Genomic DNA, 57105 nt, shown 5'->3' on the forward strand with positions numbered 1-57105 from the left:
AGGCATCGTGCCGCCCGAACTCGGCCAGGAGATTGCCCGCAAATGCCGGGAGATCGGCTTCTTCGGCTGCAATTTTCCGGAAGAGGTGGGCGGCGCCGGCCTCGACCACACCTCGTTCACCCTGGTGGAGCGGGAGCTCGGTCGCGGGTCGATGGCGCTCACCGTCTTCTTCGGCCGCCCCTCCGGCATCCTGATGGCCTGCAATGCCGAACAGCGCGAAAGATACCTTTTTCCCGCGGTGAAGGGCGAAAAGTTCGATGCGCTTGCCATGACCGAGCCCGATGCCGGCTCAGACGTACGCGGCATGAAATGTTTCGCGCGGAAGGACGGTGGCGATTGGGTCGTCAACGGCACGAAACATTTCATCTCCCACGCCAATATCGCCGATTTCGTCATCGTCTTCATCGCCACCGGCGAGGAGGAAACGGCGCGTGGGCCAAAGAAGCTGATCACCTGCTTCCTCGTCGATCGCGGCACGCCGGGGTTCGAAATCCGCGAGGGTTACAACTCCGTCTCGCATCGCGGTTACCAGAACTGCATCCTGACCTTCGACGAATGCCGCCTGCCGTCGGCACAGATCCTCGGCGAGGTCCACAAGGGTTTCGATATCGCCAACGACTGGCTCTACGCCACGCGCCTCACCGTCGCCGCCACTTCCGTCGGCCGGGCGCGGCGGGCTTTCGACTATGCGTTGAACTACGCCGCCGAGCGAAAACAATTTGGCAAGCCGATCGGCGCCAACCAGGGCGTTTCCTTCAAGCTTGCCGACATGATCACCGAGATCGACGCAGCCGACCTCCTGACGTTGTCGGCCGCCTGGCGGCTTGACCAAGGTCTGCCGTCGAACCGCGAGATCGCTTCGGCCAAGGTTTTCGCAACCGAAATGCTGGCGCGAGTCACAGATGAAGCCATCCAGATCTTCGGCGGAATGGGGCTGATGGACGACCTGCCGTTGGCGCGGTTCTGGCGGGATGCGCGAGTGGAGCGCATCTGGGACGGCACGTCGGAAATTCAAAGGCACATCATCAGCCGCGATCTTTTGCGGCCGCTGGGGGCTTGAGGATGCCCCGCTCCCTCGAACGCCTGACCCGCCCGAAGACCATTGCCGTGTTCGGTGGCAAGGAGGCCCGGCGTGTCATCGAGCAATGCGACAAGATGGGTTTTGCCGGCGAAATCTGGCCCGTCCATCCGAAAACCGACGAAATCCTTGGCCGCGAATGCTATCGCACGGTAGCCGATCTGCCCGCCGCACCCGACGCCTCCTTCGTCGGCGTCAACCGGCAGCTTACGATCGAGATCATCAGCGAGCTCTCCGCCCGCGGGGCAGGCGGGGCCGTATGTTACGCTTCCGGTTTCCGGGAAGCAGCAAGCGAGCTTGCGGATGGCGACGAACTGCAATCGGAGCTGGTCGCGGCGGCCGCCGACATGCCAATCCTCGGGCCGAACTGCTACGGCTTCATCAACATGCTGGATGGCGCGCTGCTGTGGCCGGATCAGCACGGCATGCTGCGGGTGGACCGGGGCGTGGCGGTGCTGACGCAATCCTCCAACATTGCCTGCAATATTTCCATGCAGCAACGCGGTTTGCCGCTCGCCTATCTGATGACTGCCGGCAATCAGGCTCAGACGGGGCTTGCAGAACTCGCGTGCACAGTCATCCAGGATCCCCGCGTCACGGCGATTGGCCTACATGTGGAGGGTTTCGACAGTCTCGAAACCCTAGAGCGGCTGGCCGATCTTTCTCGCCGCTTGAAAAAGCCGGTCGCCATGCTGAAGGTCGGAAAATCGGAAGCCGCGCAGCTCGCCACCGTCTCGCACACTGCTTCGCTGGCCGGCAACGACCGTGTCTCCTCTGCGCTGCTGGAGCGTCTTGGCATGGGTCGCGTCGAGACCCTGCCGGAACTCCTGGAAACCCTGAAACTGCTGCATCTTTACGGCCCGCTGGAAAATGCCGACATTTCCTCCATGAGCTGTTCCGGCGGCGAGGCTTCGCTGATGGCCGATGCCGGCGTGAAGCGGATGATTTCCTATCGGCCGCTCAGGGAGGAGCAGTTGAAGCCGCTGCGCGAAGCGCTCGGCCCGATGGTGACGCTCGCCAATCCGCTCGACTACCATACCTTCGTCTGGGGCAACGGCGACAAACAGACGGCCGCCTTCACCGCCATGATGCAGGGCGGTTACGCGCTGAACCTCGTCGTGCTCGATTTCCCCCGCCTCGACCGCTGCGACGCGACCGACTGGTTGACAACAGTCAACTCGGTCGTTGCAGCGCGCAGGGCAACCGGCGCCAATGCCGGCATCGTCTCCAGCATGGCGGAAAACCTGCCGGAACAGGTTGCCGAGCAATTGATGTGCGATGGCCTCGTGCCTTTTTACGGCGTCGAGGAAGCGCTCGCCGCCGCCGAGACCGCGGCCTTCATCGGTGCTGCTTGGAAAGGTCCCGCGCCCGAGCCGCTTCTCAGGATCGCGCCCGGCTCAGCGGAGGTCGTGACGCTCAACGAGGACGAAGCCAAACGCGAACTCTCCGCCTTCGGCCTGCCGGTGCCGGAAGGCCTGGTGGAGATCGATCCCGAGGATACCGGGCCGGCGGCGGAAAAACTCGGCTTTCCGGTGGCGCTGAAGGGCCGCGGGATCGCCCACAAAACCGAGGCCGGCGCCGTGAAACTCAATCTGCGGACTGCCGGGGAAGTCGTTGCCGCCGCACATGCAATGGCCGGCACCGCGAACGGTTATCTGGTCGAGAAGATGGCCGGCCGGCCGGTGGCGGAGATTATCATCGGCGCGACGCGCGATCCGGTGGCGGGCCTGGTGATGACTGTCGGCGCCGGCGGCATTCTGGTCGAGCTTCTGGACGATTCCGCGCTGTTCACCCTGCCGGCCTCGCCGGAGGCGATTTCGGCCGCGATATCCGGTCTGAAGGTGAAGAAGCTGCTCGACGGTTACCGCGGCGCACCGAAGGGCGATATCCCAGCGCTTGAGCAGGCGGTCGCAGCGGTTGCGGCCTATCTTGTAGCCAACGCGGCAGATATCGATGAACTGGACATCAACCCGGTCCTAGTGCTGCCGGAAGGCGAGGGTGTCGTGGCGGTAGATGCGCTGGTGAGAAGGAGGATATCGTGACCGATCGACCCATCAAGACCCGCCGCGATGGCGGCATTCTGGAAGTCACCATCGACCGGCCGAAGGCGAATGCCATCGACCTCAAGACCTCGCGCATCATGGGCGAGATCTTTCGCGACTTTCGCGACGACGACGCGCTGCGCGTCGCCATCATCACCGGTTCGGGCGAAAAGTTCTTCTGCCCCGGCTGGGATCTGAAGGCGGCAGCGGCCGGAGACGCGGTTGACGGCGATTACGGCGTGGGCGGTTTTGGCGGCATGCAGGAGCTGCGCGACCTCAACAAGCCGATCATCGCCGCCGTCAACGGCATCTGCTGCGGCGGCGGGTTGGAAATCGCGCTGTCGACCGATCTCATCCTTGCCGCTGAACACGCCACGTTCGCTCTGCCGGAAATCCGTTCAGGAACGGTGGCGGATGCCGCCTCGATCAAGCTGCCGAAACGCATTCCCTATCACATCGCCATGGATATGCTGTTGACCGGCCGGTGGCTCGATGTGCAGGAGGCGCATCGCTGGGGTTTCGTCAACGAAATCCTGCCGGCGGACAGGCTGATGGCACGCGCCTGGGACCTGGCGCGGCTGCTCGAAAGCGGCCCGCCGCTCGTCTATGCGGCGATCAAGGAAGTGGTGCGGGAGGCGGAAGGCGAAAGATTCCAGACGACCATGAACCGCATCACCCGCCGTCAGCTGAAGACGGTCGACCTGCTCTATTCCAGCGAAGACCAGCTCGAAGGCGCACGTGCCTTCGCGGAAAAGCGGGATCCGGTTTGGAAGGGGAAATAGCCGTTACGCCGCGATGTCGGCGATTTCGCCCGCTTGCCACAAGACTTTCGGGTCCGACATGTCGCCGCTTTCCATGTCCACCTGAACGGAATAGGCGGCCACGCCGACAAAGCGTTCGGCCATGGCGCGGGCGATCTTCTCCGCGGAAGCGGCGTTGGAGGCTGCCCGCATCTCGCCCGGCGCGATGTTTCCCCGTATCTTCTTGAATGGCAGGACGATGAACTTTTCCGATTTTGACATGGCAGTCCCTTTTGATGTTCCCATTCTGTTCATGGAGAGGAAGAAGTCAACACCGGCCGCAACATTCGTGAAAAAATTCGGGGCTAGGCTTGGCGGTTTCGGCCTGGCAGCTTCATTGGTATGACAGATTTGGGTATAGGCTTTTTCGAACTGGCGGATGCGGAAGATCTCGCCTCGCTGCTTGAGGAAATGCAGGCCTATTTCGGCGGCTTCAGCCCGCCGCACGAGGCTGTGCTGTAAGGCATCCGCAGCCGCCCGCAAGCTTCCGAAATCCTGCTGGCGAAGACTGACCGCATCGTCGGCATGGCCGCTTTCGGCGCCAGTTATCCCGGCCCGGGCTTGAAGCCCGACTTCTTTTTGAAAGACCTCTACGTCGCCCATGCCGAGCGCGGCAAGGATATTGGCACGAAACTTGTTACCCGGCTGGCCGCGCTGGCGGTCGAGCGCGGCTTCGGCCGGATCGACTGGACCGCGGCACGCTCCAACGAAAGGCTGCTGCGCTTCTATGACGAACTCGGCGGCGACCGGAAGGAAGACCGCGTTTTCTACCGCCTCGAAGGCGAAAGGCTGAAGGTGCTGGCGGCCAAGGCCTAGGCGCTCTTGTGCCCCTCATATTGCGGCAGGTCGTCGGTGATCTCGTACCACGGCGCCTTAGAGCCGACGAAGATGTGGTGGCTCGGCCGAATGGCCGGTGCATCCACGAGCGTTCCCATCGCCACATGCACCCAGGCCGCCTCGCGTACCAGCGAATAAAGAAGCGAACCGCAGGCGCGGCAATGGGCATCGTGATTGTCCGGGCCGCCATAGATCAGCAGGCTATCGGCGCCCTTGGTCAGCGCAAGTTTTTCGCGCGGGATTCCTGCGAACGGCTTGAAGGCCGAGCCGGTGGTGCGGCGGCAATTCGAACAATGGCAGATGGCGGCGTAGACAAAGGCATCCTCGACAGCATATGCCACCGCGCCGCAAAAGCACTTGCCCGACAATCTCTTCATCTGTGCCTCACGCCCGGCTGATCTCGTCCAGATACCAGCCGATATAGCGCAATTCGTTCTGTTCCATAGGGGCGATCGGGCCGGGCACGAAGAAACGCGAGACCACGCCGCGGGCGGTGTGCTCGATGATCGCCTTGTCCTCGTCGGTCGTTACCGTCCAGAGCCAGGTGAGTCTTTCGAGATCGTAGTCGCGGCCTTCCTCGGCCCCGGCATCCACCAGCCAGATCAGCTCCATCTCGCAGGTGTCGACCGTCTTCGGGATGAAGCGGTAGATCATGCCGTGGTCGGCATAACAGACGAGGAAGCTGGTGCCGCCGAGATGGATGGAGGTGACGCCGCCGTCGAAATCGGAAAATCGGCCCATCAAAGGGGCAAGCGGCTGGCCGTCCTTGCTGCCGGTCTTCACCCCGTCATAAAGCGCATATCGGAAGGCATGGATCGCCTCCCGGCCTTCCCGCGAGGTCTTCCAGTGATTGCCGGAACCGACTTCGATGCCGAGCGCGCAGGTGCGGGCCTCCATCGCCGCGTTCAGTTCCTCGATCATGTGCAGCGGCTGTTCCAGCGCGTGTGTCTCGGAATATTCCGGATGCGCCGGGCCGCAATGGTAGCACTCGACATAGTTCTCGACCGCGAGCTTCCAGTTGGCATTCAGGGGATAGCTCTGGCGATAGGCGACCTTGGCGGAAGCCCAGCCATATTGCCCGCAAGTGGCGTGCAGCAGGTTTTCCACCGCGGAGAAATCCAGCGGGTTTTCGGCAAACGAGATAAAGACGAGGCCTTCGACCACGCGGACGTGGAGCTTTTTCAGCCCGTGGTCTTCACGCTTGAAATCCTTCGGCATCAGCCGGGCTGCCTTTAGCCGGCCGTCATTCGCGAAGGTCCAGGCGTGGTAAGGACAAACGAAAGCCTTGGCATTGCCCCTTTCCTGCGTGCAAACCTCGGCGCCGCGATGACGGCAGACGTTCAGCATCGCATGCACTGTCCCATCGCCGGCGCGGGTCAGGATTACTTGTTCGGCGCCGAGCTTGAAGAGTTCGAAATCGTGGAGGTTGGGGATAACGCTTTCATGCGCCAGGCAGTGCCAGTGGCGGAAGAAGACGCGGTTCATGTCCCGTTCGAAAATGTCGGGATCGTGATAGAAGGGGCGGGCGAGGCCATGGCCGGGGCGGTGTTCGGATATCAGCCGGTCGATGCGGTCGCTTTGGAGCGGGCTTTCGGTCAGTTCGGATGCGAGCATTGTCGTCTCCTTAAAGATTGCGGTTACATCCGCACCCGCTCGGCTTTCGGATCGTACATGGGTGAAAGCGACGCTTCCGCCTTCACCCGTCGGCCGGCGATTTCGATCTCGTAGGTCGATGCCAGAACATCGGTGGCGTTCTCGCCCTGGCACGGCACATAGCCCAGCCCAACCGCGCCGCCGAGGAAATGGCCATAATTGCCGGACGTGATCGTGCCGACGATCTTTCCGTCACGCACCACTGCCTCGTTGTGGAAGAGCAGCGGCTCGGGCTCGGTCAGCCGGAACTGCACCAGCCGGCGGTCAAGGCCGGAATCCTGTTTGCGCAGCACGGCATCGCGGCCTATGAAATCCCCCTTGTCCGTCTTCACCGCAAAACCGAGGCCGGCTTCCAGCACGTGATCCTCGTCGGTGATGTCATGGCCGAAATGGCGGAAAGCTTTTTCGATGCGGCACGAATCCAGCGTATGGATGCCGCAGAGTTTGAGGCCGATATCGGCGCCCGCCTCTTCCAAAGTCTCGAAGACATGCGCCGTCTGGTCGGTTGAGACATACAGCTCCCAGCCAAGCTCTCCGACATAGGTGACGCGATGAGCGCGGGCGAGACCCATGCCGATTTCGATCTCGCGGGCCGTGCCGAAGGGATGCGCCGTATTGGAAAAGCTATTTGGGCTGATCTTCTGGAGCAGTTCACGTGATTTCGGACCCATGACGCAGAGCACGCATTCGGCGGCGGTGACATCGGTGATGACGGCGAATTCCTCGCCGAGGTTTTTCCGGAGCCAGGCGAGGTCGCGTTGCAAAGTGGTGCCGGGCACGACGAGCAGGAAGGCAGTTTCGGATAACCGCGTCACGGTGAGATCGCTTTCGATGCCACCACGGCGATTCAGCATTTGTGTATAGACGATGCGGCCGGCCGACACGTCGATCTGGTTGGCGCAGACGCGGTTGAGGAAAGCCATCGCATCGCGGCCCTCGACACGGATTTTCCCGAACGATGTCATGTCGAACAGCCCGACGCCAGTCCTGACCGCCAGATGCTCCTCGCGCTGATTGTCGAACCAGTTCTGCCGCTGCCAGCTATAGCGGTATTCGCGTTGCTGATCCGGTCTCGCAAACCAGTTGGCGCGTTCCCAGCCGGCCACCTCGCCGAACACGGCGCCGCGTGCCCTCAGATGCTCGTGGATCGGCGAACGGCGCACGCCTCGGGCTGTCGCCATCTGGCGATAGGGGAAATGATCGGCATAAAGCAGGCCGAGCGTTTCGGTGACGCGGTTCTTGAGATAGAGCCGGTTCTTCTGGAAGGGCTGGGCGCGGCGGATATCCACCTCCCAGAGGTCGAAGGGCGGCTCGCCGTCGTTCATCCACTGGGCAAGCGCCATGCCGGCACCGCCGGAGGAGACGATGCCGATCGAATTGTAGCCGGCCGCCACCCAATAACCTTTCAGCTCCGGCGCCTCGCCGAGATAATAGCGGTCGTCGGGGGTGAAACTTTCCGGACCGTTGAAGAAGGTGTGAATGCCGGCAGTTTCCAGTATCGGCATGCGGTTGATCGCCATTTCAAGGATCGGCTGGAAGTGGTCGAAATCTTCCGGCAACTGGTCGAAGCAGAAATCCTCCCGGATTTTCTCGCCGGCCGGCGGCCAGGGCTTTGCCACCGGTTCAAAGGCGCCAACGAGCATCTTGCCGGCATCCTCCTTGTAATAGGTGCATTCGTCCGGCACCCGTAGCACGGGAAGTTGGGTCAGCCCTGCAATCGGTTCGGTGACGATATAAAAGTGTTCGCAGGCATGCAGCGGCACGGCAACACCCGACTGCGCCGCCAGATCACGGCCCCACATGCCGGCGCAGTTTACGACGTTTTCCGTCTCGATGAGGTACCGCTCGCCGGCCTGCTCGCAGGCGACGCCGGTGACGCGACCATCCTTGGTCAGTACTTCGGTGACCTTGATGCTCTCGATGATGGTCGCGCCGTTCTGCCTGGCGCCTTTCGCCAAGGCCATGGCGATATTGGCCGGATCGCATTGGCCGTCGAGTGGCAGGTGGACTGCCGCCTTCACGTCGCCGATGTTGAGATGCGGATACATCGCTTTCGCCTCTTCCGGCGAAATCTCGCGAACGTCGATGTTGAAGGCGCGGGCGAGCGAGGCCTGACGGTAGATCTCTTCCTTCCGCTCTTCGGTCAGCGCAACGGTCATCGAGCCGTTCTGCTTCATGCCGGTGGCTATGCCGGTCTCGGTTTCGAGCTGCACGTAGAGATCGCGGGAATATTTGGCGAGCCGCGTCATGTTCTGGCTGGCCCGCAACTGTCCGATCAGGCCGGCCGCATGCCAGGTCGTGCCGGAAGTGAGCTGCTTGCGTTCGAGCAGTACGACATCCGTCCAGCCGAGCTTGGCAAGGTGATAGGCGACCGAACAGCCGGAGACGCCACCGCCGATGATGACCGCCCGGGCTTTCGAGGGGGTCGTCTTCATGCGCGGATCCTCTCATTCGCCGGGTCCCAGAGCGCCTGCTCCGCTTGGACGACTGCCTTGAAACGGTCGCCGAAGATTTCGACTTCGAGTTCGGTCCCGGGTTCGGCAAGGTCGGCGCGCAGCATGCCGAGCGCGATGGATTTACCGGTGCGGTAGCCCCAGTTTCCGGAGGTCGTTTCGCCAACGACCTGTCCGCCATGCCAGAGGGTGGACATATACGGCGCATCGCAATCGCCGGCCTCGACGACGAGGGTGACAAAACGCTTCCTCACACCCTGCTGTTTCTCCGCAGCAAGTGCGGCCTTACCCTTGAAATCCGGCTTCGACCAATCGACAAAGCGTTCGAGCCCGCCCTGCAGCACGGTGTAATCGGTCGAAAGGTCGCCCTTCCAGGCGCGGTAGCCTTTCTCGATCCTGAGACAATCGAGTGCCTCCATGCCGAAAGGCTTCAAGCCGTGTTTCTGCCCTGCCGCCCAGACGGTGTCAAAAACGGGCGCGGTATTCTCCACCTTCGTGTGGATTTCCCAGCCGAGTTCGCCGGCGAAGGAGACGCGCAGCAGATGGCAGGAGTGGCCGGCGATCTTTGTTGGCTGGTGGGTGAGCCAACCCGCCGAAAGATCGGCATCGCAGAGTTCGGCAAGGATGTCGCGGCTCTTCGGACCGGAGAGGATCTGGCAGGAAAACTGCTCCGTGACGTCCTCGATGGCGAAGCCCGCATCGGTTGGCAGGTGCTTTTTCAGCCAGTCGAGATCGTGCCATTGCGCGGTCGCGGCGGTGATGAGGAAGAAGGAGTCCTCCTCGATCGCCATCACCGACATTTCCGTGACGATACGGCCCCTGTCGTCGGCAAAATAGGCAAGCCCGATGCGGCCAGGTTTAGGCACCTTGCCGGTGATCAGCGAGGAGAGCCATTCGGTGGCACCCGGTCCCTCGACCCGGTAGCGGGAAAAGCCGGGCAGGTCGAGGATGCCGGCAGCATCGCGGACCGCGAGACATTCTTCCTCCATGCGCGGGCTCCACGGCCCTTCTCGGTTCCAGGTCTGCGTCGCTTCCTCGGATGTGTCGTCGCCCGGTTTCGCATACCACATAGCGCGTTCCCAGCCGTTATAGGGCTTGAACTGGGCGCCGAGCGCGGCAATGCGATCATGGATCGGAGAGAGTTTCTGGCCGCGGCCGGCTGGCCAGTAGTGCTTCGGGAAATGCATGGCGTATTCGTGGCCGTAGATTTCCATTCCCTTGGCGACGCAATAATCCGGATCGGAGGCGAAGCCCGTGTAGCGGCGCGGGTCGCAGCTCCACATGTCCCATTCTGTTTCGCCTTCCGTCACCCATTCGGCCAGAACCTTGCCGGCGCCGCCCGCCTGGCAGATGCCGAAGGTGAAGACGCAGGCCTCGAATGCATTCGGCACGCCGGGCATCGGCCCGATCAGCGGGTTGCCGTCCGGCGCATAGGGGATCGGCCCGTTGATGATGCGCGACAGGCCGGCGGTGCCGAGGATCGGCACGCGGGAAACGGCATCGTTCAGATACCATTCCAGCCGGTCGAGATCGTCGGGGAAAAGCTGGAAGGAAAAATCCTCCGGCATCGGATCGTCAGGAGTGGCCCAATGCGCCTTGCAGTTCCGCTCGTAGGGACCGAGATTCATGCCGGTCTTCTCCTGCCGGAGATAGTAGGAGCTGTCGACATCGCGCAAGAGCGGCAGCTTGTGGCCGGCCTCCTTCGACAAGGCGGCAAGCTCCGGGATTTCGTCGAATAGAATATATTGGTGGCTCATCACCATCATCGGTACGTCGCGGCCGAAGAGTTTTCCCACCTCGCGCGCATAATAACCGGCCGCGTTGACGACGTATTCGCAGGCGATCTCGCCCTTCGGCGTGGTCAGGACCCACTCGCCCTTCTCCCGGCGCGCTGCCGTGACGGGACAGAAGCGGATCACCTTGGCGCCCATGTCGCGGGCGCCCTTCGCCAGCGCCTGGGTCAGCTGCGCCGGGTCGATATCGCCGTCATAGGGATCGTAGAGCGCGCCGGTCAGCGCATGGGTTTCGAGGAAGGGATATTTCGAGTGCATCTCGCCGGGGGAGAGGATGTCAAGATCCATACCCTGGTAACGGCCCATGCCGACGACGCGCTTGAACTCGCGCAGCCGCTCGTTGCTGTGCCCGAGCCGGATCGAGCCGGTAACGTGGTAGTTCATCGGGTAGTCGACGAGCGCTCCCAGCTCGCGGTAGAGCGAGGCGGAATAACGCTGCATGTTCATGATCGACCAGGAGGACGAAAACGTCGGAACATTGCCCGCCGCATGCCAGGTGGAGCCGGCGGTCAGCTCGTTCTTCTCGATCAGCACACAATCTGTCCAGCCGGCCTTGGCGAGATGATAGAGCGACGATGCGCCCACCGCTCCGCCGCCGATGATCACCACGCGCGCCCGTTCCGGCAGTTCCGCCATTGCTCTTCCCCTGATTTCACAGCGAGATTTGCAGCTGAATTGACCGGCATCAAGTTGGAAGTTCGGGCTTTATTGATCGAAGATTTCGATTAGATTGGGGACCATGCAGTTCGAGTTGATCGAGACCTTCCTGGACCTCATGGAGACGCGGAGCTTCAATCGCACCGCCGAGCGCCTCAACATCACCCAGTCGACGGTTTCGCACCGCGTGAATGCGCTGGAGGCAATGTTTCGCCGGAAGCTTTTCGTTCGGGGGAAGGGCGGTACGGTGCCGACGGTGGCCGGGATGCGTCTGCTCGACCATGCCAAGGCGTTGCAACAGCAATGGCATGAGGCAGCACGCGCGGTCGAGGCCGCCGGCGCCTACGAGCGGGCAATGCGGATTGGCATTCAACATGACGTCGCGGAGATGTTTGCCGGACGTTTTTTGAGGGCGGTGCGTGAAGAATTGCAGGGCATGTCGATCTATCTGGAGGCGGATTATTCCAATCAGATGAATCGCGATCTTGGCGCCGGCGATCTCGATCTCGCCGTTCTCTATACGCCCCATCACCTGCCGGACCTGCATTATGAACGGCTTGGAGAGATCTCCTATATTCTCGTGAGCACGCAAGCGACAACGCTCAGCAACATAAGGCAGCAGGATTATATATACGCCAACTATTCACCAGCCTTCGACCGCGCGCACAGGTTGGCATTGCCGCAGTTTTCCGCCTCACCCCTTTCGACCGGTCGCAACCTCATGATCGCCGAACTTATCACGACGTTAGGCGGTGCCGCCTATGTCACGCGTGCAACTGCCGAAGACCTGGTGAAGAAAGAGGTTGCGCAAATCGTCTCGGATGCGCCTGTGATCGCCCAAACGGCCTACGCTGCCACCAATGTTCGCTCGCGTCATTCCCATCAGCATCGCCGTCTCATCGCAACTCTTGCAAAACTTGTTGCCGAGGAGAGGCACGAGAGCTCCACCATCACCGAAAGTTGAAGGGATCGAGAATACCGGGAGTCGCCCGCTGACGCGGCTGTGTTACAGTTTTGCGACTTCAAACGCAGTGACGGGATTGCCGATGCTTACCACACTCGCGATGCTGATAAGTCTCTCCGCCACGCCGGTCATGGCACAGGCCGGGGGTGGGGAGGTCGACGTGGAGCTGGTGCTTGCCGTCGATACGTCCCGCTCCATGGATTACGAAGAAGTGCGCATTCAGCGGGAAGGTTATGTCGAGGCCCTCAAGCACAGAGAGTTCATCGAGGCGGTGGAAACGGGGCTGCTCGGCAAGATCGCGATCAGCTATTTCGAGTGGGCCGGCGATGTGGTGCCGAATTCCGTCATAGGGTGGCAGGTGATCGAGACGGCGCAGGATGCGATCGATTTCGCGAACCTGCTTGAAGCGAGACCGATCAATACACAACGACGGACGTCGATATCCGCGGCAATTGCCCAGGGCGCGACGATGATCGTTGCGAATTCCTATCGGGGCATGCGTCAGGTGATCGATATTTCCGGCGATGGTCCGAACAATTCCGGCAATCCGGTCGTTCCCGCCCGTGACAAGGCGATGGAGGCGGGCATTGTCATCAATGGGCTGGCGCTTATGCTGCGCCCTTCCGGCGCACCGGGCGGCCTCGACAAATATTATGCGGATTGCGTCATCGGTGGACCCGGCTCCTTCGTGCTGCCGGTCCACAAGATCGAGGATTTTGCCGTTGCCGTGCGTCGCAAGCTTGTGACGGAGATCAGCGGAATCACACCTCCCGCAACCGTACAGAAAGCCGCCGGCGTGCCCAGCACCGATTGTCTTATCGGTGAAAAACAGTGGCAAGACCTCTTCGACCGGTAAACCGGCAGATACGAAGATTGACCGTAACGCTTTCTCGTCTTCCTGATCGGCTCTCGGAACATTTTTTCACTCCATGTGTTTAGGTCCGCCTGTCTGACTGAGGAGGAGGATCTTGAGCAGCGTGACGAGGGGCCAGCAAATCGATATCAGCCCGTCTCGCCACTTGCTGGTCGGCTTAGGCCGCGGCGCCGCCGGTGCAATGCTGTTCGGCATGCCGATGCTGATGACGATGGAGCTTTGGCAGCTCGGTTTCTATATTGATCGGTTCCGTCTGTTCCTCCTTTTAACGGTCAACATTCCGCTTCTCATCGTGCTCGCCGATCGCATCGGGTTTGAACATACGTCCACATGGCAGGAGGCGATCCGCGACGCGACCATAGCCTATGGCCTCGGCATCGTTATGAGTGGGCTCGTCCTCGTACTCCTTGGTGACCTTGAACAGCACATGCCGTTTTCTGAAATCATCGGAAAAATTGCCATCCAGGCGGTTCCGGCGAGCATCGGGGCGCTGCTTGGCCGGTCGCAACTCGGCGGGCAGGCGAGGAGCGATGAGAGCAGCGGTGAAGAGGGTCGGCAAGGTAAGGGTAAAGAGGGCGACGCGGTTCCGGACGAAATGTCCACCAGCTATAGCCGAGAGCTGTTTCTCATGGCGGTCGGCGCCTTGTTCCTCAGCTTGAATGTCGCTCCGACTGAGGAGATCATTTTGATCTCCTTCAAGATGACGCCCTGGCACGCGCTGATGATGATCGTCATATCGATCGCTATCATGCATGGCTTTGTCTACGCCGTTGCCTTCAAAGGTGCGCATGAGCTTGGGGAGAACACCCCCCGGTGGCATGCTCTCATTCGTTTCACATTGCCCGGCTATATGGTGGCTATGCTGATCAGCCTTTACGTCCTCTGGACGTTCGGCCGCCTCGACGACAGCGCCGCAACGCCAGCCCTGATGTCGGCCATTGTATTGGCCTTTCCAGGTGCGATCGGTGCCGCCGCCGCCCGGCTTATCCTTTAGGGAGCAGCCATGACCACGATATCCACGCGACCACATCGAGAAACTGGAGACCCCCACTGGATAGAATGGGTCACCGGCACGGTTTCGGCGCTGCTGGTTATCGCCATGATCGGCTGGATCGGTCTTGAGGCGTTGATGGAAGAGGATCTGCCCCCTGAATTTGCGGTCACCATTACCGGCCGCGCGGCAGTCGAGGGTGGACATCGAGTGGAGTTCGAGATCTTCAACAGGGCCAACCAGACGGCGGCGGCCGTCGTCGTGCGGGGCGAGTTGATCGATGGGGGGCAGGCAGTCGAAGAAGCTGATATCACCTTCGACTACGTCCCGGCGGAATCGAAAGCCTCAGGAGCAATCCTGTTCCTTCAGGATCCGGGTCATCTCGAGATCAGAATTCGGGCTCTGGGATACACGGACCCCTAAGATCGGGAATAGCGCGCGATTGAACCCGCCGCGTCATCACGTTGACGCCAACCCCGTGACAAATTGTGCGCCGCCACACCGGGATCATTCTTCCGCCACATGCGTTAGCCAACGCTGCTTCGCCGGCTCGCTCGAAGCTTGGGCATAGGAGCGGCGACGATAATATAAGGAGTACAGGGATGAAGAAATTTGTTGTGGTGGCGATTGCCGCCTTGCCAGTGATTACGAGCGCGGGAGCCGCCGTTGGGGCTGACGTGATTTCCCGCCGTGACCCGGTTCCGACCTATGAGGAACCGGATCAGCGCGGTGGCGTGCGCATCGGTTATCTGGATTGCACGATTGGCGGCGGTGTCGGTTACGTTCTTGGTTCCGCCAAGGAAGCGGACTGCGCCTTTACGTCGGCAATCGGTAGCGAGCCGATCGACCACTATACAGGTGTTGTCCGCAAGATGGGCATCGATGTCGGCTTTACCACCCGTTCGCGCCTGATCTGGGCCGTCTTCGCCCCCACCGCCGGATATCACCACGGGTCGCTGGGCGGCCTCTATCAGGGAGCCACGGCCGAAGCGACTGTCGGCGCAGGCGTCGGCGCCAACCTGCTCGTCGGCGGGACCTCCGGTTCCATCCATCTGCAGACAGTGAGCGTCACCGGCCAGCTCGGCCTCAACCTTGCCGCAACTGGAACGTCGGTAACACTAACTCCGGCGAGCTGATTGTCTCTGGACACAGCTCTTCCCGAGCGAGGAGCTGTGTCCGTTCTAGGTTGCAGGACAGCACTGCGGAAAACCGCATAGATAGGTCAGACCCATAACCTCGAACCAATGTCGCACTCGGAGCCAGGCGTTTAGTCTTGCCGCTTCGATAGCCCCCCTTGCCGCAGGCCCTTCATATTCATACCTTAATAGCAGGTACGGCTTGATCCTGCAGAACTTGCGGGGTTTTGAGCCAGTAAGCGCCTCATCAGGATTTGCATCATGGATACGGAGAAGATTTTGCGGTCGGTCGTGGCCGTACGAGCATCAATTCCCGAGAATGCCTTTACGGCCAATACGCTCGGCACCCGCCGGGAAGGAAGCGGAGTCGTCATTCGCGAGAACGGGTTGGTGCTGACGATCGGTTATCTGATCACCGAAGCCGAGGAAGTGTGGCTGACTAGGCATGACGGTAAGGTCGTACCCGCACATGCGCTGGCTTACGATCAGGAAAGCGGTTTCGGCCTGGTCCAGGCGCTTGCCCCGCTCGATTTGCCGGCGCTGTCGATCGGCGATTCCGATGGCGCCTTTCTTGGCGACCCAATTGTGCTTGCGGATGGCGAAGGCCACTACATACGCGGTAACATCGTCGCCAAGCAGGAATTTGCAGGTTATTGGGAATATCTTCTGGAGGAGGCAATCTTCATCGCGCCGGCGCATCCCTCCTGGGGCGGGGCAGCATTGATCGACGCGGAAGGTAAGCTGATCGGAATCGGTTCGCTCAGACTGCAGATGAGCCGAGGCGGAGAGATCGCCGATATCAACATGGCCGTGCCGATCAACCTGTTAAAGCCGATCCTAGACGATCTTCTCAATCGCGGCGAGTTCAATCGTCTGCCTCGCCCATGGCTCGGGGCCTATTCGGCCGAAAACAATGGCGAGGTCGTAGTAATGAGCGTCACCGAAAACGGGCCGGCCGCGCAGGCAGGGCTTCGTCGAGGCGATGTGATTTCCGAAATTCGCGACGACGAGATCGACGGGCTTGCCGATTTTTACCGCAAGCTCTGGAAGACGGGTCCGCCGGGATCGGAGATCCCCATGCGCATCCTGCGCGATGGGCGCGAAGCATGGTTGAGGGTACGATCCGCCGATCGCAATGATTTCCTGCACAAGCCGCAGTTGCAGTAGTTCCGTTCCTGCTCGAACTTCGGCAGGACTTGGCCGGGTTGTTCTACCTTATCAGGATGGCTCGGAAGTCATTGACATTCGTGCCGGTCGGCCCCGTCTGAAAGACGTCTCCGATCGCCGAGAAGCCGGTGAAGCTGTCATTGGCGTCAAGGAGCTTCCTGGCGTCCAGGCCCGCTCCACGTAGCCGTCTTGCCGTCGTGCCATCGGCAAAGGCGCCGGCATTGTTTTCAGAACCGTCAATACCGTCCGTATCCGCTGCAAGCGCGGTGATCCGGTGACCATCGATTGCGAGCCCAAGAGCCAGCGCGAACTCACCGTTGCGTCCGCCTCGGCCGCCTTTTGCACGCAACGAAACGGTTGTCTCGCCGCCCGATAGCAGGACGGCCGGCTTTGAGAAGGGTCTGTCACGCAAGGCCACCTCGCGGGCCAGGGCCGCGTGAACCAGTGCCACATCCCTGGCTTCACCTTCAATGGAGTCGGAGAGGATATGGGGGGTAACCCCATTTGCGCGGGCTACTTCCGCTGCGGCTTCGAGCGAGACGCCGGCGGAGGCGATGACGAAATGCTCGTGGCGGGAGAAGACGGGATCGTCGGGTGTTGGCGCGTCGGCCGCAGAGGAATTTAAATGCGCAAGCATCGCATCGGGCAAATCCAGCCTGTACTGCTCGATGATGGCGAGAGCGTCATGCCTGGTCGTGTCGTCGGGTATGGTCGGGCCGGAGGCAACAAATGCTGGATTGTCCCCTGGAATGTCCGAAACGATAAGACTGACGACGCGCGCCTTGGTGGCGGCGGCCAAACGTCCGCCTTTGATGGTCGAAAGATGCTTGCGAACCACGTTCATCGCCGAGATCGGCGCACCGGAGGCAAGCAAGACCTCATTAAGCGCGATCTCGTCGTCGAGCGTCAGGCCCTCCGGCGGAGCGGGCAAGAGAGCCGAGCCCCCGCCGCAGATCAGCGCAATGACAAGATCCCGCTCGTTGAGATCGCTGATTGCCTGCATCAGGCGTTTTGCACCGGCAAGCCCGGCGGCGTCAGGCACCGGATGGGAGGCTTCCAGGATCTCGATCGAATTTGTGCGGCAGCCGTAGCCATAGCGCGTCACGACCAGGCCCGAGAGTGGCCCCTGCCAGACGCTTTCAAGGGCTGCCGCCATCTGCGCGGCTCCCTTGCCTGCGCCGATTACAACCGTGCGTCCGCCATTTGGCGGGGAGGGAAGATGGTTCCTGATGCCGGTCAGCGGATCGGCGGCATTGACGGCGGCGTGGAACAGCGCCGCCAGAAAGTTCCTGTCTTCCATTTCTCACTCCTCGAAGTCCGGCATCTTTCGATCACGGCGGCTGACGACCGTCAACCGGGCTTGATCGCCCGCTACCGCGTAGCGCGGGAACAAACCGAGCGGCACTCGGTTGTCCCTAGGATTCGCCGCATGGAAGGAGTGACAAATGACCGAACATATCAAGGAAGCGGGCTATCCGGGGCAAATCGACATCGGCGGCAGTCGATCGGCTGTCACCTATAAGCTCAAGGCTCGCAAGGAGGACGATGGAGCCTTTCACGTCGCCGTCAGCCTCACGGCGCCCCGCGATTGGCTGCTGAAAAACGGGTTCCGCAAGGAAGCCACCCTGGTGCGGCAGGATGGAAACCGCATTCCGGTGCATTTCGAAGAGACATTGAACGTTGCCGACAACATATCGGTGACACTGCGCGCCGATGACGCCGTGGTCGGTTCGATGGAGGAGCTGCGCAACAAGTTTCCGGAGTTGCGGGCTAGCTGATTACCGGGCAGGCATGATCTCGGCAGCGGATTGCCGAATGGTCTGCATCAGAATGGCAAGCGGGGTTGAGGTTTCTGCGTCGACCCGCATGGTCAGGCCGACAGGCCCCCGGGTTTCGGTGGTGTCGATCGGCAGCGCTGCCAAACTGCCGTCCGAAATCTCTGCGGCAACGACACCGGCCGAAATGATCCATATTGCATCGCTCGATTTGACGAAAGCGCGTCCAAAGGCATCCGAAACCGTCTCCACCTGGGTCGGCAGACTTGCGACGCCGTTGGCGATAAGGAATTGCTCCACCGACGGCCGGATAATCGAGCCACGCGAGGGCATCAGCACCGGATAGTCGGATAACCCCTCGAAAGCCGACTGCTTGCTTTCCAGCAGCGGATGGCCGCACCGGACCGCAAAGACCACCTGTTCGGAATAAAGGTGTTCGAAGGAAAGGCCGGTCATCTTCTCCGGGGAAGCCAGCCGGCCGACGACGAGGTCGAGATCGCCGACCCTGAGCTGCTCCATCAGCACCGCATTATCCCCGGTTACGATCTTGACGCGGCTCCCGGTCTTCTCGGCCAGAAACAACCCCATGGCGCGCGGCATGATCCGGGTCGATACGGTCGGCAGAGCGCCGATCCTCACGGGAGGAGCGGAATCGAAGAGCTCCTGCGACACGGAGTCGATGCCTTGCCGCAGCGCCGTCAGCGCGGCGCCGGCATGGCGCAGGAACACTTCCCCGTAGCGGGTAATGCGGATGCCCCTCCCTTCGCGCTCGAATACCGAAACGCCCAAGGCATCTTCTAGTTCGCGGATGGTCTTTGTCACAGCCGGCTGACTCACGTGGAGTATTTCGGCAGCTCTTACGACGCTTTTCTGACGCGCGACTTCGACAAATGTATGCAAGTGTCGAAACTTGACTCGAGAATTGATCAAGATCAAATAACCTTTGGGTTAGGAGAACATGCTGAAAATATCATTTTACCTAACCAGAAACTAGTGCAATCTACCAATGCGAGAGGAGGCGCGGATGCAGTTTGTGCACATTAACGATATCGTGATCCATTATGACATCCGCCGTGCGGATGACGGCCGGCCCGCTATCGTCTTCATCAATTCGCTCGGAACCGATAGCCGCATCTGGCATCAGGTACTGCCGAAGCTTGCCGAGGATTATACAATCCTGACTTACGACAAGCGCGGCCACGGCCTGTCCGGCCTTGGAAGCCCGCCCTATTCAATCGAGGATCACGTCTCCGATCTCGCCGGCCTGCTGGATCATCTGGCGCTGTCTCGCGTCATCGTCTGCGGCTTGTCCGTCGGCGGGTTGATTGCTCAGGGTTTGTATGAGAGCCGGCCGGATTTGGTAAAGGCGCTTGTGCTTTCCAACACGGCCCACAAGATCGGCACGAACGAGATATGGGCGGCGCGCATTGCGGCGGTGGAAGAAAACGGAATCGGCAGCATTCTGGAGGCCATCATGCAGCGATGGTTTACCGAAGGCTTCCGCAGGCCGGAAAACGCGGCATACCAAGCATATTGCAATATGCTCGTGCGTCAGCCCGTGAGCGGCTACAGCGGTACCTGCGCGGCAATCCGCGATGCGGACTTCACCGCTGCGGCAAAGGAAATCGCCGTGCCGACGCTTTGCATCGTTGGCCGCGAGGATGGTTCCACGCCGCCTGACGTGGTGAAATCTCTTTCCGATCTCATACCCGGCTCGCGTTACGAGGTCATCGAAGGCGCGGCGCATATCCCATGCGTGGAGGCTCCAGCCGCCTACGCCGCCCTGATCCGCGGCTTCATCGAAGAATTGGAAGAGGAATAGACATGGCCGAAGCTCAAGCGCCATCCGACCGCTATGCCGATGGTCTTAAGGTTCGCCGTTCGGTACTCGGCGACGCCCATGTGGACCGTGCACAGGCGAACCAGACGCCGTTCGATCAGCCGTTCCAGCAACTCATAACCGAAAGCGCCTGGGGTACGCTCTGGTCCCGCCCGAACTGGACCAGGCGCGAACGTTCCATGGTGACGATCGCGTTGCTTGCCGCGCTTGGCCATTATGAAGAGGTCGCAATGCACATTCGTGCCACCGCCAATACCGGTGCGACGAGAGACGATATCTGCGAGGCCCTGATGCATGTGGCAATCTACGCCGGGGTTCCGGCCGCCAATCATGCGTTCAAGGTGGCCAAGGCGACCTACGCCGAAATGGACGCGGAAAAGGCCGCGGAGGAGGTAAGATGAAAAATATGCCACCCGAAACCACACCCTTCTTTGCTCGCGACAGGGCCTGGCACCCGCCGGCATTCACGCCCGGTTACAAGACTTCGGTGCTCCGCTCGCCGCAGCGCGCGCTGATTTCGCTTGAAGGCACCAAGAGCGAGATTACCGGCCCGGTCTTCGGCCATAACATTCTCGGCGAATTCGACAACGACCTGATCGTCAACTATGCCAAGCCCGGCGAGATGGCGATCGGCGAACGCATCCTCGTCCACGGCCGCGTGCTGGACGAGCGCGGCGTCGGTATCCCGGGAGCGCTGGTGGAGTTCTGGCAGGCCAATGCCGGTGGCCGCTACCGCCATAAGAAGGAAACTTATCTCGCGCCCCTCGACCCGAATTTCGGCGGTTTCGGCCGCGCCATCACCGACGAGAAAGGCGGTTATTTCTTCAAGACCATCAAGCCCGGCCCCTATCCGTGGCCGAACGGCGTCAACGATTGGCGCCCGGCGCATATCCACTTCTCGGTCTTCGGCCATGGCTTCGCGCAGCGCCTGATCACCCAGATGTATTTCGAAGGCGATCCGATGGTCTGGATCTGTCCCATCGTCAAAACCATTCCGGACGAGAACGCCATCAAGGGCCTGATTGCCGCTCTCGACATGCAAAACACCATCCCGCACGACATGCGGGCCTATAAATTCGACATCATCTTGCGCGGCCGCCGCTCGACCTTTTTCGAGAACCGCAAGGAAGGTAACTGATCCATGGTTCAGCCGCTCACTTACTTCAAGGAATCGGCCTCCCAGACGGCGGGTCCCTATGTCCATATCGGCTGCACGCCGAATTTTTCAGGCATCACCGGCGTTTATCCCGAGGATCTGGGCTCCGGTTCGCTGGTCAACGACAAGACCCGCGGCGAGCGCATCACCATTCGCGGTTTCGTCTATGACGGCGTAGGCACGCCGCTCAAGGACGCGCTGATCGAGATCTGGCAGGCCGACGCGGACGGCTTCTACAACAGCCCCTCGGAAACCCGTGGCAAGGCCGATCCGAACTTCTTCGGCTGGGCTCGCCAGCCCGGCGACATGGCGACCGGCGAATTCGCCTTCGAGACGATCAAGCCGGGAAAGGTGCCCTTCCGGGACGGCCGGCTGATGGCCCCGCATGTCAATTTCTGGATTGTCGCCCGCGGCATCAATCTCGGCCTCAACACCCGCATGTACTTCTCCGACGAGGACGAGGCCAATGCGGCGGACCCAATCCTGTCGCGCATCGAGCACCGGGTTCGCGTTCCCACCCTGATCGGCAAGCGTGACGGGGCGGTGGTGACGTTCAATATCTATCTTCAAGGCGAAAACGAAACTATCTTCTTCGATATCTGAGAAACGAAGAATTTCAGGAGTCGGCATGAGCCTTTCGGCTTTCGACCACCCCTACCTGTCCGGTCTTGTCGGCGACGAGGAGACCGGACGACTGTTTTCGGCCGAGGCCGAAATCAAGGCTATGCTGGCATTCGAAGATGCCCTGGCCGGCGCGGAAGAAAGCGCGGGTGTCATTCCCGCACACGCGGCGCAAACAATCAGCGCAGCGTGTCAAACATTCGTGCCGGATCTGGAAAGGCTTCGCGCCGGAACCGGGCTGGACGGCGTTGTCGTTCCCGAACTCGTGCGGCAACTGCGCCAGGCAGTCGGCGGCGAGGCGGCACAATATGTGCATTTCGGTGCCACCAGTCAGGACGTTATCGACACTGCGCTGGTTCTCAGATTGAAGCCGCTCTGCGGGCTGTTCAACGATCGCCTTTTTTCGATCGAAAACGCTTTTGAAGAGATGGATCGGGTCTTCGGCGCTCGGTCTCTTATGGGCCGTACCCGCATGCAAGCAGCGATCCCCATCTCCGTAGCTGATCGTATCCGCGCATGGCGGGAGCCGCTGACGCGCTATCGCCGGCGGCTGGAGAATTTCTCAACCACTGGCTTTGCGGTGCAATTTGGCGGGGCAGCAGGCACGCTGGAAAAACTGGGCGAGAAGGCCGAGCTCGTGCGCAAGACCTTGGCTTTCAGGCTTTCGCTTGGCGACGCCGCCCAGTGGCAAAGCCAGCGGGACCGTGTAGTCGAACTGGGCGGCATTCTGACGATGATTTCCGGATCGCTTGGAAAGTTCGGCCAGGACGTGGCGCTGCTTGCTCAAATGGGCGGCGAGATCGAGCTTGCCGGCGGAGGCGGTTCCTCCGCCATGGCTCACAAGCAGAATCCGGTGGCTGCCGAAGTGTTGGTTGCCCTTGCCCGGTTCAATGCCGTGCAGATTTCCGCCCTGCAGCAATCGATGGTTCACGAGCAGGAGCGGTCGGGTGCTGCATGGACACTGGAATGGCTGGTCCTGCCGCCGCTCGTGATGGCAACAGGGACCGCCTTGCGTCTTGCGGCGGAGCTTGCCGCCAATATCCGGTCGCTCGGACGGTAGGCGAACGTCGGGCTTCAGCTCAGGACCGCACTGAGCCTCGCAAGCACAGATAGGAAAACCTTCTTGTCTTCACCGGCAATCTCCTCGAGAAGCCTGTCATGCGCATCGGCAATTACCTGGAGCCGTTCCTGCATGCTGCGACCATCCTCGGTGAGCCTGACACTGTAGCTACGCTGGTCATCCGGGTTTGACTGGCGTTCGATCAAACCCCGATCGGCAAGGTCCTTCAGGGTCGACGTGAGGGTCGAGCGATCTCGGCCGCAGATACGGCTGAGTTCCGATGGCGTCATGCTGTCGCGCTGAGCCAGCACAGTCAGCAGTGCATACCAGCCGGGCTTCAGATCGGCCCTTCCGGTCGCCTTCGCGAAAGTCTGAAACGAAGCCTCTTGCGCCACGCGCAAGTGATAGCCGATGCGGTTTTGGAATATCGAGGATATGAGATCTTGGGTGTCCCTAGACGATGCCCGCGCGTCGTCCGCCCGCTCTACCGATAGCTTCTCTGTCATCGTGCCGTCCTCCCGCCGCAAAACTAACGTAACGGAGCCAGACCGGCAAGATAGTTTGATATCAAACCATATTATCTGAGGCACGAGCAGACAAGGGTCGGTGAAGGGGAACCAACTCCCGGCCACGCCAAAACTTACCGGCGCAAGGATCATCCCGCGAGGATATTGAAAAAGGAAAAAACGTAGAATCCGATCACGATGAGAGCGGCCAAAGCCAGCAATAAGGCAGGAATGCTGTTCATAATGTCCCTCTCTGTCCGCCGATTTAACGCACTGGAGGCCTGGACGTATCCATCAAAATTCGCGGGTGACCCGCGGAGGTTAAGAAAGTGTTTCCCATGCCAGCCGCGAAGGGTGCCGCAAGATATCTCAACGGATATAGCGCTGGTCAAAAAATTGCGGGACGATATATTCCCTGAGATATCTCGATTAACTCAAGAGGGACATTCATGACCACCGATCGCCGCTCCTGGAAGAACATCTCGTTCGCCTTCGCCCTAGGCGTTTTCATGGCAGCGGTCGGGATGCTCGGCCCGGCACTGGCGCAGGAAAAGGTGACGGTATTTGCAGCTGCCAGCATGAAAAACGCCCTCGACAACGCCAACAAGGCCTTCGGCAAGCCGGTGACCGTTTCCTATGCTGCCAGCTCGGCGCTGGCCAAACAGATCGAGGCCGGCGCTCCCGCCGATATCTTCATTTCGGCCGATATCGACTGGATGAATTATCTTTCCGAACGAAAGCTCGTGAAGCAGGACAGCAGGTTCAACTGGCTCGGCAACCGGATCGTCCTCGTTGCTCCCAGCGACAATGCAAGACCGATCGATATCAGGCCCGGCTTCGATCTGGCCGGCCTTCTTTCCGGCGGCAGGCTGGCGATGGGGGCGCCGGCGTCCGTGCCGGCCGGAAAATACGGCAAGGCTGCGCTCGAGAAGCTCGGTGTTTGGCCGGCGGTGGAAAAGAGCATTGCAGGTGCTGAAAGTGTACGCGCCGCACTGGCATTCGTCTCGCGTGGGGAAGCCCCCTACGGCATCGTGTATCGGACGGACGCCGCTGCGGATCCGGGGGTAACGGTCGTCGGAACCTTCCCGGAAGATAGTCACCCCCCGATCATCTACCCGATCGCAATCCTTGCAAATGCGAAATCCGCAGAAACGTCCGCCTATCTTGATTTCCTCAAATCGGCCGAAGCTGCGCCCTTCTTCGAAAAAGAGGGCTTTACCATTTTAAAGTGATTGCCGCCTCGGAAGGACGAACGGAAACGGCTCCTGTTGAGGCCCGTTTCTCGTTCGTCTTCGGCGGTTGCTCGGTGCGTTGACTGCCTGCCCGAGATCGTTTGTTCCCCATTCTCGAACATTGCGTTTGGAAATCACGCCCTACCGGAGGAGCGCCGCAACCTCCATTTCCATGACCAGAAGCAGGCGACTGCTTCTTTGAAAGACCAACCCGGAGCCCATTTCTTACGGCTCCGCCCGAAAGAGAACACGACCATGAAAAGCATTATTTCCACCGTCGCTGCAGCCATGATCGCCTCGGCCTCATTTGCTGGCGCTGCTTCTGCTGAAGGCGATTATTACAACGGCACCTCGAAGGCGCAGGTCGCCGCCCGAGCCGACTCTTCGGTCGACGACATCAGGACCAGCAGTGTCGAGCAGTCCCACGGCGACAGCCAAGGCGCTCGTCAGCCGATCTTCGGCCAGACAAGCCGGGACAACCGCTGACGGTACCTGAGCCGAGCGCATTTCATTCAAGATACCGAATACCCATCCGCCTGGCAGGTCGCAAACTTAAGCCGCGGATGCACTCTGAAAGGAATAAAGCAATGAAGACGTCACTCTCCGTAGTTTCGGCCATGATCGCCGCCACCGCTTTTGCAGGTTCCGCGCTTGCCGAAGGAGATTATTTCGAAGGCACTGCCAAGACCCAGGTTTCTGCAAAGGTCGACAACGTGAGAACCGGCAGCATCGATCAGATCCGCGTCGACGGTCGCAACCACGGCCAACCGATCTTCGAGAAAACCAACCGCGATAATCGCTAACCGCCTTTGAACTTCCCAAGCCTGCGCGGGCAGCACGACAGGATTGCCCGCGCGCTGATATTTCTGGCGCCGGGAGAGACTTGGCTTGAAGTCAAAAGCTCTCCCGCCGCCGGCATCACAAGAGAAGTTTTCCTGCAGTACCCTAGCCATCCAAGCCGTCCCGATATATCCAAAGTGATATATTGTGCTGGGTAGGATCGACGTTTGGACTGGCTTCAATTGAGCGACGAGGAATGGACCGCGATCAGGCTGAGCCTGTGGGTTTCCGCCGTCGCGATGACCGTCAGCCTGCCCTTCGGCATCCTGATCGCCTATCTGCTGGCCCGAGGCCGATTTTGGGGAAAATCGATTCTTAATGGCCTGGTGCATCTGCCGCTCATCCTGCCTCCGGTCGTAACCGGTTTCCTCTTGCTTATCCTTTTCGGCCGACGCGGGGTCATAGGCGCCTTCCTGGACGAATATCTCGGCATTGTCTTTTCGTTCCGATGGACGGGTGCGGCGCTTGCCTGCGGCGTGATGGGATTCCCGCTGATGGTGCGGTCCATACGCCTGTCCGTCGAAGCGGTGGACCGTAAGCTGGAAGAGGCGGCCAGGACGCTCGGCGCCAGCCCGGCCTGGGTATTCATGACCGTCACCCTGCCGCTGATCCTTCCCGGCATTATCGCCGGCATGATCCTTGCTTTCGCCAAGGCCATGGGCGAATTTGGTGCGACGATCACCTTCGTGTCCAACATTCCCGGCGAAACGCAAACCCTATCCGCAGCAATTTACACCTTTACCCAGGTGCCCGGCGGTGACGCGGGGGCCATGCGGCTGACGATCGTGGCGATCGCGATTTCTTCCGCCGCTCTGCTTGCTTCCGAATTCATGGCCTATCTGGTCGGCAAAAGAGTGCAGGTCGAATGACGCTGGTTGTAGATGTGCGCCAGACGCTGGGCGGTTTCGTGCTTGACGCCCGCTTCGCATCCAGACGTGGCGTGACGGCGCTGTTTGGGCCGTCGGGTTCAGGAAAGACTTCTCTGATCCGGGTGATTGCCGGGCTTTCCAAGCCGCAACGGGGAAGCCTTCGGATCGATGAACAGGTGCTGCTCGATACCGAAAGAGGCATATTCGTGCCGGCGCATCGACGTCACTTCGGCTATGTTTTCCAGGAAGGTCGGCTTTTCCCGCATCTGACCGTCCGCCAGAATCTCAACTATGGACGGTGGTTTGCGCCGAAGTCTGCGCGCGTTCGCGACTTCCGGCACATCATCGATCTTCTCGGTATCGGCGGATTGTTGGATCGCCGGCCCGCAACACTCTCCGGTGGCGAAAAGCAGCGCGTGGCGATCGGGCGGGCTTTGTTTGCCGGACCACGATTGCTCCTGATGGACGAGCCGCTTGCCTCCCTGGACGACCCACGCAAAGCAGAGATACTTCCCTATCTGGAGAGGTTGCGGGACGAAACGTCGACACCGATCGTCTATGTCAGTCATTCGACCGCGGAAGTGGCGCGCCTGGCCGACCAGGTGGTAATGATGCAAAATGGCCGGGTGGAGGCGGTTGGAACCACTTCGGAGATCTTGGGCGGCTTTTCCTTCCTATCGTCGGACCGTCGGGAGGCCGGGGTGGTACTTTCGGGCGCCGTCGAGACGATCGACGCCGTCCACCACCTGGCGACGATAAGGCTTTCAACTTTTCGGCTGATCGTTCCGACCGCGCAGGTGGAGGTTGGGGCAATGGTCAGACTGCATATCCCGGAACGGGATGTGATGGTTGCGACAAAGCGGCCGGAGGGCCTGAGCGCCCTTAACATCGTCGAGGGTCGCGTCGCTGCGATCGAGGCCGATGGCGAGGGCATGGTGCGCGTGCGTATCCGTTGCGGCGACGACTTTGTACTCGCCCGCATCACCGCGCTTTCGGCCGAACGGCTTTCCTTGAAACTCGAAGAACCAGTCTTTGCGGTGATGAAGACAGTTGCGCTGGAACGCTGATCGGCAGCAGCTGGAGGATCGCCGCCAAAATTTTGCACACGCGTACATTTTGTCATTCGGGTGTTATGGAGGCCCACTAAACCGCTCTCGTTGATCATGAATTCAGCGCTTCCGCCGCACGAGGTCAGTGCCTGCCGGTGTCCGGAAGCAGCCATTTTCGCTCTTCGGGGAGTTAAACCATGACTGTTCTTCCGATATTGAAATCCGCCGCGCTCGCCGCCGTTCTTCTCACCTCGACCGCCGTCTTTGCCTCCGCCAAAGATGTCAGCATTTCCGTCTGGTCGGGTGGTTCCGGTCCGAATGACAACTACCGCGTCGATGCGATCGAAATTGCCGCAGACATTCTCGAGCGCGAAGCCGCAGTCCGCGGTGAACAGCTCAACATCATCGTGCAGAAGACGCCCTATTCCGGCTGGGAAGATTTCAAGCAGGCGCTGACGCTTGCCGCAGAAGCCAAGAAGGCTCCGAACATCGTTGCGACCGGCCATGAGGATATCGGTCCCTGGGCTCAGGCGGGTCTTATCGTTCCGGCCGAGGATTATATCGACCTCGATGCGTGGCCGATCAGCGATATCTACCCAAACCTCATGGAGATCGCCTCCTTCAATGGCACGGTTTACGGCATCCCGCAGGACGCCGAATCCCGCCCCTTCTTCTTCTGGAAGCCTTACATGAAGGCGATCGGCTATACGGATGCTGATCTCGAAGCTCTGCCGGCAAAGGTCGAGAAGGGCGAATATACGCTGAAAAACGTCCTCGAAGATGCCAAGAAGATGCAGGACAAGGGTCTTGTCCAGGCCGGCTACGGCTTCTATCCGCGCACCAATAACGGCCCTGACTATTGGCAGTTCTACACCTCTTTCGGCGGCGTCATGGAAGAAGAAGGCAAGCTTGTCTTCGACAAGGCCGCGATGAAGCGCACCTATCAGTTTTTCGCCGACCTCGTTGCAGCAGGTGTCACCAAGAAGAACCACATCGGCATGCCCGGCGACCAGTGGTGGAAGGAAGTGGCCACCGGCAAGGCGGGAATCTGGCACGGCGGCACCTGGCATTATGCACGACTGGTGAACCAGGAAGGGCTCAAGGATTTCTTTGACAACGTCCAGTTCACGCTGATCCCGGCCGGCGAAGGCGGCAAGGCGAATACTCTCACCCATCCTTTGACCTATCTCCTGATGGCCGGTCACGATCAGGAGACGACGCAGATCGCGGCCGATCTCGTCAAGATCGCGTCCGAGCCGCGCATCAATGCGCTGCATGCCATCAAGTCGGCGCATCTCGGCATCTCTCCATCCGAGACCAAGGTCGACCTCTACTCCGGGAACCGCTGGGCCTCGGAGGCTACCGAGCGTCTTCTGCCCCATGCCAATGCGATGCCGAACAATGCGGATTTCGGCAAATACTGGACGATCATGTGGAAGAATATGGAAGCGACCTGGACCGGCGCCAAGACCGCCGATGCCGCAGTCAACGATGCCGAAGCCGAACTGAAGTCGACGCTCGGCGGCGCCATCGTCATCCGCTGATCAAAACCCTCAGGACTGCGGGCGGCTTCACTCCGCCGCCCGCCTTTCTTCCCAAGGTTTCTCCATGCGAACATCGCAAACGCTCGGCATAATCATGATCGCGCCTGCTGCAATCATGATCTTCCTGTTCTACCTCGTGCCGGCAATCCTGACCGGCATCTTCGCCATGACCAACATGAGTACCGCGACCGGCATTTCCGGCGGCGTCTATCAGGTCACCCAAGGCGCGGTGAACCGGCTCAAGGTTGATTTGCCGGAGCTTGCAGCAGGCATAGCGGAGCCGCGTTTTGTCATAGACGACGAGGGATTGGCGGCGTTGGAGGCGTTGAAGCTGAAGCCGGGTTATGCCGTTGAACTGAGGGACGGGCATGTCGGCCAGGTTTTCGCCTCCCGTCGCGACGCGGAACGGGTCATAAAGACGCTCAAGGACCGTCCTTCCACCCGCGAGGTGAAGCAGATTTCCGATCTTTTCAACCGCTCGGTCCTCAATACCCGGTTCGAGACGCGCGACGCACTGATCGGCAGCCTGGAAAAGCTGGGCTTCACGCTGACGCCGGAGGAGCAGGACAAGGTCGCGCGAGAAACCTATACCGGCTGGGTCTGGACAACGGACAATTTCAGGGTCATCGCCAGCTCGCCGGACATGGCGAAGATATTTTTCAATACCGCCTTCTATGTCGGGGTAACGCTTATGCTCTTCAACGTGAGCTATGCGCTGTTCCTGGCGGTGACGACCCACTATATGCCGCCTGCAACCGCCTCCGTCTTCCGCGCCGTCTGGCTCCTGCCGCGCATCACGCCGGTGGTCATCTATGTCTTGATGTGGAAATGGCTGACCTGGGACAATGGTTTTATTTCCATGTTTCTGGGCCAGTTCGGGGTCCCGCCGAAGAACTATCTGCTCGACAATGCCTACAACGCCTGGTTCTTCGTGATCCTGATCAACGGCTTCATCGGCGCATCGATGGGAATGCTGGTCTTTTCCTCGGCAATCAAGGCGATCCCTCAAACGCATTTCCATGCAAGCGAGGTGGATGGCGCCAGCCGGTGGCAGCAGATCCGCTACATCATCCTGCCGCAACTGCGCTGGCCGATCCTGTTCGTCACCTGCTACCAGACACTTTCGCTGCTTGCCTCCTTCAACGAAATCCTCCTTTCGACCCGCGGCGGGCCGGGGCGGGCGACCGAGGTCTGGTCGCTCGCCGCCTACCATACCGCGCTCAACAACTATACCGGCAATCTGGAATACGGCCTGGGCGCCGCCCTCGCGCTGGTGCTGGTGGTTATCGGGATCGTCCTGTCGCTGATTTACCTGCGCATCTTTCGTTACGACACTCTGATCTCCAAGCCGTGGATCGAGGATTGATGATGGCCGATAAGACTCAGACTTCCGTGAATTTCTCAAGCGTGCCGGTCATCTTCCTGCTGACGCTGGTCAGCCTGCCGCTGGTGTTGATGTATGCCTATCTCTTCATCGATACGATCAGCAATTCGGAGGCGGGTTCGCTGATCCCGAATGAGCTGACGCTCGAACACTGGCGCTTCCTCTGGGAGACCCGACCGGGCAAAGCCAGCATCTGGCTCGTTACCCTCAACACCTTCATTTTTGCAGCCAGCATCACGGCGGTGATCCTGATCATCTCCTCTATGGCGGGTTATGTGCTGTCGCGGCTGAATGTGCCTGCGCGCGGCCTATTGCTGGCCGGGGTCATGGTGTTGCATGCCTTTCCATCGGTGACGCTCATCATCTCGATCTTCATCGTGCTTCAGTATGTCGGCCTCTATAATTCGCTGATCGGGGTCATCCTGGTGAAAGCGGCAATCGACATGCCGCTCGGCATCTGGCTGATGAAGGGCTTCTACGACACCGTGCCATGGGAAATAGAGATGGCAGGTCTTGTCGACGGAGCCTCGCGGTTCACCGTCTGGCGGAGACTCGTCCTGCCGCAGATCAAGCCGGCAATCATGGCGCTCGGCCTCTTCTCATTTCTCACGGGGTGGAGCGAGTTCATTCTGCCGCAGGTGCTTGCGCCAGGGGCGCAGGTGCAGGTGCTATCGGTCTACCTGGCGAGCCTGATTGCGGACGACAACAACTTCGATTTCGCCACTTTCAAGGCTGTCGGCGTGTTCTATGTCGTTCCGGTCCTCATTCTCTATGTCTTTTTCCAGAAGCATCTCATGAACATCTACGGCGGAGGCACCAAGGGCTGATGCGTATTCTCCTCGACAAATTCTCGAAAAGTTTCGGAAGCACCAAGGTCATCGAGGCGATGGACCTCGAAGTGGGCTCCGGAGAAATGCTGGCGTTGCTTGGCCCCTCCGGTTGCGGCAAATCCACGACCCTGTTTGCGATTTGCGGCATCCATAGGCCGACTGCGGGCCGCATTGTATTTGGCGACAGGGACGTCACCAACCTGCCGAGCCAGGAGCGCAATGTCGGCGTGGTCTTCCAATCCTATGCGCTTTATCCGCACATGACGGTCGAGGAGAATATCGGATTTCCTCTGACGGTGCGGCGGTTGCCCGCCAGCGACATCAAAAGACGGGTCGCGGAAATTTCCGCACTCGCCCACATCGACAATCTCCTCGCTCGACGGCCCTCCCAGCTTTCCGGCGGTCAACAGCAGCGCGTCGCGCTCGCTCGTGCTCTTATCCGTCGCCCGGACGTGCTGCTGCTCGACGAACCGCTTGCCAATCTGGATGCGAAATTGCGCCTTGAGATGCGTTCGGAAATCCGCCGTCTGCAGAAGGAGACACGCATTACCGCCATTCTCGTGACCCATGATCAGGTGGAGGCGATGAGCATGTGTGACCGTATCGCGATCATGAAGGAAGGCGAGATTGTCCAGATCGCCACGCCGTCCGAGATGTACAACAATCCGCGCACGGCCTTCGTCGCCGGTTTCCTCGGAAATCCGCCGATTTCTTTCCTGAAAGGCAACGCATTGGGCGGGGCATTCGTCTCCGGCGACGGCAATTTCAGACTACCGCTCAGGTCGCTTCGCGACATCGGTGATGGCAGGGCTGTGACGCTCGGTATCCGACCCGAGCATTTCGGTCCCAACGGCGATTTGGCAATCGAGGGTCAGGTTGCTTTTGCGGAAACGCAGGGGAGGGAAAACCTTTACGACATCGTACTTGCCGATGGTTCCGTACTGCGTTCGATCCAGCCGGTGCGCGATGACGTGAGGCTCGGCGACTGCGTCCGCTGGAACCTTTCCAGCGAAGCGGCCTTCGTCTTCGCGGAAGATGGGCGGAGACTTTGACCATGCGTAGCTTCGCTGCCTTCTTCAGAAGGTTCGGGTGGCCGGAAGACAAGGGCCGGATGCCATTCTGCATCGGCCATCGCGGCGCAAGCGGCCATGAACGGGAAAATACGCTCGCCGCTTTTCGCAGGGCGGCCGAACTCGGCGCCGAGATGTGGGAACTCGACACCCAGATGACCGCCGATGGGGTCGTCGTCATCTCCCACGATGATCACCTGGAACGCGTATTCGCCAAAGACCTATATATTTCCCAGATGAGTTTTGCCGAGCTTCGCGCGATCGTGCCTGACGTACCGAGCTTCGAGGAAGTGGCTGAGCTTGGCCGCGCCACCGGCTGCGGACTCTATGTGGAACTCAAGCGGCCCGGCACAGGGCCGGTCTGCTGGCAGCATCTGAAAGAGATGAACCAGCGCTTTGCCTGCCTCGGCTCGTTCGATGTCCAGCAGGTCCGCGAATTGCGGGAGATGGGCTGCGATTTTCCGCTGTCCGTGCTGATCCGCATCGGTCACGATCCGCATCTGCTGGGAAGAGAATCAGGCGCCGACATCCTGCATCTCTGTTGGGAAAAGGCGAGCGACACCCCGCAGGAATTCGTCACCGAAGAACTCGTCGAAAAGGCCTTTTCCGACGGCAAGGAGATCGTGCTGTGGCACGAGGAGCGGTCGGATGTGTTGAAGGATATCATGGCACAGCCGGTTCTCGGCATCTGTACCGACCTGCCGGACCTGATGCGTTCCAGGGAGCCGAACGGGACGACCCGGGAGCAACGCCGCGTCACCTCTTTCGACGTGGCGCGGGCGGCGGGCGTCTCCCGCGCCGCCGTATCCCGTGCCTTTACGCCGGACGCGAGCGTTTCGGAGAAGACCCGCGAGAAAGTTTATCAAGCCGCCAGAGAACTCGGCTATCGGGTCAATTATCTCGCCCGCAGCCTGACGAACAAGCGGTCGGATTTCGTTGGACTCGTCGCGGCAGGTCTCGATAACCCCTTCCGCACCCAGCAGCTCGAACATCTGGCCCGGGCGTTGATCGCCCGCAATTATCGGCCGATCCTGCTGCCTACCTCCAAGGAGGCGGATACTTCGACCGTCATCGGGCAGCTGCTGCATTACGCGGTTTCCGGCGTCATCGTCACCTCCGATGCGCCGCCCTCGCATATCTGCGAGGAATGCGCCGCCGAAGGCGTACCGATCGTGCTGATCAACAAGGGTGAAGATTTTCCCTTTGTCGACCGTGTCGTTTCCGATGACCGGATGTCGGGTTATACCGCGGCCGATCATTTGCTGGAGGTCGGCGCAGCAAAGCTGGCAGTCGTGGCCGGGACGGCCGTCTCCTATTCCTCACGCCGTCGTGCGGAAGCTTTTCAGAATCGCTGCACAAGCCTTGGCGTCGAGGCGACGCTGGTTCCTGTTACGATCAACGATTACAGGCGCGGTTATGAGGCGGCGGAGAGGCTTCTGAATCTCGGTGTCGACGGCGTCTTTTCGGTCAACGACTACATGGCCTGCGGCGTCCTTGACGGGCTTGTCAGGGCGGGAATGGGCTACGGGTCGGTAAAGGTCATTGGGCATGACGACATTCCCCAGGCAAGCTGGGCAGCCTATGACCTCACCACTTTCGTCCAGCCTTGCGAGGTGCAGGCGGAACAGGTGATCGATCTCCTCATCAGCCGCATGGCCGATCCGGATGCGGTTTCGCGGGTGGAGTTCACGCCTGTAACGCTGATCAAGAGAAGAAGCGCATAAATGGCGTTCGCATCCGATATTACTTTCCTGAAAGCCCGCGCCGAAACTGCGATCTCGATCGCCCGCCGTGTCGGAAGGGCGGCCGCGGCCTTTCGCGCCGAAGCTCTCCCGGAGACGCTTAACGTCGAGAACAAGGGCTTGCAGGATTTCGTTACCGTCGCCGACAGGCGAGCCGAACTGGCTATCCGCACGACATTGCTTGAAGAATTCCCGCAGGATTCCTTCATGGGCGAAGAAGGGGGTGGCTATGAAGGGACTGAGGCAGGTGAGGGCGGCATGTGGGTGGTGGATCCGATCGACGGAACGACCAATTTCATTCGCGGCTTTCGTCACTGGGGTGTGTCTATAGCCTTCGTCGCCGGCGGCAGGATTCTGGTCGGCGTGATTTATGACGCAGCGCAAGACATGGTTTTCCATGCGATCCGCGGGCAGGGCGCCTTCAAGGAAGGTAAACCGATCGCTGCCGCCAAAACCAGCGATCCCTCCCATGCTATCGCCATCCTCGGCCATTCCCGACGGACCGACTTTGAGGATTATCTCGCCGTCTCCCGCAAGCTTTATGAGCGCGGTATCGACTACCGCCGCATGGGAGCTGCAGCGATCGGTCTGGTTCGCGTTGCTGAAGGCATATCCGATCTCTATTACGAGCGGCATCTGTCTGCCTGGGACATGCTGGCCGGCATGCTCATCGCCGCTGAAGCGGGCGCCACGGTTTTTATGCCGTCATTTGAAAAACTGCTTCGGGATGGCGGACCGGCGGTGGCTTGTTCTCCCGCCCTGGCCGATGAATTCGCATTCCTGTTGGAAATGGAGGACTTGTCCGCCGTAGCGTCTTGACGGCCGGGCGCCAGGATGGATTGACCGGAACCGTTCTCGGGTCGATGTATAAGGAAGGGATCATTGACCTCTTCCCATACCTCTGCCAAGTGACGTTTATGCCCTCACGAGACCAAAAGAAAAGCCGCGTAACGCTCCTTGATGTGGCGCGTCGCGCCAATGTTTCGCGTGCAACCGCTTCGCTGGTCATCCGCAAGAGCCCGCTGGTGGGAAGCGAGACAAGAGCCCGGGTCGAAGAGGTCATGCGCGAGCTCGGTTATGTCTACAACATGGGCGCGGCACGCCTTCGCGCAGAGCGCAGTCACACCGTCGGCGTCATCGTGCCCAATCTTACCAATCCGTTTTTTGCCGAATTGCTCTCCGGCATTGAGGCCATGATCGACGAGGCAGGTCTGGTGGTCATCCTGGCCAATAGCGGCGATCTGCCCGACCGGCAGGACGCGGTGATGCAGCGAATGCGGGAGCACGGCGTCGATGGTGTCATCTTGTGCCCCGCGGCGGGTACCGAACCCACATATTTGCGGCGCGTCGCAGAGTGGAACCTGCCGCTGGTGCAGGCCCTGCGCCAGATTTCCGATGAAGCAGACTATGCCGGCGTGGATTATGCAGGGGGCATGCATCAGGCTGTCGACTATCTGGTGTCGCTTGGTCATCGCCGTATTGCCTTTGCCGTGCATGGCCCGATCCATTCGGCCTACCATGAGCGTATCAGCGGCTTCGGCGAGGCGATGCAGTCTCATGGCCTCGGCGCGGACATGATTATCCGTGTGCCGAACCAGCTTGGTGGGATTGCCAGCTCGGCAAATCTCCTCCTCAATCGCCCTGACCCGCCAACGGCGGTCATCTGCTTCAATGATGTCATAGCGCTCGGTCTTTCCGCCGGGCTCTACGACTGCGGGGTCAAGATCGGTTCGGATTTTTCATTGATTGGCTTCGACGATGTAACCGACGCGGAGGCGATGCGACCGCGGTTGACGTCCGTTTCGACGGCACCCGCGACAATCGGAAACAATGCCGCCCGGCTTCTCTTGAATCGGCTGGCTGATCCGCTGCGCCCACCGGAAAGAATTGTGCAGCAAACGCAGCTCCACATTCGTCAATCCTGCGGACCGGCGATAACTGCGGCGGTCTGAGACGATTAATCCAGTTGACGTGCGGCTGAAAAGTTTTTAGATCGATCTAAATGCAGATGTATCGCAGAGGAGCGGTGCACTTTCGGCATCTTTGGGGAGGACCCAAGTGTACAATTTCAACTTCGAGCCCGTGCTCGCAGGGCTGGATCAGCTTTTGATCGGCGCTTGGCTGACGATCCAGCTTTCCTGCGCAGCAATGATCCTGGGGCTGATCGTCTCCGTCCTTTGCGCCGCCGGCAAGACGTCCGGCGTGGTGCCTTTGCGATGGATCATCGACGCCTATATCGAAATCATCCGCAACACGCCTTTCCTGGTGCAGATCTTCTTCATCTTCTTCGGCCTGCCGTCACTCGGCCTGCGCCTCACGCCAAACGGCGCGGCTCTCTTGGCGCTGGTTGTCAATTTCGGCGCCTACGGGACCGAAATCATCCGCGCGGGCATCGAGTCGATTCAAAAGGGGCAGGTGGAGGCGGGCACCGCGCTGGGCCTCTCGAAGCTCCAGATTTTCCGCTACGTCATCATGAAGCCCGCGCTGCGCACCGTCTATCCGGCGCTGACCAGCCAGTTCATTTACCTGATGCTGACCTCGAGCGTCGTTTCGGCAATCTCGGCCGACGATCTGGCTGCCGCCGGCAACGACCTGCAGTCGGCGACCTTCGCGAGTTTCGAAGTGTATATCGTCATCACGCTCATGTATCTCGCCATGTCGGTCGGCTTCTCCGCGATCTTCTCCGTCATAGAGAAGGCAGCCTTCAAGTATCCCTTGAGCCGATAGGAGTGGCGTTATGCTGATCAGACCTTTCGGCTGGAGCGAATTCTGGATCATTGTCATGGCGGCGCAATGGACGATCGCGTTGTCGGCGATCGCGTTTGCCGGCGGCGGCGTAGGTGGCCTCTTCATCGCTCTTGCGCGTGTTTCGGATTCCAGGTTGCCCCGCCTTCTCGCGACCGGTTTCATCCGCATCTTCCAGGGAACGCCGCTGCTGATGCAGCTCTTCCTGGTCTTTTTCGGCATGAACATCCTGGGCTTTGCGATCAATCCCTGGCTCGCAGCCGCGGTCGCTTTGACCCTGCATGCCAGCGCCTTCCTCGGCGAAATCTGGCGCGGCTGCATCGAGGCGGTCCCGCCCGGACAACGGGAGGCGGCAACGGCGCTCGGCCTGCGCTATTATAACCGCATGCGCTACATACTTCTGCCGCAGGCGTGCCGCGTCGCCGTGGCACCGACGGTCGGCTTTCTGGTGCAGCTCATCAAGGGGACGTCGCTTGCCGCGATCATCGGCTTCACCGAACTCACCCGCCAGGGTCAGATCATCAACAACGCGACCTTCAGCCCGTTCATGGTCTTCGGAACGGTCGCAGCGGTCTATTTCGTGCTGTGCTGGCCGTTGTCGGTGCTGGCGCGACGCATGGAAACGAAATTTTCCCGGGCAACGGCTCGTTGACGGGACCCGAGCCGGGGGAGGACCCCGGCACAACAGAAAAGGGTAGGAAAATGAACATTACCAGACGTATGGCAATGGCGGCAATCGGCACAGGCCTGATGCTTGGGGCGATGGCCTCGACGGTCTCGGCGCAGACGGTCGAAAGCATCAAGTCCGCAGGTACCGTCAAGATCGGCATGCTGGTCGACTTCCCGCCCTTCGGCATCATGAACACGTCGAACGAGCCTGACGGTTATGACGCGGACGTCGCAAAACTGCTCGCCAAGGAATTGGGCGTGAAGGTGCAGATCGTTCCGGTCACCGGCCCGAACCGCATCCCCTATCTCCAGAGCAACCAGGTCGACCTGCTCGTCGCCTCGCTCGGCATCACCGAAGAGCGTGCCAAGAGCGTCGACTTCTCGCAACCCTATGCCGGCATTTCGATCGGCGTCTTCGGGGCCAAGGACACGGCGGTTTCGAAGCCCGAAGACCTCTCCGGCAAAACAATCGGCGTTGCGCGCGCCTCCACCCAGGATACCGGGGTCACCAAGATCGCCCCGAAGGACGCCAAGATCCAGCGCTTCGATGACGATGCCAGTGCGGTTCAGGCTCTCCTCTCCGGTCAGGTCGAATTGATCGGCGTTTCAAACGTCGTCGCCGCGCAGATCGAAAAGGCTGCTCCTGGCCGCTTCGACCAGAAGCTGCAACTCAGCCAGCAGGTCCAGGGCATTGCGGTCCGCAAGGGTTCGACGGAGCTTCTGGCGGCTATCAATGCCTTCGTCGAAAAGGTGAAAGCGAATGGCGAGCTTAACAAGATCCATGAGAAGTGGCTTGGGGCGCCGCTGCCGGATTTCGTTGCCGGAGCGAAGAAGTAAAGTTGAAAGGGAGTTCCTCGCATGAATGAAGCAGATGCAAACGCATCGGCCGCGGCCGCGCGGGGAGCTTCCGATCTGGCCGTGCGGATGGAAGGCGTCAACAAGTGGTATGGCGAATTCCAGGCGCTCAAGGATATCGAACTTTCGGTCAAACGGGGGGAGCGGATTGTCATCTGCGGTCCCTCGGGCTCCGGCAAATCGACCTTGATCCGCTGTATCAACCAGCTTGAGACGATCAGGACCGGCCGGATCGTGGTCGATGGCCACGATCTCACCGCGGGAGGTAAAAACGTCGATATCGTGCGGCAGGAGACCGGGATGGTCTTCCAGCAGTTCAACCTCTTTCCGCATATGACGGTTCTGGAGAACTGCACACTGGCGCCGATGAAGGTGCGGGGCATTTCCAAGCTTGAGGCGGAAAAGACCGCCCGCAAATTCCTGGAGCGGGTGCGCATCCCCGAGCAGGCGGAAAAATATCCGGCCCAGCTTTCCGGCGGCCAGCAGCAGCGCGTCGCAATCGCCCGCGCGCTGTGCATGAACCCAAAGATCATGCTTTTCGACGAACCCACGTCGGCGCTCGATCCGGAAATGGTCAAGGAAGTGCTGGACACGATGATCGACCTTGCGAAGGAAGGCATGACCATGCTCTGCGTCACGCACGAAATGGGCTTCGCCCGCCAGGTTGCCGACCGGGTGATCTTCATGGATCGGGGCGAAATTCTGGAGATGGGGACGCCCGATGAATTTTTCGCTAACCCGAAAAATGAACGGCTGAGGACTTTCCTCGGCCAGATTTCCTGACCGCCGTCCACTTAAACCATGGAGTTTCCGACGTGAAACCAGACATCCTTCTCGTGGAACCGATGATGCAGTTTATCGAGGACAAGCTCGATGCTGCCTATATCGTGCACCGGATGTACGACCCGAACCAGAAGACATCGCTTGAAGCTGCCCTGCCGAGAATCAAGGCAGTCGCGACCGGCGGCGGCACCGGCATCACCAACGAATGGATCGAAAGGCTGCCGGCTCTCGGGGTGATTGCCATCAACGGCGTCGGAACCGACAAGGTGGATCTTGGTTTCGCACGCAGCCGCAATATCGACGTCACCACGACGCCCGGCGTGCTGACCGATGACGTGGCGGATACGGGCATTGCCCTGATGCTCGCGGCGCTTCGCCACGTCGCCAGGGGTGACGCCTTTGTGCGCGAAGGCCGCTGGGGCAAAGAGCCGTTTCCGCTTGGCCACAGCCCCAAGGGCAAACGGGTCGGAATCCTGGGCCTCGGCCAGATCGGCAAGGCGTTCGGTCGCCGTGCGGAAGCTTTCGGCATGTCGGTGCGCTACTGGAACCGGTCGCCGGTCAAGGACACCACCTGGAAGTCCTGCGCTTCGCCTGTGGCGCTTGCGGAAGACAGCGACGTGCTTTGCGTGATCATCGCGGCGACCGCCGAAACCCGGAACATCGTCAATGCCGAAGTGCTGAAGGCGCTCGGGCCGAACGGGCTGCTGATCAATATCGCCCGCGGCACGGTCGTCGACGAGGATGCGTTGCTTGCCGCCCTCAATGGCGGAACGATCGCTGGGGCCGGCCTCGACGTTTTCGTCAATGAACCCAACATCCGGGAAGAGTTCTTCTCTGCACCAAACACCGTGCTGATGCCCCATCAGGGCAGCGCGACGGTGGAGACGCGCGTGGCTATGGGTGAATTGGTGCTCGCCAATATCGCCGCCCATTTCGCCGGCGAAAAGCCGCCGACCACGGTCAACTGAGTGGGACAAAATCGATGATCGTTCGACAAGCCTTTTTCGAAGGCGCCGTCCATGCCGGCAAGGAAGATCGCTTCAAAGCCTATGTCGCGGAAAAACTGATGCCGATGTGGCTGGCTTTCCCAGGCGTCAAGGAAGTGCGCGTGCTCTACAATATCGAGCGCGATGAGGGCGCGCCACGCTATCCGATGGTGCTTTCCACCATGTATGAAAGCCGCGAAGCGCTCGCAGCGGCACTTCAGTCGCCGGTTCGATACGAGAGCCGCGAGATGACCAAAGGTCTGATGGAGATGTTCGATGGGCATATCCACCACCACGTCTTCGATCTCGCGCCGAGTTGATCAGCGAAGCGCGCGCGCAAACTTGTGAGGAGAGAGGCCGTAGCTTCTCGTGAAGATTCGGGTCATATGGCTCTGATCCGCGAAGCCGCTGGCGAGTGCGGCTTCGGCAAGGCCGGTGCCGGTGGCAATCATCTTGCGGGCGAGCTGAATTCGGCGCTGGATGAGATAGGCATGCGGCGTAAGCCCAGTAGCCCGTCGAAAAGCTCTCAACAACTGGAACTGGCTCATCTCTGCCAGACCCGCAAGCTCGGAGAGTGAGACGGAAGCCGCCGGATAATCATCGATCCGCTCCCGCGCCATCTCGATTTCCTTTGCAACGGACATCGGCTTAATCGGCACATCGACCAAATCAGCCAATAAGGTCAGCAGCAATTCCTGGCTATTCACATCAGCGCCGGTTTCGCGGCTTGTCATTGCCGAAAAGAGCCGCCGCACATTTCCTGCGAGCAGCGGCTTGGAAATGACCGGATCGGAGAATTCGAAACTTCCCTCGCTGCCTTGCCGGATGTCCGCAACAGCGCTCGCGACGACAGCCGGATCGAAATAGAGCATCTGCCAGAAACGGCCGGCATCGCCAATCGGCGCGCCGTCGTGCACTTCACCCGGGTTGACGGTGATGACGTCACCCGGTCCAGCTTCGACAGGGCCGCGGCCACTTGCCGATTTCTGAGCGCCATCCCTGATGATGCCGATTCCGAATTGATCATGGGTGTGGCGGGCAAACTGCCGGTCCGATCGCGCCGCGACCGCCTGCACGCCGATTGTGCGACATTTCAATATCTCGAATTGGTTTTGCCGCTTCGCCTGCATACTCTTCATCCCGGTCCTCTCGATCAAAGAACCGTCCGCACTCGCCAAAGCTCCGGAAAAAGCTCGACCTCGAGCATCTTCTTTAGATATTGCGTGCCGGAGGTACCGCCGGTGCCGCGCTTGAAACCGATGACCCGTTCCACCGTCGTGACGTGATTGAAGCGCCAACGGCGAAAATAGTCTTCGAAGTCGACTAGTTTCTCCGCCAATTCGTAAAGTTCCCAATATCGTTCTGGCGCAAGATATATCTGCTCCCAGGCATCGAGGACCTTCTCGCTCGGCTTGCGGGCCGCCCGCCAGTCATCGCGATCGGCGTCCTCTCCGATATCGAAACCGCGTCGTGCGAGCAGCATCAGAGCCTCGTCATAGAGGCTCGGCTTCGCCAGAATGTCTTCCAGCATGGCCATGATGTCGGCACGATGGGTATGCGGGCCAAGCATCGCCTGATTGCGGTTGCCGGCCAGGAACTCGATGGCCCGATATTGATAGGATTGGAAACCGGAAGATTTGCCGAGCGAGGCACGAAATTCCGTATATTCGCTTGGCGTCATCGTGCGCAGCACATCCCAGGCGCTGTTGAGCTGCTCGAAGATGCGAGCCACGCGCGACAGCATTTTGAACGCCGGCTGTGGATTGTCGGCGCGGATAGCGGCCATCGCAGATGCGATTTCGTGGACGGCAAGCTTCATCCAAAGCTCCGAAGTCTGATGCTGAATGATGAAAAGGAGTTCATCATGCGCGCCGGAGAGGGGTTTCTGGGCGTTAAGAATCCCCTCGAGATGAAGGTAGTCGGAATAGGACATCCGATCCTCGAAGGACATTTCCGCACCGTCCTCGGCAGGGTTGTATGGTTTCAAGTTCATTGTTCTCTCCACCCATTGCCTCGCCCCGTCATGCTGCCCTCTTTGCGGTAACTTGGGAAGCCCATCCCTCCGCAGCTGATTCGGTCCTTAAAATTGACCGTTGACAAGAGCCGCAAGATTGCTCCTACTATAACACTAGAGCAATACATATTACATTATAATGCAATATCAGGAGCAGCGGGTGCCGGATCTGCTTGTCAGCCTATATTCCAGGAAATTCGATGAGCTTCTATCCCAAGCCGTGGCGCCGTCCGGCGTGACCATTCGCCCACCTCTTGCGCCCGAATTGCATATTGTCCGGGACTGGGTCCTTACGCGGTTCAGCGAGAATTGGGCAAGCGAGGTGGTGGTCGCATTTTCGCGCCAGCCCGTCGGCTGCCTGATCGCCGTCGATGACGCCGGTCTCCAGGGGTTTGCCTGTTACGACGTGACGGCTCGTGGCTTTTTCGGTCCGACAGGGGTTGCCCCGGAGGCACGCGGCAAAGGGATCGGTATTGCGCTTCTCGCCGCCTGCCTGCAGGCCCTGAAGACGCTTGGGCATGCCTATGCGTTTGTCGGCGACGCCGGACCTGTGGATTTCTACGTCCGCAGCGCAGGCGCGATCGTGATCCCTGCATCCGACAAAGGGATCTACGAGGGAATGCTCAGAACCACAACCAAGACATAGAAACCCATCGGGAGGCTCGCACGTGTCCAAAACCCCGCTCGCTCTATTCGTCGGCTTGCCGAACCCGATACTGTCGGACGAGGAATTCGCCCTCTTTCGGGATACCAATCCCCTTGGGCTTTTTGTCGGGCGCCGCAACTTGAAGAGCCCGGATCAGGCCAAGCGTTTGATCGCGCGTTTCCGCGAGGCGGTCGGTCGTGAGGATGCGCCGGTTTTTACCGACCAGGAAGGCGGCCGTGTGCAGCATCTCGATGCGGGGCCATGGCCGCGATTCAGAAGTTTTGCGCAATTTGCGGAGCTTGCCCGCAGAGATCTTGATCGCGGAAAGCGCGCCCTTCGTTTGTCATCCCGTGCCATGGGGGCAATGATGACCGAGCTTGGCCTTTCGAGCGGATGCTCACCTGTTCTCGACCTTGTCTTTCCAACGACGAGCGATGTCATCGGTGAGCGTTCGTTCGGCGCAGATCCCGATTTCGTTGCGGCCCTCGGCCGCGAGGTCGTGGACGGTTTGATGGAAACGGGCTGTCTCCCCGTAATGAAGCATATTCCGGGTCACGGCCGGGCCACGCTGGATTCGCACAAGGAACGGCCCGTGGTGGATGCCTCGGCCGAGACGCTGCAGGCCACCGATTTCAGGCCGTTCGTCGCCTTGAAGGATACGCCGTGGGCCATGGTCGCCCATGTCGTCTTCTCCGCTTACGACAAGGAACTGCCTGCTTCCGTCTCGCCGGTGATGCATGACGTCATCCGCCGGGACATGGGGTACGAGGGCGTATTGATTTCCGACTGCATCTTCATGGAATCGCTGCGCGGCAGCTTGCCCGAGCGGGTCAGGCAGGTGCTCGATGCCGGTTTCGATATCGCCTTGCACAGCCACGGCGACATTCCCGAAAGCGAGGCAGCAGCCAAGGCGGCCCGACCGCTGACGGATGCCGCTCAGACGCGGATCGCCGCCGGCAGAGCCCGTCTCGGCAATCTCAAGATCGATTATCGTGCCGCTCACGCGGAAGTGGAGGAGCTTTTCCAAGGTACATTTGCGTGAACGGCACGTCGAGCCAAAAATCAACAAAGGGGAACGAGATGAATAAAGTTGTTCTTGCGGCTGCAACAGCCCTGGCGCTGGTTTCGGGGCCGGTGATGGCGCAAACCGTGCTGACGGCGAATATCGAACCGGCCACAACCTGGGTGCGCAACTTCAATCCGTTTAATCAGACCTCCGCGCGTCAAAGCACGCTGGATTTCATCTACGAGCCTCTGGTGGTCTTCAATCGCTTCGACAGCAACAAGCCGATCTTCCGGCTGGCTGAAAGCTTCAAGCTGGCCGACGACCTCAAGAGCATCGATTTCAAGCTAAGGCCGAACCTCAAATGGTCGGACGGAAAGCCGCTTACCTCGGCCGACGTCAAATTCACCTATGACTATCTGAAGAAGTTCCCCGCCCTCGATTTCGTCAGCATCTGGACTTTCATTACAGACGTGGAGATCGTCGATCCGCAAACGGTCCGGTTCACGCTTGCCAATCCGAGCTCGCTTGCGGCCGAGCAGCTTTCTCAGCTTCCCATCGTGCCGGAACATGTGTGGAAGGACATCGCTGATCCCGTGACCTTTGCCAACGAGACTCCCGTCGGTAGCGGCCCGATGACCGAGATCCCTCGATTTACGGGCCAGACCTATGATCAATGCCGCAATCCTCATTATTGGGAGACGGAGCGCCTCAAGGTAGATTGCCTGCGCTTTCCGCAGCTTGCGGACAACAACCAGATCCTGACCGCAACGGCGGATGGTACCCTCGATTGGGGCGTGTCTTTCATTCCTGATGTCGAAAATGTCTATGTCGCCAAGGATCCTGACCATTACCACTACTGGTATTCACCAAGCAGCATGGTCGCCTTCCTGTTCAACCTGGAAACCGCCAACGAGAACAACAAGAAGGCCTTCAATGACGTCAAGTTCCGCCGTGCGGCCTCCATGGCGCTCGACCGCGCGACGATGATCGATATTGCAGGCTATGGGTATCCGACGCTGAACGAAGACCCTGGTTTGATGGGGGAACTCTACAAGAGCTGGGCAGATCCGTCCGTCCAGGCCGATTTCGGCAAATATGCCAAATATGACGCCGAAGCCGCCAAGGCTCTGCTCGATGAGGCCGGATACAAGGACAAGGATGGCGACGGCTTCCGGGACAATCCGGACGGGTCCAAGATCTCTTTTTCCATCATCGTTCCCAATTCCTGGACCGACTGGGTCGACACCGTCAACATCGCCATCGAGGGTATGCAGGCGGTCGGCATCGATGCGAAGATCGAAACTCCGGAAGAGGCTGTCTGGACCTCCAACCTTATCGGCGGCAAGTTCGATGCGGCGATCAACAGCCTACCGGCCTCGGCCTCGCCCTATTATCCCTATAAACGTGCATTCAGCGCATCGGACAAGGGCAAGACCCGCTTCACCGCGCAGCGCTGGTTCAATCCCGAGGTAGAGAAGCTCGTCACGGAATTTACCCACACCGCCGATCTTTCAAAACAAAAGGAAGCGATGAACAAGGCGCAGCGGATCGTTGCCGAAAACATGCCAATGATCCCGGTGTTCAACAACCCCAACTGGTATCAGTACAACACCAAGCGCTTCACAGGTTGGTCGACAAAGGAAAACCCGTTCGTCAATCCCTCTATCTCACGCATCAACCCGGCGCGTCTGCTGCATCTGCTGGCGCTGAGGCCGGCCCAATAAAGGTGGGATGATTTTGGCAGGCGGCGTGTTCCGCGCCGTCTCGTCTTAGAGGGAGTTCACATGGCTTTCCTGTTCCGCCGGCTGGGATTTTATCTCGCCGCCTTCGTCGCGGCGGCGACCATAAACTTCTTCCTGCCCCGCCTGATGCCCGGCGACCCAGTGCAGATCATGTTCTCCAGCGCAGGCGCCGAACTGCCGCCGGAGAGCCTGCAGTCATTGAAATTGACCTTCGGCTTCGTCGATGGACCTCTTTGGCAGCAGTATCTCACCTATCTCGGCAGCATCTTCACCGGCGACCTTGGCCGCTCGATCAAATATTTCCCCGCCCCGGTTACTGCGGTCCTCGGGCAGGCGCTCGTCTGGACAGTGGGCCTGATGGGCATCGCAACGCTCATAAGTTTCACCATCGGCAGCTTGCTTGGCGTTCTTGCCGCCTGGCGGCGCGGCAGCGCCTTCGATGTGATCGTTTCTGTCGGAGCGATCTTCGCAACCTCGGTGCCTGCCGTGGTGACCTCGCTGATCGTAGTCTTCGTCTTCGGGTTCACCCTTGGCTGGTTTCCCAGCGGTTATGCCGCCGATCCTCGTCTCGATCCCGCCTTCAGCCTCCAATATGTCGGCAGTGTCCTCTACCACGGCTTCCTCCCCATGGTGACGCTTTGCGCCGTGCTGACCGGTGGGTTTGCCGTAACGATGCGCAACAACATGATCAATCTCCTCGGCGAGGACTATGTGGTGATGGGACGCGCCAAGGGCTTGTCGGATAACCACGTGATGATCTGGTACGCGGCGCGCAACGCGCTTTTGCCCACCGTTTCCTCGTTGGCGATCGCAATCGGCACGATCCTCGGAGGTTCGCTCGTCACGGAGGTCGTCTTCAATTATCCGGGTCTCGGCAACATTCTCTATCAGGCAATCCTGGCGCGCGACTATCCGGTGATCCAGGGGCAGCTTCTGATCATGACGGCAACGATGCTGATCGCGAATTTTATCGTGGACGTCAGCTATGTCCTGCTTGATCCGCGGCTCAAGGGAGCTTTGTGACATGCGGGTTCTGTATGACGGCCTGTTGCGCAACCGCAAGGCGCTTGTTGGCGCGATCATTCTTGCACTCGTCCTGCTGGCGGCGATCGCTGCACCACTTTTGACCCAGTATGACCCCTCCGCTCGTGTGGGGCGGCCGCATCAGCCGCCATCGTGGAACCACCTCATGGGGACCACCCGCATTGGCCAGGATGTTTTTGCGCGTCTGCTTTATGGAGCCCGTACATCGCTTGCCGTGGGCTTCGGTGCGGGTTTGCTGATAACCGCTGTTGGAACGGCGCTCGGCATCATCGCCGGCTATCGTGGCGGCAAAACCGACGAGGTCATCAGTTTTCTGACCAATATGGTCCTGGTGGTGCCGAATCTGCCGCTCTTGCTCGTGCTCGCCGCTTTCATCGGTCAGGCAAGCCCCTTTGTGATTGCCCTCATCCTCGGGCTCACCTCCTGGGCGTGGGGAGCGCGCGTCACGCGGGCGGAAACGCTGTCGCTCAAGCAGAAGGATTTCGTCAAGGCGGCGGAGATGATCGGCGAGCCGCGGTGGCGGATCATGACATTCGAGATTTTCCCGAACCTGATTTCCATCGTCGGGATCAATTTCATCGGCAGCGTCATATTCGCAATCATCACCGAAGCGACGCTGGAATTTCTGGGTCTGGGCGATCCGAGGGCAATCTCCTGGGGAACGATGCTCTACAACGCCCAGAAGGCATCGGCTCTTTCGGTCGGCGCCTGGTGGGAGATCCTGATCCCTTGCTTTGCGCTGGCTCTTTTAGGTCTCGGCATGTCGCTCCTCAACTTTGCAATCGACGAGGTCGCAAATCCGCGGCTTCGCACGGGAAATTGGCGTGATCGCTGGATCTTGCTTGCCCGGTCGGGGGAGGGACGCCTTTGAGCGGTCCGCTGCTTTCGGTGAAGAACCTCACCATCGACTATATCGGCGACAGGAAAGACTTCCGCGCAGTCGACGACGTGAGCTTTGATATCGCACCCGGCGAAGTCTTCGGACTTGCCGGAGAATCCGGATGCGGCAAGAGCACCATAGCCTTTGCCATCAGCCGTCTGCACAAACCCCCGGCGCTGATCCGCCGGCAGAGCAGGATCCTTTTGAACGGACGCGACGTGCTCGATCTGACCCCGCAGGCACTGGCAGCTTTCCGGTGGCGTGAAGTGGCGATGGTCTTTCAGAGCGCCATGAACTCGCTCAATCCCGTATTGCGGATCGAGGACCAGTTCCACGATGTTCTGATGAGCCACACGACGATGTCGAAAGCACAGGCGCGCGAGCGAGCCGCCGAAATGCTGCGGCTCGTCGATATTTCTCCGGATCGCCTGCGCGATTATCCACACCAGTTCTCCGGCGGCATGCGCCAGCGCATCGTCATCGCCATTTGCATGGCGCTTGGTCCCAAGCTGGTGATCATGGATGAGCCGACCACCGCCCTCGATGTTGTCGTCCAGCGGGAGATCCTTCAAAGGATCAACGATCTTCGGCGCACATTCGGATTTTCGGTTCTGTTCATCACGCATGACCTCGGCCTGATGGTGCAATTCTGCGACAGGATCGGCATCATGCTGGCGGGCAGGCTGGTGGAGGAAAATGCGGCCGAGGCAATCTTCCGCACACCAGGCCACGACTACACGAAAAAGCTCTGGTCGTCCTTCCCCTCGTTGCATGGAGGCGCGCTGTTGTGAGCCATGCCATTCTGACCCTCGACGGCGTGACGAAGACCTTTGGACATGGGCCGTCGACCGTGCATGCCGCACGCTCGGTTTCCTTCTCTCTGCATGCGGGCCGTGCGCTGGCGCTGGTGGGGGAATCGGGCAGCGGCAAGACGACCTGCGCGCGCATGGCGATGAGGGAATACCAGCCGACCGCCGGACAGATCCTGTACAAGGGCAAGTCCATTGCCGAGGCGGGCTCGTCCGACGTCGCGAACTATCGGCGGGCCGTGCAGATGATCTTCCAGGATCCCTTCGCTTCCCTCAATCCTGCACATACTATCGCCTATCATCTGACGCGTCCGCTGAAGCTTCATCGGCCGGAGATCAAGTCAGCCGCGATCCGAGCGGCCGTCGGTGACCTGCTGCGACAGGTGCAGCTGGAGCCCGATATCGTTCTTGGCAAATACCCTCATGCGCTCTCAGGAGGGCAGCGCCAACGGGTCAACATAGCGCGGGCGCTCGCCACAAGACCCGAAGTGATCGTCGCGGACGAGCCGACATCCATGCTGGATGTCTCGGTTCGGCTTGGAATTCTGAACCTCCTGAACAAGATGAAACAGGAGATGAAGCTCGCGTTGCTCTACATTACGCACGACATTGCCACGGCTCGCTATATCGCCGAAGACATTGCCGTCATGTATGCCGGGCAGATAGTCGAATGGGGGCCAACCCGGCGGGTGATCGAAAACCCGATCCATCCCTATACGCGGCTGCTGCTGTCCGCCGTACCAGACCCGCAGATACGCTTCGACGACCCCCGTGCGCGCCTGCGATCTCGGGAAGTAGAAGATGTTCGCCGCGGATCGGGCGTGCCGGAGAGCGAAGCGCTGGAATATGAGGCCGGACATTTCGTGCGAAAACTTGCGATGGAACCTGGCTGACCGCATTGCGAGCCAAAAGCGCCATCGCCGGATCCGGAGGGCGGGGTCTCGAAGCGTCCTTTTCAGCGATTCTGACGGCAGGTGTCCTGATATTACCGAAGCATTATGAATTTTGTCGGATGCTGCAGGCGATCGGCAATGTGTTGTTGTCTGGTTGGCAGTAAAGCGGCGGCGTGAACTTCGGCCCGTCTCTATAATGCCTATCCAGCCGGCAAGATTTGTGGACAGAAACTTTGGCTCATGGAGGTCTGAACTGAACATCATGCAGCAAACTGATGATCGTTGTCAGTTTCGTCGTGCAGATCCGGGGCTCCTCGGCGGGAGGGGCCGTCCGCGATGACCTTTCATGATCTTTCGCCACTGGCGCGGCTTGAAAGCGAACTGGCAGATCAAACGGCGCGGCTCGATGAGGCGATCAACAACATGCCGCACGGATTGTGCATGTTCGACTCCGAGAAGAATCTGATCGTCTGCAACGCCGCTTATGCGGCCATGTACCACTTGCCCGAGGGGTTGACACGGCCTGGCACCCCGCTTGACTCAATACTTGAGCATCGCGAGTTGAGGGGAATTGGTCCTCTCGACAAAGCGGCCTATTTCGACGTGGTGACGGCGGCCAATGTGATTGGCTCGGTCGCCAGCCAGAATATTGTCCTCTCCGATGGCCGGGTGATCAAGATTACCCATAACCCCATGAAAACCGGTGGCTATGTCGCGACGCATGAGGACGTGACCGCTGCGGTTGCGGTTTCTGAGGAATTGATCCGCCAACGCGACATGCTGGAAGCGGCGGTTCAAGCACGAACGGCGGAGATCGAACGGCAGGCTCGGGAGCTGGAACGAATGCTTGCCCAGGAGAGGCAGATCAACGAACTGCAGCGCCAGTTCGTTGCCATGGCCTCGCACGAATTTCGCACTCCGCTGACGATCATCGATGGAGCCGCGCAGCGCTTGTTCCGCCGCCGCGGTCAGCTGGACAGCGAATTCGTGACGGACAAGATTGACCGGATTCGAGGCGCCGTTTCCCGGATCGTCGAGTTGATGGAAAGCATTCTCGCGGTTGGGCGGCTGGATCACGGGTCTGTGGAGATGTCTCATGAGCCTCTTTCCCTGAGGGAACTGATACGGACCTGCTGCGACCGGCAGCAATCGATCGCGGCGGACCACAGGATCCATACGGATCTCGGCCGTCTTCCAGACCAGATCGAAGGGGACCGGAGGGCGCTTGAGCAGGTGTTTACGAACCTTCTTTCCAACGCGGTCAAATACGCGCCTTCCGCTCCGGACGTTCACGTGGCGGGATGGAAGGACGCGGCCGGGATTAAGATCGCAGTGCGGGATGGTGGCCTGGGTATCGATGCAGAGGACCTGCCGCGCATGTTCCAGAAATACTTCCGAGCCCGCACATCGAGCGGTATCGCGGGGACCGGCATCGGGCTCAATCTCATCAAGCAAATCATCGAGCTGCATGGGGGAACCGTCGAGGTGGCCAGCAAGAAGGGTCACGGCTCGACCTTCACGATTACCTTACCCTTGGAGATGGAACGAGCTGCCGCCGATACGGCTATCCGGACGGAGCGGAATAGTATCGCTGTCGGCGATCTCCGAGGTGCCGCTGAACTTTGCCGTTGATCATTCCGCAAGAACTGCAGATGGGGTGGGGGACACCTGCGGCGCACCGGGCGCCTCGGTCTTCACCAGGTCCATGAATTTTGGTTCTTTCGAGCATTCCGGCACTTGAGGAAGCCATTCGTTTCGGCGAAAAGGTCTTCCGCGTCTCGACATTTTCCGAAAAAACTCGCAGACACGTCATTTTTACGCCGCCGCCGCTGTTCGACCGCGCCCTTCGACGGCCACGAATGCGTTCGGTTGCAGAGGTCGGAGAGAATGGCGATCAGCCGGTTCTTGATCATTGACAAGGGGGTCGGACGGGCTCGTGGTCCTTCCGAGCGGCTGTTGAGGTCGATCGAGCAGGTGCTAGGCGCTCTGGCAGGGTTCATTCTCGCGATCCTGTTGGCCATCGTGCTGGTCAGCGTCTGCCTGCGCTACTTCTTCAGTACCGGCTTTATCGGTGCGGAAGATCTCGGCATCTGGCTTCATGTGGCGCTGATCTCGCTCGGCGCCCCTCTCAGTCTCAGCAGCGCGCTTTCCATGCGGCTCGATGTCTTCGTGCGATTGTTGCCCGACCGCCTCTCCCCGATCGCCGAGGTCCTGGGCGACGTATTCACGGTGCTGGCTGCCTTGATCCTTCTCTTCGGCGGCAGCCAGATCATGAGCATGCTCGGCGGGATCTCGCCAGTGCTCGGCGTTCCCGAATGGATCCGCTTCGGATTCCTCGGGATCGGCGGAGGCCTGATCCTGGTCATCCTGCTTCTGCGGCGGATCGGTGAGAGCAGGGGAGGCGGGGCGTGCGTGTCGCTCGTCCTGGGGGTGTTGCTCTACTTCAGCGTCCCCCAAATCGGCATCGATACCTTGTTGCCGCCGAGCCTGTTTCTCGCCCTCGTCGCGGGGCTTGGTCTGGTGCTATCCGCGCCGCTGGCCCATGCCTTTCTTGCGGCGGCTTATGCAGCGATCGCCTTTGGCGGCAGTCTTCCCGAACCGGCGATCGTTTCGACCACGGTCACCGGCATGTCGAAATTCCTGCTTCTGGCCATCCCTTTCTTCCTGTTGGTCGGCGGTCTTCTGACGGCTTCCGGCGTCGCCAACCAACTCGTTCGCTTTGCTCAGTCAATGGTAGGGCATCGCCGGGCGGGGCTGGCTCAGACGACGCTGCTGACCAGCGTGCTGTTTTCCGGTGCTTCCGGCTCCTCTGTCGCGAATGCGGCCTTTGGAGCTTCGACCTTCCAGCCCGAACTCGTCCGGCACGGCTATCCGCCCGCCCGGGCTGGCGCGATCATCGCCGCGACTTCGGTTCTGGACAATGTCATTCCTCCGTCAATCGCATTCCTGATCCTGGCTGCTGCAACCAACCTCTCCGTCGGATCCCTGCTGGTCGGCGGTTTTTTTGCGGGCGGGCTCATGGCGGCATGCCTTGCCGTCGCCATTCATCTGACGGTCCGCGAACAGTCGACGCCGGTGCGCGCAACGGCCGCGCAACGCCGACAAGCGGCGATTTCCGCAATCCCGGCTTTCGGGCTGGGCATTATCGTGGTGATTGGCATCCGCATCGGTATCGTCACAACGACCGAAGCTGCGGCGCTTGCCGCGTTCTACACGCTCATCCTTGCCGTCTGGTCGAAACTCGGCTTCGGCCCGCTTTTCCTGGCATTCCGTCAGGCTGCAATAGAGGCTGCTGCGATCGGGCTGCTGATCGGCACGGCCGCGCCCTTCGCCTTTCTGCTCGCGGTCGACGACGTGTCCGGGCTCATTTCGAATGTCGTGACATCGCTCGGCGCCGGCGCGCTCGCAGTCATCGTTCTGTCAAACCTGATCCTTCTGGTCGTGGGCCTTGTCCTCGACATCGGCGCCGCAATCCTGCTTTTCGGTCCGATCCTTTTGCCAACAGCCGTGGCCGCTGGCATAGATCCCATCCACTTCGGCGTTATCCTGGTGGTCAACCTGATGATCCATGGTCTGACGCCGCCGCTCGGCATGCTGGTCTTTGTCGTCAGCGGCGTCACCGGCGTTCCCGCCTCGGCGCTCTTCCGCGCCGTCGTGCCTTATCTTCTCGCTCTTCTCCTTTCCCTGGCGCTCCTGTGCGCCTGGGCAATCATCTCCTGATCCCGGTATTCTGGTCGTTTCTCGCCGCATCCGCCCTCATCCTCTGACATGCCGCGGCACAAGCCTTGATGTTGGAGGCGCCACACCCCCGCTATCGTCTGCTGTGAAAGCTGGGGCTTTCGCAATTTCACATGATAGGTTTACGGTCGATCTTGTGGGAATAATAGCCGCCATGCATCACCAGGCGTTCGGCTGCCGAGCGACGGAACATACGCATACGTTTCGCTTAGCTGCGTGAGAGGAAAGGGGCATCCTTTGAGGTTTTCATGCTGACACTGCGGCAGATCGAAGTCATCCGGGCAATCATGGTCACCGGCAGCATTGCCGGAGCGGCAAGATTGCTCAATGTATCGGCGCCCGGCATCAGCCGCCTGATGAAATACTCCGAGGACTCGCTCGGCGTTCGGCTTTTCGACAGGCGCGCAGGGCGTTATGTCCCGACGCCGCAGGCTCGTAACATTTTCGACCTTCTCGATACGGTGCATCGCAAGATCGACGATCTCCAGTCCGCCCTCGGCGATCTCGGCCGCGGCAAAAGCCAGGAGCTCTGTATCGCTTCGGTGCCGAGTATCGCAAACGTCATGGTGCCGCGCGCCATTGCTCAGGTACGGGATAGATATCCTGACCTCGGCCTCGACGTGAACATCGTCAAGATCGAGGAAGCGATCGACTATCTCCTGCTCGGTCGCGGCGAATTGGTTGCCATCTCCTCGCGTTTCGACCATCCGCTGATCGAGTTCGAATTGCTGGCAAGCGGAAAGCTGCTGTGCATCGTCCCGGAAACCAGCCCGCTGGCCATGCGGGAAAAAATCACGCCGCAGGAGATGTCCCAATATCCGCTGATCGGCATCAATCCAAAAGATCCCTACGGCGCAATCATGGCGGCAATGTTCACCAGGTCGGGCATCGACTACAAAATGAATGTGAAGGCCCGTTTCGGAACGACCGTCTGCAGCCTTGTGGCAGCGGGTCTTGGTATTGCAATCATAGACGAGTTTACCGTTGCCCATGGCGTGGTGCGCGGGTTGAAAAGGCTGGAGATCGACGCCGACAGCATCTTTCATACCTATATAGCCTACCGAAAGGACCTGCCGCTCTCCGTCTATGCCGAGCATTTCCTCGATGCCTTGCGCCGGGAAATGACCAGCGTCAGTTCCATAAAGCTCCCCACCAGGAAGTTGCGGCGCGGATCATCGGGACGTTAACATGATGTTACGCATCACGCCGAAATTGGTAGGCGATCTAACTGCGCAAATCCGCTACAAGTAAGCATGGGAGATGAACGGTAGCGTGGTGGAGGAACATGCGCAGCGTGGCCAATCTTGACTCTGCGATCTTGTCGCCGACCTCGGCTTCCGCAGCGCGGTTGCCCGGCTTCGGCCCGGCAGAAAAAGGATCCGGCAGATGACGGGCATGTTTCCCTCGAGCAGCACGCGGCTTTTCCCGATCCTCGGCGATCCGATCGCCCAGGTCCGGTCACCCGCGAAAATCACCGAGCTATTTTTTCGGCGTGGAGAAGATGCGATCGTGGTGCCGTTTCACACGTCTTCGTCAAACCTGCCGAAAGTCTTCGAAACGCTGGACGCGGTGTATAATGTCTCGGGGATGCTGATAACGGTCCCGCACAAGCGGATGGCCTTTTCCCTTTGCGCCACGAAGACGAATCGGGCGCATTTCGTGGAAGCGGTCAATGTCGCACGCCGAACGAACCAGGGCTGGCACGGAGACAATACCGATGGCCTTGGCTATCTCGACGGCATCGAGCGGAAGGGCTTTGCCGTGGCAGGCAAGCGGGTTTTGCTGCTGGGCTGCGGCGGAGCAGGTGCCGCCATTGCATTTGAAATCATGAACCGCGGCGCATCTCTGCTTGCCATCCATGATATCGACGCTGAACGGCGCGACACCGTAATCGGCAGGCTTGCGCAAAGGTTTCCGGGAAAAGTCATGGCGGGGAGTGCCGATCCGACCGGTTACGACCTCGTTGCCAATGCGACGCCTTTGGGCATGAAACCGGACGATCCGCTGCCTGTCGATGTATCGAAGCTGCAACCGTCACAATTCGTGGCCTGCGTTATCACCAAACCGGAAGTCTCGCCGTTGATCGCGGCGGCAATGCAGCGCGGCTGCGCCACGATGACGGGCGGAGGAATGTTCGACGCACAGGCCGAGACGCTGGCGGATTTTCTTCTTGGTCATCAAACCTGAGGAGGACAACGAGGAGGATTTCGACTTTCGCCTTCAAAGACTTATTCACATGCCTAGGCGGCGCATGTAGGAAACGGAGCCGCAGTTTTGGGCGCGACTTACCAACGGGGAGGACTTTCGATGTACCACAAGCACTTGCTCGCAATTTCCACTGCTCTGCTTGCCACGGCTGGCATGGCACAGGCGCAGGAGACCGTGAAGATCGGCACCGTCGCCGAGCTTTCCGGCCCGGGCGCCCCGGCAGGAACCAACTGGCGTGACGGCATCAAGATCGCCGTCGAAGAAATCAATGCCGAAGGCGGCATTCTCGGCAAAAAGATCGAGCTGAGCGAATACGACACCCAAACCGATCCTCAGGTCTCGCGCGCACTCGTCCAGAAGGCGATCGACGCCGGAGCATATGCCATCCTCGGAACCATCTATTCCGGTTCGACCATGGTCAACATGCTCGTCGCCCAGCAGAACAGCATCCCGCAATTCGTCGGTTCGGAAGCGCCCGGCATCGTCGAGAAGGGCAATCCCTTTGTCTTCCGCACCTCGTCCGGGGCCCAGAAGGGCGTCCCAGCGCTGACGACCTATTTCAAGGACACGCTGAAAGCCAAGAAGGTCGCCGTTGCCTGGGTCAACAATGAATTTGGCAAGGGTGGCCGCAACGTCTTCGTGGAAGAAATGAAGAAGGCCGGCATCGAAGTGGTTGCCGACGTTCCTTCCGAACAGGCCCAGACGGACTACGCAGCCGATATCGCGAAGCTGAAGCAGGCCAATCCCGATGCCGTCTTCGTCTACATGAACCAGGAAGAGTCGGCCCGCTTCCTGATCGAAGCGAAGAAGCAATCGCTGGCCATGCCGCTCGTTGGAGAAGTCACCCTTACGGAAGCCAAGGTCATCGAACTGGCCGGTGGCGCTGCGGAAGGTGCGATTGCCCATGTGGGCGTGACCGCGACGGCCACGGATGTGCCGGGCATCGGCGCCTTTGCCAAGAAATTCGAAACAACCTTCAAACGTCGGCCGACCCACGACGCCATCAAGGGTTATGTCGGTGCCTGGACGACGAAATATGTGACCGAAATGGTCGGGGAACTCGACGGCGAAGCCTTTGCAGAAAAGATGCACGGCCTCTGCCTGAAGGCTGCGGACCATCCGAAGATCCTGCTCGACACCTGCTGGGACGATCGCGGCGAGATGTCCCGCCCGAGCTTCATGGTGCAGGTCAAGAACGGCGCGCCCGTGGTGATCGGTACCGTTCCCGCCAACTGACAATTCCGGTCTCGCCGCGGCGGCCTGGCTGCCGCGGCCATCGTCGAAAGAGACGTCCAATGTCCCAGTTCTTGCAGGTCTTGCTGTCCGGTCTCGCGACCGGCTCGATCTACGCGCTTGTCGCAATCGGTTTCACGCTGGTTTGGCAGGCTGCCCAGACGGTGAATTTCGCTCAGGGCGAATTTGTGATGCTTCCGGCTTTCTTCGTCCTCATCGGCATGAGTGTCTTCGGCATGCCGTTATGGATTGCCCTTATTTTCGGCCTGGCGATTTCGATCGCCGTGCTCGGTATCCTGTTCAAGAAGATGATCGTCGAGCCGATCCTGCCGCATGGGGGTATCACCCTCATCATTGCGACCATGGCGCTCGGCATCTTGCTCAAGGAAAGCGTCAAGGAATTCTATTCGGCCGAGGCGCAACCCTTCCCGTCCCTGTTTCCAGGTGAGCCCGTCAATGTGTTCGGCGCCGTCCTTTCGCTCCAGGACGTCTTCAACCTCGTGATCTCGCTCGGGATCGTCGTGCTGCTGACATTGTTCCTCAACCGCACCCGCACCGGACGGTGCATGCAGGCGACGGCGCAGAACCCGGCGGTTGCCGAGATCCTCGGCGTTAACGTCAAGCGAATGATCCTCTACACTTTCCTGATCAACGCCGCGCTTGCCGCGCTCGCCTCGTTCCTCATCACGCCGGTCTATCTTGCCAAGTTCTCGAATGGCGAAACGCTCGGCCTCATCGCCTTCATCGCCGCAATCGTCGGCGGCTTCAACCAGATCCGCGGTGCGATCGCCGGCGGCCTGCTCATCGGCGTTCTGGACAATCTCACCGCGGCCTATGTCACCGCGCAATACCGCGCCGCGCTGCCTCTGGTTCTCCTGATCGTCATCATCC

Annotated in this window: 56 protein-coding genes and 2 pseudogenes (2 of these 58 only partly in view); 48 read left to right on the plus strand and 10 right to left on the minus strand. The window is 60.0% G+C overall.

What is annotated here, in order from left to right; all coding sequences use genetic code 11:
* The 3 genes in view from EDE09_RS10960 to EDE09_RS10970 are tightly spaced (at most 2 nt apart) and all read left to right on the plus strand, a layout consistent with a single transcriptional unit that may run on beyond the window.
* Window positions 1–1060, plus strand: the 3' portion of a protein-coding gene (locus EDE09_RS10960) for an acyl-CoA dehydrogenase family protein (protein WP_132410375.1). It extends 101 nt beyond the left edge of the window; the window shows 1060 of its 1161 coding nt (coding positions 102–1161); its start codon lies beyond the left edge, outside the window; its stop codon occupies window positions 1058–1060.
* 2 nt (window positions 1061–1062) lie between these two features.
* Complete coding sequence (locus EDE09_RS10965) at window positions 1063–3120, plus strand: acetate--CoA ligase family protein (protein ID WP_132410377.1); 2058 nt, start codon at window positions 1063–1065, stop codon at window positions 3118–3120.
* Window positions 3117–3902: a carnitinyl-CoA dehydratase gene (locus EDE09_RS10970; protein WP_132410379.1), complete on the plus strand. Its 786-nt coding sequence runs from the start codon at window positions 3117–3119 to the stop codon at window positions 3900–3902. The genes EDE09_RS10965 and EDE09_RS10970 overlap by 4 nt, the downstream gene beginning before the upstream one ends.
* Before the next feature lie 3 nt (window positions 3903–3905).
* Here the strand turns inward: EDE09_RS10970 and EDE09_RS10975 are convergent, their stop codons facing one another.
* Entirely contained in the window at window positions 3906–4142 is a 237-nt protein-coding gene (locus tag EDE09_RS10975; RefSeq protein WP_132410381.1) for a hypothetical protein, read from the minus strand.
* A 276-nt stretch (window positions 4143–4418) separates the two neighbouring features.
* Between EDE09_RS10975 and EDE09_RS10980 the strand changes: the two genes are divergently transcribed.
* On the plus strand, window positions 4419–4736 hold the full coding sequence (locus tag EDE09_RS10980; RefSeq protein WP_348631315.1) for a GNAT family N-acetyltransferase: 318 nt from the start codon (window positions 4419–4421) through the stop codon (window positions 4734–4736).
* On the opposite strand, the gene EDE09_RS10985 is transcribed toward EDE09_RS10980, so the two are convergent.
* The 4 genes from EDE09_RS10985 to EDE09_RS11000 are packed head-to-tail and all read right to left on the minus strand — an operon-like array spanning window position 4733 to window position 11292.
* On the minus strand, window positions 4733–5134 hold the full coding sequence (locus EDE09_RS10985) for a GFA family protein (RefSeq protein ID WP_132410383.1): 402 nt from the start codon (window positions 5132–5134) through the stop codon (window positions 4733–4735). The two genes, EDE09_RS10980 and EDE09_RS10985, sit on opposite strands and share 4 nt — an antisense overlap.
* A gap of 7 nt (window positions 5135–5141) precedes the next feature.
* Window positions 5142–6371 (minus strand): aromatic ring-hydroxylating dioxygenase subunit alpha, encoded by a 1230-nt coding sequence (locus EDE09_RS10990; RefSeq protein WP_132410385.1) that lies wholly within the window; start codon window positions 6369–6371, stop codon window positions 5142–5144.
* A gap of 23 nt (window positions 6372–6394) precedes the next feature.
* The gene (locus EDE09_RS10995; protein WP_132410387.1) at window positions 6395–8845 is read right to left on the minus strand and encodes an FAD-dependent oxidoreductase; all 2451 of its coding nucleotides are present in this window, start codon (window positions 8843–8845) and stop codon (window positions 6395–6397) included.
* A complete protein-coding gene (locus EDE09_RS11000) occupies window positions 8842–11292 on the minus strand; it encodes an FAD-dependent oxidoreductase (RefSeq protein ID WP_132410389.1) in 2451 nt (816 codons plus the stop codon). Before EDE09_RS11000 ends, EDE09_RS10995 begins: the two co-directional genes overlap by 4 nt.
* A 103-nt stretch (window positions 11293–11395) precedes the next feature.
* Between EDE09_RS11000 and EDE09_RS11005 the strand changes: the two genes are divergently transcribed.
* From EDE09_RS11005 to EDE09_RS11030, 6 genes are all read left to right on the plus strand, one after another.
* Complete coding sequence (locus EDE09_RS11005; RefSeq protein ID WP_112797869.1) at window positions 11396–12277, plus strand: LysR family transcriptional regulator; 882 nt, start codon at window positions 11396–11398, stop codon at window positions 12275–12277.
* An 82-nt stretch (window positions 12278–12359) separates the two neighbouring features.
* Entirely contained in the window at window positions 12360–13133 is a 774-nt protein-coding gene (locus EDE09_RS11010; protein ID WP_132410391.1) for a DUF1194 domain-containing protein, read from the plus strand.
* A 112-nt stretch (window positions 13134–13245) separates the two neighbouring features.
* A complete protein-coding gene (locus EDE09_RS11015; protein WP_245505118.1) occupies window positions 13246–14145 on the plus strand; it encodes a TIGR02587 family membrane protein in 900 nt (299 codons plus the stop codon).
* A 9-nt stretch (window positions 14146–14154) separates the two neighbouring features.
* Complete coding sequence (locus EDE09_RS11020; RefSeq protein ID WP_112797873.1) at window positions 14155–14565, plus strand: TIGR02588 family protein; 411 nt, start codon at window positions 14155–14157, stop codon at window positions 14563–14565.
* A 179-nt stretch (window positions 14566–14744) separates the two neighbouring features.
* A complete protein-coding gene (locus EDE09_RS11025; protein WP_105371110.1) occupies window positions 14745–15278 on the plus strand; it encodes a DUF992 domain-containing protein in 534 nt (177 codons plus the stop codon).
* 261 nt (window positions 15279–15539) lie between these two features.
* Window positions 15540–16445 carry a S1C family serine protease gene (locus EDE09_RS11030; RefSeq protein WP_112797875.1) on the plus strand — a complete coding sequence of 302 codons (906 nt, stop codon included), beginning with the start codon at window positions 15540–15542 and terminating at the stop codon, window positions 16443–16445.
* A 43-nt stretch (window positions 16446–16488) separates the two neighbouring features.
* Here EDE09_RS11030 and EDE09_RS11035 read toward each other — a convergent pair whose 3' ends face one another.
* Window positions 16489–17745, minus strand: coding sequence for a glycerate kinase (locus tag EDE09_RS11035; protein WP_132410393.1), 1257 nt, complete (start codon window positions 17743–17745; stop codon window positions 16489–16491).
* Between the two features lie 145 nt (window positions 17746–17890).
* On the opposite strand from EDE09_RS11035, the gene EDE09_RS11040 reads away from it, so the two are divergent.
* Window positions 17891–18223 carry a hypothetical protein gene (locus EDE09_RS11040; RefSeq protein WP_105371107.1) on the plus strand — a complete coding sequence of 111 codons (333 nt, stop codon included), beginning with the start codon at window positions 17891–17893 and terminating at the stop codon, window positions 18221–18223.
* Here the strand turns inward: EDE09_RS11040 and pcaQ are convergent, their stop codons facing one another.
* The gene (gene pcaQ, locus EDE09_RS11045) at window positions 18224–19150 is read right to left on the minus strand and encodes a pca operon transcription factor PcaQ (protein ID WP_132410395.1); all 927 of its coding nucleotides are present in this window, start codon (window positions 19148–19150) and stop codon (window positions 18224–18226) included.
* Between the two features lie 94 nt (window positions 19151–19244).
* Here pcaQ and pcaD point away from each other — a divergent pair, with 94 nt between their 5' ends.
* From pcaD to EDE09_RS11070, 5 genes are read left to right on the plus strand one after another with little or no spacing between them, the layout of a single operon-like run.
* Window positions 19245–20042, plus strand: a complete 798-nt coding sequence (gene pcaD, locus EDE09_RS11050; protein WP_132410397.1) for a 3-oxoadipate enol-lactonase — start codon at window positions 19245–19247, stop codon at window positions 20040–20042.
* Between the two features lie 2 nt (window positions 20043–20044).
* Complete coding sequence (pcaC, locus tag EDE09_RS11055) at window positions 20045–20461, plus strand: 4-carboxymuconolactone decarboxylase (protein ID WP_105371105.1); 417 nt, start codon at window positions 20045–20047, stop codon at window positions 20459–20461.
* On the plus strand, window positions 20458–21198 hold the full coding sequence (gene pcaH, locus EDE09_RS11060) for a protocatechuate 3,4-dioxygenase subunit beta (protein ID WP_132410399.1): 741 nt from the start codon (window positions 20458–20460) through the stop codon (window positions 21196–21198). The genes pcaC and pcaH overlap by 4 nt, the downstream gene beginning before the upstream one ends.
* A 3-nt stretch (window positions 21199–21201) precedes the next feature.
* A complete protein-coding gene (gene pcaG / locus EDE09_RS11065) occupies window positions 21202–21819 on the plus strand; it encodes a protocatechuate 3,4-dioxygenase subunit alpha (RefSeq protein ID WP_112797881.1) in 618 nt (205 codons plus the stop codon).
* A gap of 25 nt (window positions 21820–21844) precedes the next feature.
* Entirely contained in the window at window positions 21845–22897 is a 1053-nt protein-coding gene (locus EDE09_RS11070) for a 3-carboxy-cis,cis-muconate cycloisomerase (RefSeq protein ID WP_112797883.1), read from the plus strand.
* 14 nt (window positions 22898–22911) lie between these two features.
* On the opposite strand, the gene EDE09_RS11075 is transcribed toward EDE09_RS11070, so the two are convergent.
* Window positions 22912–23403, minus strand: a complete 492-nt coding sequence (locus tag EDE09_RS11075) for a MarR family transcriptional regulator (protein ID WP_112797885.1) — start codon at window positions 23401–23403, stop codon at window positions 22912–22914.
* Window positions 23404–23852: 449 nt separating this feature from the next.
* On the opposite strand from EDE09_RS11075, the gene modA reads away from it, so the two are divergent.
* The 19 genes and pseudogenes from modA to EDE09_RS11165 all read left to right on the plus strand — a co-directional run bounded on the left by modA (window position 23853) and on the right by EDE09_RS11165 (window position 40321).
* Entirely contained in the window at window positions 23853–24635 is a 783-nt protein-coding gene (gene modA / locus EDE09_RS11080) for a molybdate ABC transporter substrate-binding protein (RefSeq protein ID WP_132410403.1), read from the plus strand.
* A 255-nt stretch (window positions 24636–24890) separates the two neighbouring features.
* Window positions 24891–25121, plus strand: a complete 231-nt coding sequence (locus EDE09_RS11085) for a hypothetical protein (RefSeq protein ID WP_105371099.1) — start codon at window positions 24891–24893, stop codon at window positions 25119–25121.
* A 101-nt stretch (window positions 25122–25222) separates the two neighbouring features.
* Window positions 25223–25438, plus strand: a complete 216-nt coding sequence (locus EDE09_RS11090; RefSeq protein ID WP_132410405.1) for a hypothetical protein — start codon at window positions 25223–25225, stop codon at window positions 25436–25438.
* 204 nt (window positions 25439–25642) lie between these two features.
* On the plus strand, window positions 25643–26344 hold the full coding sequence (modB, locus tag EDE09_RS11095; RefSeq protein WP_112797925.1) for a molybdate ABC transporter permease subunit: 702 nt from the start codon (window positions 25643–25645) through the stop codon (window positions 26342–26344).
* Window positions 26341–27411 (plus strand): molybdenum ABC transporter ATP-binding protein, encoded by a 1071-nt coding sequence (gene modC, locus EDE09_RS11100; RefSeq protein WP_112797927.1) that lies wholly within the window; start codon window positions 26341–26343, stop codon window positions 27409–27411. The genes modB and modC overlap by 4 nt, the downstream gene beginning before the upstream one ends.
* Window positions 27412–27590: 179 nt before the next feature.
* On the plus strand, window positions 27591–28937 hold the full coding sequence (locus tag EDE09_RS11105; protein WP_112797929.1) for an extracellular solute-binding protein: 1347 nt from the start codon (window positions 27591–27593) through the stop codon (window positions 28935–28937).
* Between the two features lie 64 nt (window positions 28938–29001).
* Window positions 29002–30303 carry a sugar ABC transporter permease gene (locus tag EDE09_RS11110; RefSeq protein ID WP_112797931.1) on the plus strand — a complete coding sequence of 434 codons (1302 nt, stop codon included), beginning with the start codon at window positions 29002–29004 and terminating at the stop codon, window positions 30301–30303.
* Window positions 30304–30305: 2 nt separating this feature from the next.
* Window positions 30306–31148, plus strand: a complete 843-nt coding sequence (locus EDE09_RS11115) for a carbohydrate ABC transporter permease (protein WP_112797933.1) — start codon at window positions 30306–30308, stop codon at window positions 31146–31148.
* Complete coding sequence (locus tag EDE09_RS11120) at window positions 31148–32203, plus strand: ABC transporter ATP-binding protein (RefSeq protein WP_112797935.1); 1056 nt, start codon at window positions 31148–31150, stop codon at window positions 32201–32203. Before EDE09_RS11115 ends, EDE09_RS11120 begins: the two co-directional genes overlap by 1 nt.
* 2 nt (window positions 32204–32205) lie before the next feature.
* Window positions 32206–32937, plus strand: a pseudogene (locus EDE09_RS28445) (glycerophosphodiester phosphodiesterase); the annotation flags it as partial.
* Window positions 32932–33945 carry a LacI family DNA-binding transcriptional regulator gene (locus EDE09_RS11125; RefSeq protein WP_132410441.1) on the plus strand — a complete coding sequence of 338 codons (1014 nt, stop codon included), beginning with the start codon at window positions 32932–32934 and terminating at the stop codon, window positions 33943–33945. The pseudogene EDE09_RS28445 and the gene EDE09_RS11125, both read left to right, overlap by 6 nt.
* Window positions 33946–34782, plus strand: a complete 837-nt coding sequence (locus EDE09_RS11130) for an inositol monophosphatase family protein (protein ID WP_112797937.1) — start codon at window positions 33946–33948, stop codon at window positions 34780–34782.
* 98 nt (window positions 34783–34880) lie between these two features.
* Window positions 34881–35915: a LacI family DNA-binding transcriptional regulator gene (locus EDE09_RS11135; protein ID WP_112798044.1), complete on the plus strand. Its 1035-nt coding sequence runs from the start codon at window positions 34881–34883 to the stop codon at window positions 35913–35915.
* A 106-nt stretch (window positions 35916–36021) separates the two neighbouring features.
* The gene (locus EDE09_RS11140) at window positions 36022–36690 is read left to right on the plus strand and encodes an amino acid ABC transporter permease (protein WP_112797939.1); all 669 of its coding nucleotides are present in this window, start codon (window positions 36022–36024) and stop codon (window positions 36688–36690) included.
* Window positions 36691–36703: 13 nt separating this feature from the next.
* Window positions 36704–37360, plus strand: coding sequence for an amino acid ABC transporter permease (locus EDE09_RS11145; RefSeq protein ID WP_112798046.1), 657 nt, complete (start codon window positions 36704–36706; stop codon window positions 37358–37360).
* A gap of 50 nt (window positions 37361–37410) precedes the next feature.
* A complete protein-coding gene (locus tag EDE09_RS11150) occupies window positions 37411–38214 on the plus strand; it encodes a transporter substrate-binding domain-containing protein (RefSeq protein ID WP_112797949.1) in 804 nt (267 codons plus the stop codon).
* 21 nt (window positions 38215–38235) lie between these two features.
* Window positions 38236–39015: an amino acid ABC transporter ATP-binding protein gene (locus EDE09_RS11155; RefSeq protein WP_112797951.1), complete on the plus strand. Its 780-nt coding sequence runs from the start codon at window positions 38236–38238 to the stop codon at window positions 39013–39015.
* A gap of 62 nt (window positions 39016–39077) precedes the next feature.
* Window positions 39078–39983, plus strand: coding sequence for a 2-hydroxyacid dehydrogenase (locus tag EDE09_RS11160; protein ID WP_112798048.1), 906 nt, complete (start codon window positions 39078–39080; stop codon window positions 39981–39983).
* 14 nt (window positions 39984–39997) lie between these two features.
* A complete protein-coding gene (locus tag EDE09_RS11165; protein ID WP_112797953.1) occupies window positions 39998–40321 on the plus strand; it encodes a hypothetical protein in 324 nt (107 codons plus the stop codon).
* Here the strand turns inward: EDE09_RS11165 and EDE09_RS11170 are convergent, their stop codons facing one another.
* Window positions 40322–41131, minus strand: a complete 810-nt coding sequence (locus tag EDE09_RS11170; protein WP_112798050.1) for an AraC family transcriptional regulator — start codon at window positions 41129–41131, stop codon at window positions 40322–40324.
* Window positions 41132–41154: 23 nt separating this feature from the next.
* On the minus strand, window positions 41155–41994 hold the full coding sequence (gene kynA, locus EDE09_RS11175; protein ID WP_112797955.1) for a tryptophan 2,3-dioxygenase: 840 nt from the start codon (window positions 41992–41994) through the stop codon (window positions 41155–41157).
* 181 nt (window positions 41995–42175) lie between these two features.
* Between kynA and EDE09_RS11180 the strand changes: the two genes are divergently transcribed.
* The 13 genes and pseudogenes from EDE09_RS11180 to EDE09_RS11240 form a co-directional block, all read left to right on the plus strand.
* The gene (locus EDE09_RS11180; protein ID WP_112797957.1) at window positions 42176–42661 is read left to right on the plus strand and encodes a GNAT family N-acetyltransferase; all 486 of its coding nucleotides are present in this window, start codon (window positions 42176–42178) and stop codon (window positions 42659–42661) included.
* Between the two features lie 22 nt (window positions 42662–42683).
* Window positions 42684–43703 (plus strand): glycoside hydrolase family 3 N-terminal domain-containing protein, encoded by a 1020-nt coding sequence (locus EDE09_RS11185; protein WP_112797959.1) that lies wholly within the window; start codon window positions 42684–42686, stop codon window positions 43701–43703.
* A 38-nt stretch (window positions 43704–43741) separates the two neighbouring features.
* Complete coding sequence (locus EDE09_RS11190; RefSeq protein WP_112798052.1) at window positions 43742–45391, plus strand: ABC transporter substrate-binding protein; 1650 nt, start codon at window positions 43742–43744, stop codon at window positions 45389–45391.
* A 60-nt stretch (window positions 45392–45451) separates the two neighbouring features.
* Window positions 45452–46432, plus strand: coding sequence for an ABC transporter permease (locus EDE09_RS11195; RefSeq protein WP_112797961.1), 981 nt, complete (start codon window positions 45452–45454; stop codon window positions 46430–46432).
* Window position 46433: 1 nt separating this feature from the next.
* Window positions 46434–47324, plus strand: a complete 891-nt coding sequence (locus EDE09_RS11200) for an ABC transporter permease (protein ID WP_112797963.1) — start codon at window positions 46434–46436, stop codon at window positions 47322–47324.
* Window positions 47321–48124 carry an ABC transporter ATP-binding protein gene (locus EDE09_RS11205; RefSeq protein ID WP_112797965.1) on the plus strand — a complete coding sequence of 268 codons (804 nt, stop codon included), beginning with the start codon at window positions 47321–47323 and terminating at the stop codon, window positions 48122–48124. The genes EDE09_RS11200 and EDE09_RS11205 overlap by 4 nt, the downstream gene beginning before the upstream one ends.
* Window positions 48121–49035: an ABC transporter ATP-binding protein gene (locus EDE09_RS11210; protein WP_132410407.1), complete on the plus strand. Its 915-nt coding sequence runs from the start codon at window positions 48121–48123 to the stop codon at window positions 49033–49035. The genes EDE09_RS11205 and EDE09_RS11210 overlap by 4 nt, the downstream gene beginning before the upstream one ends.
* A gap of 309 nt (window positions 49036–49344) precedes the next feature.
* Window positions 49345–50667, plus strand: a pseudogene (locus EDE09_RS11215) (ATP-binding protein); the annotation flags it as partial.
* 255 nt (window positions 50668–50922) lie between these two features.
* Window positions 50923–52755, plus strand: a complete 1833-nt coding sequence (locus EDE09_RS11220; protein WP_112797974.1) for a TRAP transporter large permease subunit — start codon at window positions 50923–50925, stop codon at window positions 52753–52755.
* Window positions 52756–53021: 266 nt separating this feature from the next.
* The gene (locus EDE09_RS11225) at window positions 53022–53960 is read left to right on the plus strand and encodes a LysR family transcriptional regulator (protein WP_105371074.1); all 939 of its coding nucleotides are present in this window, start codon (window positions 53022–53024) and stop codon (window positions 53958–53960) included.
* Window positions 53961–54159: 199 nt separating this feature from the next.
* Complete coding sequence (locus EDE09_RS11230) at window positions 54160–54960, plus strand: shikimate dehydrogenase (RefSeq protein WP_348631314.1); 801 nt, start codon at window positions 54160–54162, stop codon at window positions 54958–54960.
* A 120-nt stretch (window positions 54961–55080) separates the two neighbouring features.
* Window positions 55081–56217, plus strand: coding sequence for an ABC transporter substrate-binding protein (locus tag EDE09_RS11235; protein ID WP_105371073.1), 1137 nt, complete (start codon window positions 55081–55083; stop codon window positions 56215–56217).
* Between the two features lie 59 nt (window positions 56218–56276).
* A protein-coding gene (locus tag EDE09_RS11240) for a branched-chain amino acid ABC transporter permease (protein WP_112797976.1) crosses the window boundary here: on the plus strand, window positions 56277–57105 show its 5' portion. It continues 50 nt past the right edge of the window; 829 of the gene's 879 nt are visible here — the first part of the coding sequence; the start codon lies at window positions 56277–56279; its stop codon lies off the right edge, out of view.

This window comes from Neorhizobium sp. S3-V5DH (genome assembly GCF_004343065.1).
GTDB classification, from domain to species: domain Bacteria; phylum Pseudomonadota; class Alphaproteobacteria; order Rhizobiales; family Rhizobiaceae; genus Neorhizobium; species Neorhizobium huautlense.

Excerpts from the sequence above, each read along its gene's own strand:
- EDE09_RS11195 (WP_112797961.1), top strand. The coding sequence starts at position 45,452 with ATGGCTTTCCTGTTCCGCCGGCTGGGATTTTATCTCGCCGCCTTCGTC.
- EDE09_RS11150 (WP_112797949.1), top strand. The coding sequence starts at position 37,411 with ATGAACATTACCAGACGTATGGCAATGGCGGCAATCGGCACAGGCCTG.
- EDE09_RS11075 (WP_112797885.1), bottom strand. The coding sequence starts at position 23,403 with ATGACAGAGAAGCTATCGGTAGAGCGGGCGGACGACGCGCGGGCATCG.
- EDE09_RS11020 (WP_112797873.1), top strand. The coding sequence starts at position 14,155 with ATGACCACGATATCCACGCGACCACATCGAGAAACTGGAGACCCCCAC.
- EDE09_RS11000 (WP_132410389.1), bottom strand. The coding sequence starts at position 11,292 with ATGGCGGAACTGCCGGAACGGGCGCGCGTGGTGATCATCGGCGGCGGA.
- EDE09_RS11085 (WP_105371099.1), top strand. The coding sequence starts at position 24,891 with ATGAAAAGCATTATTTCCACCGTCGCTGCAGCCATGATCGCCTCGGCC.
- EDE09_RS11025 (WP_105371110.1), top strand. The coding sequence starts at position 14,745 with ATGAAGAAATTTGTTGTGGTGGCGATTGCCGCCTTGCCAGTGATTACG.
- pcaD (WP_132410397.1), top strand. The coding sequence starts at position 19,245 with ATGCAGTTTGTGCACATTAACGATATCGTGATCCATTATGACATCCGC.
- EDE09_RS11165 (WP_112797953.1), top strand. The coding sequence starts at position 39,998 with ATGATCGTTCGACAAGCCTTTTTCGAAGGCGCCGTCCATGCCGGCAAG.
- EDE09_RS11235 (WP_105371073.1), top strand. The coding sequence starts at position 55,081 with ATGTACCACAAGCACTTGCTCGCAATTTCCACTGCTCTGCTTGCCACG.
- EDE09_RS11120 (WP_112797935.1), top strand. The coding sequence starts at position 31,148 with ATGCGTATTCTCCTCGACAAATTCTCGAAAAGTTTCGGAAGCACCAAG.
- EDE09_RS11170 (WP_112798050.1), bottom strand. The coding sequence starts at position 41,131 with ATGCAGGCGAAGCGGCAAAACCAATTCGAGATATTGAAATGTCGCACA.
- EDE09_RS11110 (WP_112797931.1), top strand. The coding sequence starts at position 29,002 with ATGCGAACATCGCAAACGCTCGGCATAATCATGATCGCGCCTGCTGCA.
- EDE09_RS11070 (WP_112797883.1), top strand. The coding sequence starts at position 21,845 with ATGAGCCTTTCGGCTTTCGACCACCCCTACCTGTCCGGTCTTGTCGGC.
- pcaH (WP_132410399.1), top strand. The coding sequence starts at position 20,458 with ATGAAAAATATGCCACCCGAAACCACACCCTTCTTTGCTCGCGACAGG.
- EDE09_RS11130 (WP_112797937.1), top strand. The coding sequence starts at position 33,946 with ATGGCGTTCGCATCCGATATTACTTTCCTGAAAGCCCGCGCCGAAACT.
- EDE09_RS10985 (WP_132410383.1), bottom strand. The coding sequence starts at position 5,134 with ATGAAGAGATTGTCGGGCAAGTGCTTTTGCGGCGCGGTGGCATATGCT.
- EDE09_RS11135 (WP_112798044.1), top strand. The coding sequence starts at position 34,881 with ATGCCCTCACGAGACCAAAAGAAAAGCCGCGTAACGCTCCTTGATGTG.
- EDE09_RS11230 (WP_348631314.1), top strand. The coding sequence starts at position 54,160 with ATGACGGGCATGTTTCCCTCGAGCAGCACGCGGCTTTTCCCGATCCTC.
- EDE09_RS11155 (WP_112797951.1), top strand. The coding sequence starts at position 38,236 with ATGAATGAAGCAGATGCAAACGCATCGGCCGCGGCCGCGCGGGGAGCT.
- EDE09_RS11160 (WP_112798048.1), top strand. The coding sequence starts at position 39,078 with ATGATGCAGTTTATCGAGGACAAGCTCGATGCTGCCTATATCGTGCAC.
- EDE09_RS10965 (WP_132410377.1), top strand. The coding sequence starts at position 1,063 with ATGCCCCGCTCCCTCGAACGCCTGACCCGCCCGAAGACCATTGCCGTG.
- EDE09_RS11005 (WP_112797869.1), top strand. The coding sequence starts at position 11,396 with ATGCAGTTCGAGTTGATCGAGACCTTCCTGGACCTCATGGAGACGCGG.
- modA (WP_132410403.1), top strand. The coding sequence starts at position 23,853 with ATGACCACCGATCGCCGCTCCTGGAAGAACATCTCGTTCGCCTTCGCC.
- EDE09_RS11035 (WP_132410393.1), bottom strand. The coding sequence starts at position 17,745 with ATGGAAGACAGGAACTTTCTGGCGGCGCTGTTCCACGCCGCCGTCAAT.
- pcaG (WP_112797881.1), top strand. The coding sequence starts at position 21,202 with ATGGTTCAGCCGCTCACTTACTTCAAGGAATCGGCCTCCCAGACGGCG.
- EDE09_RS11225 (WP_105371074.1), top strand. The coding sequence starts at position 53,022 with ATGCTGACACTGCGGCAGATCGAAGTCATCCGGGCAATCATGGTCACC.
- EDE09_RS11030 (WP_112797875.1), top strand. The coding sequence starts at position 15,540 with ATGGATACGGAGAAGATTTTGCGGTCGGTCGTGGCCGTACGAGCATCA.
- EDE09_RS11105 (WP_112797929.1), top strand. The coding sequence starts at position 27,591 with ATGACTGTTCTTCCGATATTGAAATCCGCCGCGCTCGCCGCCGTTCTT.
- EDE09_RS11190 (WP_112798052.1), top strand. The coding sequence starts at position 43,742 with ATGAATAAAGTTGTTCTTGCGGCTGCAACAGCCCTGGCGCTGGTTTCG.
- EDE09_RS11125 (WP_132410441.1), top strand. The coding sequence starts at position 32,932 with ATGCGTTCCAGGGAGCCGAACGGGACGACCCGGGAGCAACGCCGCGTC.
- EDE09_RS10990 (WP_132410385.1), bottom strand. The coding sequence starts at position 6,371 with ATGCTCGCATCCGAACTGACCGAAAGCCCGCTCCAAAGCGACCGCATC.
- pcaC (WP_105371105.1), top strand. The coding sequence starts at position 20,045 with ATGGCCGAAGCTCAAGCGCCATCCGACCGCTATGCCGATGGTCTTAAG.
- EDE09_RS11200 (WP_112797963.1), top strand. The coding sequence starts at position 46,434 with ATGCGGGTTCTGTATGACGGCCTGTTGCGCAACCGCAAGGCGCTTGTT.
- EDE09_RS11115 (WP_112797933.1), top strand. The coding sequence starts at position 30,306 with ATGGCCGATAAGACTCAGACTTCCGTGAATTTCTCAAGCGTGCCGGTC.
- EDE09_RS10975 (WP_132410381.1), bottom strand. The coding sequence starts at position 4,142 with ATGTCAAAATCGGAAAAGTTCATCGTCCTGCCATTCAAGAAGATACGG.
- kynA (WP_112797955.1), bottom strand. The coding sequence starts at position 41,994 with ATGAACTTGAAACCATACAACCCTGCCGAGGACGGTGCGGAAATGTCC.
- EDE09_RS11220 (WP_112797974.1), top strand. The coding sequence starts at position 50,923 with ATGGCGATCAGCCGGTTCTTGATCATTGACAAGGGGGTCGGACGGGCT.
- EDE09_RS11040 (WP_105371107.1), top strand. The coding sequence starts at position 17,891 with ATGACCGAACATATCAAGGAAGCGGGCTATCCGGGGCAAATCGACATC.
- EDE09_RS11010 (WP_132410391.1), top strand. The coding sequence starts at position 12,360 with ATGCTTACCACACTCGCGATGCTGATAAGTCTCTCCGCCACGCCGGTC.
- modC (WP_112797927.1), top strand. The coding sequence starts at position 26,341 with ATGACGCTGGTTGTAGATGTGCGCCAGACGCTGGGCGGTTTCGTGCTT.
- EDE09_RS11090 (WP_132410405.1), top strand. The coding sequence starts at position 25,223 with ATGAAGACGTCACTCTCCGTAGTTTCGGCCATGATCGCCGCCACCGCT.
- EDE09_RS10995 (WP_132410387.1), bottom strand. The coding sequence starts at position 8,845 with ATGAAGACGACCCCCTCGAAAGCCCGGGCGGTCATCATCGGCGGTGGC.